General features: G+C 43.4%; 48 protein-coding genes and 1 riboswitch (1 of these 49 running past the window's edge). Of the genes, 27 read left to right on the top strand and 21 right to left on the bottom strand.

Features of this window, described 5'->3' with window-relative positions; all coding sequences use genetic code 11:
* Positions 1–609, top strand: the 3' portion of a protein-coding gene (locus tag C3B73_RS08270) for an agmatine deiminase family protein (protein WP_103665133.1). 384 nt of this gene lie to the left of the window's left edge; the window shows 609 of its 993 coding nt (coding positions 385–993); its start codon lies beyond the left edge, outside the window; its stop codon occupies positions 607–609.
* Positions 610–621: 12 nt separating this feature from the next.
* Here the strand turns inward: C3B73_RS08270 and C3B73_RS08265 are convergent, their stop codons facing one another.
* The 3 genes from C3B73_RS08265 to C3B73_RS08255 all read right to left on the bottom strand — a co-directional run bounded on the left by C3B73_RS08265 (position 622) and on the right by C3B73_RS08255 (position 3,510).
* The gene (locus C3B73_RS08265; RefSeq protein ID WP_103665132.1) at positions 622–1,908 is read right to left on the bottom strand and encodes a M28 family metallopeptidase; all 1,287 of its coding nucleotides are present in this window, start codon (positions 1,906–1,908) and stop codon (positions 622–624) included.
* Positions 1,909–2,023: 115 nt separating this feature from the next.
* On the bottom strand, positions 2,024–3,217 hold the full coding sequence (locus C3B73_RS08260; RefSeq protein ID WP_103665131.1) for a saccharopine dehydrogenase family protein: 1,194 nt from the start codon (positions 3,215–3,217) through the stop codon (positions 2,024–2,026).
* 83 nt (positions 3,218–3,300) lie between these two features.
* On the bottom strand, positions 3,301–3,510 hold the full coding sequence (locus C3B73_RS08255) for a cold-shock protein (protein WP_103665130.1): 210 nt from the start codon (positions 3,508–3,510) through the stop codon (positions 3,301–3,303).
* 323 nt (positions 3,511–3,833) lie between these two features.
* Here C3B73_RS08255 and C3B73_RS08250 point away from each other — a divergent pair, with 323 nt between their 5' ends.
* Positions 3,834–5,150: an aspartyl protease family protein gene (locus tag C3B73_RS08250; protein ID WP_103665129.1), complete on the top strand. Its 1,317-nt coding sequence runs from the start codon at positions 3,834–3,836 to the stop codon at positions 5,148–5,150.
* 105 nt (positions 5,151–5,255) lie between these two features.
* Positions 5,256–6,764 carry a S10 family peptidase gene (locus tag C3B73_RS08245; protein WP_103665128.1) on the top strand — a complete coding sequence of 503 codons (1,509 nt, stop codon included), beginning with the start codon at positions 5,256–5,258 and terminating at the stop codon, positions 6,762–6,764.
* 162 nt (positions 6,765–6,926) lie between these two features.
* On the opposite strand, the gene C3B73_RS08240 is transcribed toward C3B73_RS08245, so the two are convergent.
* From C3B73_RS08240 to C3B73_RS08220, 5 genes are all read right to left on the bottom strand, one after another.
* A complete protein-coding gene (locus C3B73_RS08240; RefSeq protein WP_103665127.1) occupies positions 6,927–7,136 on the bottom strand; it encodes a cold-shock protein in 210 nt (69 codons plus the stop codon).
* A gap of 287 nt (positions 7,137–7,423) precedes the next feature.
* A complete protein-coding gene (locus C3B73_RS08235; RefSeq protein ID WP_103665126.1) occupies positions 7,424–8,203 on the bottom strand; it encodes a S1/P1 nuclease in 780 nt (259 codons plus the stop codon).
* A gap of 60 nt (positions 8,204–8,263) precedes the next feature.
* The gene (locus tag C3B73_RS08230) at positions 8,264–8,758 is read right to left on the bottom strand and encodes a VOC family protein (RefSeq protein WP_103665125.1); all 495 of its coding nucleotides are present in this window, start codon (positions 8,756–8,758) and stop codon (positions 8,264–8,266) included.
* A gap of 59 nt (positions 8,759–8,817) precedes the next feature.
* Positions 8,818–9,507, bottom strand: a complete 690-nt coding sequence (locus C3B73_RS08225; RefSeq protein ID WP_103665124.1) for a 2'-5' RNA ligase family protein — start codon at positions 9,505–9,507, stop codon at positions 8,818–8,820.
* Complete coding sequence (locus C3B73_RS08220; protein WP_232803098.1) at positions 9,504–11,153, bottom strand: amidase; 1,650 nt, start codon at positions 11,151–11,153, stop codon at positions 9,504–9,506. The genes C3B73_RS08225 and C3B73_RS08220 overlap by 4 nt, the downstream gene beginning before the upstream one ends.
* Positions 11,154–11,332: 179 nt before the next feature.
* A riboswitch (cobalamin riboswitch) is annotated at positions 11,333–11,551 on the top strand.
* A 164-nt stretch (positions 11,552–11,715) separates the two neighbouring features.
* Between C3B73_RS08220 and C3B73_RS08215 the strand changes: the two genes are divergently transcribed.
* The 7 genes from C3B73_RS08215 to C3B73_RS08185 all read left to right on the top strand — a co-directional run bounded on the left by C3B73_RS08215 (position 11,716) and on the right by C3B73_RS08185 (position 25,885).
* The gene (locus C3B73_RS08215) at positions 11,716–13,560 is read left to right on the top strand and encodes a TonB-dependent receptor plug domain-containing protein (RefSeq protein ID WP_103665122.1); all 1,845 of its coding nucleotides are present in this window, start codon (positions 11,716–11,718) and stop codon (positions 13,558–13,560) included.
* 517 nt (positions 13,561–14,077) lie between these two features.
* A complete protein-coding gene (locus C3B73_RS08210) occupies positions 14,078–17,758 on the top strand; it encodes a vitamin B12-dependent ribonucleotide reductase (protein ID WP_103665121.1) in 3,681 nt (1,226 codons plus the stop codon).
* Positions 17,759–18,122: 364 nt separating this feature from the next.
* Positions 18,123–19,415: a ferredoxin reductase family protein gene (locus tag C3B73_RS08205; RefSeq protein ID WP_103665120.1), complete on the top strand. Its 1,293-nt coding sequence runs from the start codon at positions 18,123–18,125 to the stop codon at positions 19,413–19,415.
* Positions 19,416–19,974: 559 nt separating this feature from the next.
* Entirely contained in the window at positions 19,975–22,218 is a 2,244-nt protein-coding gene (locus C3B73_RS08200) for an Ig-like domain-containing protein (RefSeq protein WP_103665119.1), read from the top strand.
* A 312-nt stretch (positions 22,219–22,530) separates the two neighbouring features.
* A complete protein-coding gene (locus C3B73_RS08195) occupies positions 22,531–24,141 on the top strand; it encodes a calcineurin-like phosphoesterase C-terminal domain-containing protein (protein ID WP_103665118.1) in 1,611 nt (536 codons plus the stop codon).
* 87 nt (positions 24,142–24,228) lie between these two features.
* A complete protein-coding gene (locus C3B73_RS08190) occupies positions 24,229–24,846 on the top strand; it encodes an inorganic pyrophosphatase (protein WP_103665117.1) in 618 nt (205 codons plus the stop codon).
* Positions 24,847–24,877: 31 nt separating this feature from the next.
* Positions 24,878–25,885, top strand: a complete 1,008-nt coding sequence (locus tag C3B73_RS08185; RefSeq protein WP_103665116.1) for a cation diffusion facilitator family transporter — start codon at positions 24,878–24,880, stop codon at positions 25,883–25,885.
* 156 nt (positions 25,886–26,041) lie between these two features.
* On the opposite strand, the gene C3B73_RS08180 is transcribed toward C3B73_RS08185, so the two are convergent.
* A complete protein-coding gene (locus tag C3B73_RS08180) occupies positions 26,042–27,193 on the bottom strand; it encodes a ribonuclease D (protein WP_103665115.1) in 1,152 nt (383 codons plus the stop codon).
* Between the two features lie 53 nt (positions 27,194–27,246).
* Complete coding sequence (locus tag C3B73_RS08175) at positions 27,247–28,131, bottom strand: aldo/keto reductase (RefSeq protein WP_103665114.1); 885 nt, start codon at positions 28,129–28,131, stop codon at positions 27,247–27,249.
* A 123-nt stretch (positions 28,132–28,254) separates the two neighbouring features.
* Between C3B73_RS08175 and C3B73_RS08170 the strand changes: the two genes are divergently transcribed.
* Complete coding sequence (locus C3B73_RS08170) at positions 28,255–28,512, top strand: DUF4212 domain-containing protein (RefSeq protein WP_103665113.1); 258 nt, start codon at positions 28,255–28,257, stop codon at positions 28,510–28,512.
* Positions 28,513–28,514: 2 nt separating this feature from the next.
* On the top strand, positions 28,515–30,281 hold the full coding sequence (locus tag C3B73_RS08165; RefSeq protein ID WP_103665351.1) for a sodium:solute symporter family protein: 1,767 nt from the start codon (positions 28,515–28,517) through the stop codon (positions 30,279–30,281).
* 68 nt (positions 30,282–30,349) lie between these two features.
* Here C3B73_RS08165 and C3B73_RS08160 read toward each other — a convergent pair whose 3' ends face one another.
* From C3B73_RS08160 to C3B73_RS08145, 4 genes are read right to left on the bottom strand one after another with little or no spacing between them, the layout of a single operon-like run.
* The gene (locus C3B73_RS08160; protein WP_103665112.1) at positions 30,350–30,790 is read right to left on the bottom strand and encodes a cytochrome B; all 441 of its coding nucleotides are present in this window, start codon (positions 30,788–30,790) and stop codon (positions 30,350–30,352) included.
* Positions 30,791–30,834: 44 nt separating this feature from the next.
* Positions 30,835–31,194 carry a DUF1499 domain-containing protein gene (locus tag C3B73_RS08155; RefSeq protein ID WP_103665111.1) on the bottom strand — a complete coding sequence of 120 codons (360 nt, stop codon included), beginning with the start codon at positions 31,192–31,194 and terminating at the stop codon, positions 30,835–30,837.
* Between the two features lie 40 nt (positions 31,195–31,234).
* Positions 31,235–31,789 (bottom strand): LOG family protein, encoded by a 555-nt coding sequence (locus C3B73_RS08150; protein WP_103665110.1) that lies wholly within the window; start codon positions 31,787–31,789, stop codon positions 31,235–31,237.
* Positions 31,789–32,949, bottom strand: coding sequence for a cysteine desulfurase family protein (locus tag C3B73_RS08145; protein WP_103665109.1), 1,161 nt, complete (start codon positions 32,947–32,949; stop codon positions 31,789–31,791). Before C3B73_RS08145 ends, C3B73_RS08150 begins: the two co-directional genes overlap by 1 nt.
* A gap of 155 nt (positions 32,950–33,104) precedes the next feature.
* Between C3B73_RS08145 and C3B73_RS08140 the strand changes: the two genes are divergently transcribed.
* The 4 genes from C3B73_RS08140 to C3B73_RS08125 all read left to right on the top strand — a co-directional run bounded on the left by C3B73_RS08140 (position 33,105) and on the right by C3B73_RS08125 (position 37,904).
* Positions 33,105–34,298, top strand: coding sequence for a phosphoglycerate kinase (locus tag C3B73_RS08140; RefSeq protein WP_103665108.1), 1,194 nt, complete (start codon positions 33,105–33,107; stop codon positions 34,296–34,298).
* A gap of 123 nt (positions 34,299–34,421) precedes the next feature.
* Entirely contained in the window at positions 34,422–35,594 is a 1,173-nt protein-coding gene (locus C3B73_RS08135; RefSeq protein WP_157939449.1) for a PorV/PorQ family protein, read from the top strand.
* Positions 35,595–35,602: 8 nt separating this feature from the next.
* Entirely contained in the window at positions 35,603–36,691 is a 1,089-nt protein-coding gene (locus tag C3B73_RS08130) for an AI-2E family transporter (RefSeq protein ID WP_103665106.1), read from the top strand.
* 73 nt (positions 36,692–36,764) lie between these two features.
* Positions 36,765–37,904: a bifunctional chorismate mutase/prephenate dehydratase gene (locus C3B73_RS08125; RefSeq protein ID WP_103665105.1), complete on the top strand. Its 1,140-nt coding sequence runs from the start codon at positions 36,765–36,767 to the stop codon at positions 37,902–37,904.
* 15 nt (positions 37,905–37,919) lie between these two features.
* Here the strand turns inward: C3B73_RS08125 and C3B73_RS08120 are convergent, their stop codons facing one another.
* Both C3B73_RS08120 and C3B73_RS08115 read right to left on the bottom strand, forming a co-directional pair.
* Positions 37,920–39,533: a DUF1501 domain-containing protein gene (locus C3B73_RS08120; RefSeq protein WP_103665104.1), complete on the bottom strand. Its 1,614-nt coding sequence runs from the start codon at positions 39,531–39,533 to the stop codon at positions 37,920–37,922.
* Positions 39,534–39,544: 11 nt separating this feature from the next.
* Entirely contained in the window at positions 39,545–41,077 is a 1,533-nt protein-coding gene (locus tag C3B73_RS08115; protein ID WP_103665103.1) for a DUF1800 domain-containing protein, read from the bottom strand.
* A 356-nt stretch (positions 41,078–41,433) separates the two neighbouring features.
* Between C3B73_RS08115 and C3B73_RS08110 the strand changes: the two genes are divergently transcribed.
* Positions 41,434–41,796: a septal ring lytic transglycosylase RlpA family protein gene (locus C3B73_RS08110; protein WP_198597313.1), complete on the top strand. Its 363-nt coding sequence runs from the start codon at positions 41,434–41,436 to the stop codon at positions 41,794–41,796.
* 25 nt (positions 41,797–41,821) lie between these two features.
* Here C3B73_RS08110 and C3B73_RS08105 read toward each other — a convergent pair whose 3' ends face one another.
* The 3 genes from C3B73_RS08105 to xseA all read right to left on the bottom strand — a co-directional run bounded on the left by C3B73_RS08105 (position 41,822) and on the right by xseA (position 44,607).
* The gene (locus C3B73_RS08105; protein ID WP_103665101.1) at positions 41,822–42,439 is read right to left on the bottom strand and encodes a Spy/CpxP family protein refolding chaperone; all 618 of its coding nucleotides are present in this window, start codon (positions 42,437–42,439) and stop codon (positions 41,822–41,824) included.
* Between the two features lie 114 nt (positions 42,440–42,553).
* Positions 42,554–43,345, bottom strand: coding sequence for a YoaP domain-containing protein (locus tag C3B73_RS08100; RefSeq protein WP_103665100.1), 792 nt, complete (start codon positions 43,343–43,345; stop codon positions 42,554–42,556).
* 68 nt (positions 43,346–43,413) lie between these two features.
* Positions 43,414–44,607 carry an exodeoxyribonuclease VII large subunit gene (gene xseA / locus C3B73_RS08095; RefSeq protein WP_103665099.1) on the bottom strand — a complete coding sequence of 398 codons (1,194 nt, stop codon included), beginning with the start codon at positions 44,605–44,607 and terminating at the stop codon, positions 43,414–43,416.
* A 170-nt stretch (positions 44,608–44,777) separates the two neighbouring features.
* Between xseA and C3B73_RS08090 the strand changes: the two genes are divergently transcribed.
* The 10 genes from C3B73_RS08090 (at position 44,778) to C3B73_RS14010 (ending at position 53,962) form a co-directional block, all read left to right on the top strand.
* On the top strand, positions 44,778–45,230 hold the full coding sequence (locus C3B73_RS08090; protein ID WP_103665098.1) for a YiiD C-terminal domain-containing protein: 453 nt from the start codon (positions 44,778–44,780) through the stop codon (positions 45,228–45,230).
* 78 nt (positions 45,231–45,308) lie between these two features.
* Positions 45,309–46,589: a dihydroorotase gene (locus C3B73_RS08085; RefSeq protein WP_103665097.1), complete on the top strand. Its 1,281-nt coding sequence runs from the start codon at positions 45,309–45,311 to the stop codon at positions 46,587–46,589.
* Positions 46,576–47,262, top strand: a complete 687-nt coding sequence (gene tsaB, locus C3B73_RS08080; RefSeq protein ID WP_103665096.1) for a tRNA (adenosine(37)-N6)-threonylcarbamoyltransferase complex dimerization subunit type 1 TsaB — start codon at positions 46,576–46,578, stop codon at positions 47,260–47,262. Before C3B73_RS08085 ends, tsaB begins: the two co-directional genes overlap by 14 nt.
* A gap of 65 nt (positions 47,263–47,327) precedes the next feature.
* Entirely contained in the window at positions 47,328–48,173 is an 846-nt protein-coding gene (accD, locus tag C3B73_RS08075) for an acetyl-CoA carboxylase, carboxyltransferase subunit beta (RefSeq protein WP_103665095.1), read from the top strand.
* An 83-nt stretch (positions 48,174–48,256) separates the two neighbouring features.
* Positions 48,257–50,431 (top strand): S9 family peptidase, encoded by a 2,175-nt coding sequence (locus C3B73_RS08070; protein ID WP_103665094.1) that lies wholly within the window; start codon positions 48,257–48,259, stop codon positions 50,429–50,431.
* 45 nt (positions 50,432–50,476) lie between these two features.
* Positions 50,477–51,475 carry a GTPase ObgE gene (gene obgE / locus C3B73_RS08065; protein ID WP_103665093.1) on the top strand — a complete coding sequence of 333 codons (999 nt, stop codon included), beginning with the start codon at positions 50,477–50,479 and terminating at the stop codon, positions 51,473–51,475.
* Entirely contained in the window at positions 51,450–52,583 is a 1,134-nt protein-coding gene (gene dprA, locus C3B73_RS08060; RefSeq protein ID WP_103665092.1) for a DNA-processing protein DprA, read from the top strand. Before obgE ends, dprA begins: the two co-directional genes overlap by 26 nt.
* A gap of 161 nt (positions 52,584–52,744) precedes the next feature.
* A complete protein-coding gene (locus C3B73_RS14020) occupies positions 52,745–53,107 on the top strand; it encodes a GAF domain-containing protein (RefSeq protein WP_198597312.1) in 363 nt (120 codons plus the stop codon).
* 135 nt (positions 53,108–53,242) lie between these two features.
* Entirely contained in the window at positions 53,243–53,452 is a 210-nt protein-coding gene (locus tag C3B73_RS14015; RefSeq protein ID WP_198597311.1) for a histidine kinase dimerization/phospho-acceptor domain-containing protein, read from the top strand.
* Positions 53,453–53,659: 207 nt separating this feature from the next.
* On the top strand, positions 53,660–53,962 hold the full coding sequence (locus tag C3B73_RS14010) for a sensor histidine kinase (RefSeq protein WP_269801005.1): 303 nt from the start codon (positions 53,660–53,662) through the stop codon (positions 53,960–53,962).
* Positions 53,963–54,079: 117 nt separating this feature from the next.
* On the opposite strand, the gene C3B73_RS08050 is transcribed toward C3B73_RS14010, so the two are convergent.
* Together C3B73_RS08050 and C3B73_RS08045 are read right to left on the bottom strand one after the other, a co-directional pair.
* On the bottom strand, positions 54,080–55,225 hold the full coding sequence (locus C3B73_RS08050) for a baeRF7 domain-containing protein (RefSeq protein WP_103665091.1): 1,146 nt from the start codon (positions 55,223–55,225) through the stop codon (positions 54,080–54,082).
* 160 nt (positions 55,226–55,385) lie between these two features.
* The gene (locus C3B73_RS08045) at positions 55,386–57,122 is read right to left on the bottom strand and encodes a phospho-sugar mutase (RefSeq protein WP_103665090.1); all 1,737 of its coding nucleotides are present in this window, start codon (positions 57,120–57,122) and stop codon (positions 55,386–55,388) included.
* Positions 57,123–57,671: the final 549 nt, after the last annotated feature.

Genomic DNA, 57,671 nt, shown 5'->3' with positions numbered 1-57,671 from the left:
AAGCTGTTGAACATAAAGTGTGTTGAAATTGAACTGCTACTGAAAGGAATTTCAATTGAGGTGAATGGTGAGGGAGTGCTATTGACACCGGAGTCATTATTGATGCATAATAAGCTGCATTTGAACCTGACGAATGAGGAGATCGAACAAAAGCTCAAAAAGTATCTTGGAGCAGAGCGGATCCTATGGCTTAGATCAGGGTTATCTGATGATCAATCAAATGATCATGATCAGTATATGGTCAGGTGGCTGAATTCGAATACTGTTTTAGTTAACGTAACTGATGATCCTGAACATCCGTGTTATGGGTTGCTTCAGGAAAACCTTGAGAGACTCAGAAGTATTAAATCCGCCCCACTTAAGGTCGTGACCATCAGCTTACCAAAATCTGTGAGTGGGGAAGGCGGAACATATATTCATCCGGGTTATACCGGTTTCTATATAGCCAATGGAGCTGTTTTAGTGCCTCAGTTTAATGTAGAAAACGATTCAGAAGCTTTAAAACTATTCAAGGAATACTTTTCGGGCCGAACCATCATTCCGATCGACAGTAAGGCATTGGCTTATGAGCAGGGCAGTATACACGGTATTATAAATCCGTGGTACTGATGAGAAAGTTGTTTAATTGATCGACTCTGCCGGTAAACGGGTTGGGGTGACCTCACCGTTTGCAAGTAATTCAGAAACCCGGGCTATAGCACGAATAGTGTTGGTAGCATGCTCGATATTGATGGTTGAAAACTCATCTGATACCTGATGGTAATCCTGATCCACATCAATGGGTGTGGTACTAATGGTATGAGCCGGAACACCAAGGCGTGCCAGGGTGGCGTTGTCTGACCTGTAGAAAAGGTTTTGATTAGGGTACGGGTCGGCGTAAAAATCAAAATCCTCGGGGGCATTTTCATCGAAAATTTGGCCAAAGGATGTCAGGTCATATCCGGTGATCCACGCTGTATTTCCACCTTCAACAGCCGGTTTACCGATCATTTCAATATTGACCATTGCGGCGATCTTATCAGGATCGATCTGTTCTGAAAAATAACGGGATCCAAATCCACCGGTTTCTTCCGCAGTAAAGCCGACAAAATATAGGGTGCGTTCAGGTACAGGTCCTTTTGAAAAATAACGAGCCAGTTCTATGACGGCTGCAACTCCTGAGGCATTGTCGTTTGCACCATTTGCAACAGAGTCCTCCTCAACCGGGGTTACCACCCCTATATGATCATAATGTGCTGAGAATAACAGGATCTCATCTTCTTTTTGTCCCGGTATTTTTCCAACTACATTTGCAAGAGGTTGAGTTTCTATCTTATTAAAGATCTCAACATTTGCACTTCTCACACGGTCATTGGTCAACACAAAGAGATCATTTGGTTTATGATCAATATCTAAAGTCCGGTTTGCACGACTGTAATAGCCTCTGTAGCGGCTGAACCACTCGGAGTGAGCTTCAGAAACGGTAATGATCGAAGATTGGTCATCATTTCTGTAAGTGTTTAGTAACTTCCGAAAATCATCCGATTCGTTAATGGTTTCAACAGATACATCTGTGAGAGACCATCTTATCGAATCTGTGTTTGTAATACTGAAAAATTTGTAATCTTCTACCTGATCGCCATTGATTGAAATGGCAGACTCAGAAGGAATGATCGAATATAGAGTGAAGGTTTGTTTATAATCTTCGTCAAAAGGAGTTAAGCCGATCTTTGAGAATTCTTCGGCTATAAAATCGGCTGCCATGTCGATCTCCGGACTCATGGCATGGCGTCCTTGCATTTCATCTGAACTCAGAGTACTGATGATCCTTGATACATTCTGTTCAGTAATTTCCGGTTGATTATTACAAGAAGAAATAAATAAAACGAGTATTGCCAGTGCCAGAAGCAAAACTGATCTGATATTCATTGATCGAAGTCTATTTTTAGTGTTTTCGAAGCAATATTAAACATCCAAATGTAAATCATTTGAAAAAAGATGATACAATGGCGTAAAGCTCTGTAAAAATACCGTTTATTCGTATTTACTTGCCGATCGTGATATTTAAACCTCTGGATCTAAGACGATCAATAAAATCAGGTCCCAGGGCAGACACAGTTGTTAGAAATCCGTACTTATCGATATATGAAGATGTATTCTCAGCCAGTTGTAAAGCAGATTCACATAAAAAGAAAACCGTTGATTTATTCCCAGGATCACCGGGATAGGACATGGTTAGTTTTTTGACAGAACCATGTTCATCCTTTGCAAATGCTTTTAGTTTGAAGTACCCGTTTTCGATACTTTCCTCAGAGGGGCCTTCACCCGGTGCCGGCATGACTTTTTTTATCAGATTTCGAAACCAGCTGAATGGACCTAAGATCGTCAGAGCAGTTAAAAATAGGGTGAAAAACAGGAAAGGGAGCGGATTATACCATTGGGACAGGGCAGAATGTTCACTGTACCCAATGCTGTCAGCATATTTATTTTCCTTTTCTTTAAATAATGAAGCAGTTTTGTAAACCACTTTAGAATTGATCGCACCCATAATAAAAGGGACAGACCATTTTTGGATCATTTTATCATAACCAAAAAACTGAGCTTTGTTTGTTTTGTGAACTTTTTGATCAGCATCTTGAATCAAGAGACGGGGGTTACTCATCTTCTTGTACTCACCGGTTTCAAATTTATTGAGCATGGTGGCGATAGTTCCTCCATTAAATCCACCACTGATCTTGTAGTAAGAGATGACTGAAAGCCTGGATGGTTTGTCGTAGGCTTGGCTTAGTAAATAGGTGGTAATATCTGCGGGTACACTGTCAAATCCTGAGAAGGGGATCAAAATGGCCTGACTCTTCAATGCGGAAGATTCATACTTTTGGATCATTTCGGCGATAAAACCGACTTCACCGGTGATATCAAGGTAGTGAGTACCGGTTTCAGCACATTGCCGGATCAGCTCTTCTCCGTATAATGAAAACGGACCTGCCGTGGTCACAATGATGCGGGTTTTAGATACGACCTGTTTAACGTCATCCGGATTGGTCGTATCTATTTTGAGACACCGTGACCGTTCAATCCCTAGATCATCAGCTAACCGGTTGAGCTTATTGATATTCCTGGCAGCTATTCCCCACTTCAATGTTTTTGGGGAGTGGGTGTTAAAATATTTCGCAGCCCGGCGACCCGTAAATCCGGTGGCTCCAACTAAAATAATGTCAAAAGTTTCTGAGGACATGTGGTATTAATTTGAAATTCACAGGCATAAAAAAACCCCACACGTAATGTACATGCGGGGTTTGAATTTCTCTTAGGTGAGAATTAGCCAACGCGTGATACTTCAATCGCGCTTAGGCCTTTAGGTGTTTCTTCAACATCATATTCTACTTCTTCACCGTCTGCAAGCCCCTCTTCAAATCCAAGGTTTTGAATATTGTTGCGGTGAACAAAGATATCTTTTCCACCATTGTCAGGTTCGATGAATCCAAATCCTTTTTGTGCATCAAACCATTTAATTTTACCGTATTCCATAATTGTGTTGTGTTGTATTGAATGCATCTGAAGAATTATCATTTGATGGATAATCCGATTAAACAGATGCTTATTTATTGTTAGTTGTACAAACTATAGAGGGGAAACAAATACTAAACTAAATACTAATACTGATTCTTACCATACATTTGCATTGCCCTAATATCTTCTTTATTACAATTAATACCAAATGTGTAGGTATAAATTGTGACTTTTCACTATATAACGGTGATGTTTGAGCCTCCATAACTTTTTTTATGAATTAGCGAATAAGAATATTGGTTTTATTCACGAAACGGTGAACAGCTATTTAGCAGAAATCAATGAAAACCTTTCCCATACATATCGTCTCTACGGCATTGGCTTCTCTTATGTTTGCGTTGATCGTTTTTGGTTCATTACCGTTAAAGGCTCAATCAGGTTCAGAATCAGGTGAGGACAATAAACCGGCTTTTAGGTTAATGGGAGACCGGGGTGAGAGGCTTGTCTTTCCGTTTGAACTGATCAATAATCTGGTTGTTATTGAAGCCCGGATCAATGGATCAGAACCGATGAAATTCATTCTGGATTCAGGAGCCGGAAGAAACATCATCACCTCCTTGTATAACAGGGAGATCTATCTCAACAATACGGAAACCGTAATGCTGGCGGGTTTAGGTGAAGGCGAGAGGCTTGAGGCATTCAGATCGAGGGGGAATCAAATTCAGATAGAGCGTATCATCGGAGAGGATGTTGAGGTTTTGATCCTTAAAGAAGATGTATTCAAGCTGGCATCTTTTATGGGGACTGAAGTTCACGGAATTCTCGGGTTTGACCTATTCGATAGTTTTGCGGTTGAGATCGATTATCGGGCAAAGTTGGTAAAGATCTATGATCCCCTACGATCAAAAGAAAAATTTGAAGAATTACCCAAACACAGAAAGTGGTTTACCATTCCAATCATTGTTGAAAATGAAAAGCCGTACACCAACATACTTTTCAAGAATTCGGAAACCGATGAGTATTCCCCTTTAAAATTACTCCTCGATACCGGTGCCAGTAACTCCCTTTCTTTCTATGATCCCACCAGTGAGGAGATCGTACTTCCTGAAAATACCATCAACACCTTATTGGGAATAGGGCTAAGCGGAAATGTGAGCGGAGCATTAGGGCGTGTCAAAAAAGTGAAATTCGGTCCTTTCGAATTTGAAGAACCGGTTGTGGCATTTCCAGATAGCCTGTCAGTTAGGAGAGCATTTGGGTTTGATGACCGTAATGGAAGTGTTGGGGGAGACCTGTTGCGTCGTTTTAAAGTGATCTTTAATTACCATGACGGTCTTCTGTATCTTCGAAAGAATAAGAATTTCAACGAGGATTTTACGTACAATGTAAGTGGAATTGAGGTCTCAACTCCCTTCCCGGACCTTCCATATTACGAGATCTCATTTATCAGGAAAGATTCACCTGCTGAACGGGCAGGATTAGAGGAGGGAGATGTGATCCGTAAGATCAATGGCCGGAAAGCTGAAGAGCTTTCACTAAACGACCTTCTCAATATATTTCAGAATAAAGAAGGAAGTAGGGTTAGAATGGAAGTAGAAAGAGATACGATTGATGTTTCTCTTCGATTTGAATTAAAAGATGAGTTGCGCTTAAAGTGAGCTCACTTAAAGTGAATGTGCTACTTTTACTGAATTTGACTAACTATTGATTCTGTAAATTACTAAATACAGACACGGATCAATTTTAAATCAACATATACAATCATGAATAGAAAGTATTTACAGGCTGCAGTTACAGCGGTCTTGGTAACACTTTTTTCACTTACAGCAGCTTTTGCACAGCTTGAAGAAACCAATAAACGGACTCCAAAAATAAACTGGAGTAACACAACAGAACATGAAGTGCAGATTAAGGGACAAAAAGTTCCTTACACAACAACAGTGGGTAATTTACCAGTGTATAATGAAGAAGGAGTGATCACCGCTTCATTATTCTACACCTATTATCAGCGCACTGATGTGAGGGATAAAGCACGGAGGCCATTGGTGTTCTCTTTTAATGGAGGTCCCGGATCGGCTTCGGTTTGGATGCATATTGGGTACACAGGCCCCAAGAAACTCAAGATCGATGATGAAGGCTTTCCGATCCAACCTTATGGCGTTGATGATAACCCGCATTCGATCCTGGATGTGGCAGATATCGTTTTTGTGAATCCGGTAAATGTAGCTTTCTCGCGCATGGTCCATGAAGATGCCAAACGGGAAGACTTTTTTGGAGTCAATGCTGATGTGGAATATTTGGCACAATGGATCGATACCTTTGTATCGCGGGAAGATCGCTGGCCATCACCAAAATACCTGATCGGTGAGAGTTATGGAACTACCCGTGTGTCAGGCCTCGCCGACCGACTTCAATCCTCACACTGGATGTATCTGAATGGGGTGATCCTTGTGTCTCCAACAGGTCTCGGTGTAGAGCGCGGTGGCCCCGTGGGGGATGCTACTCCGTTACCATATTATGCAGCTACTGCCTGGTATCACGATGCTTTAACCCCTCAATTGCAAAACAAGGACCTGGATGATATCCTGCCTGAAGTAGAGGAATTCACCATCAATGAATATATACCGGCTCTGGCTAAAGGTGGCTTTATCAGTGATGCTGAAAAGAACCGGATCGCAGAGCGTGTTTCCTATTACTCGGGTATTTCAAAAGAGGCGGTGCTTGACTGGAACCTAAGGATCTCGACCTCATTTTTCTGGAAAGAATTGCTGAGAGATGAAGGGCTGACCGTGGGTCGTCTTGATTCACGATATCGCGGTATTGATCGCGAAAATGGTGGACAGCGCTACGACTTTGATCCGGCCCTTACGGCCTGGAACCACGCCTTTACTCCGGCAATCAATTATTATCTGAGAGATATGTTGGGATATGAAACAGACCTGCAGTACTGGACCTTTGGACCTGTTCATCCATGGAACCGAAGTGGTGACAATACCGGTGAGCAGCTGCGTTCAGCCATGGCTGAAAATCCCTATCTGCATGTTATGGTTCAATCCGGATATTATGATGGCGGAACTAATTATTTTGATGCTAAATACACCATGTGGAATATGGATCCGAGTGGTAAACTCCAGGATCGTCTGTCGTTCAAAGGATATCGATCAGGCCACATGATGTATTTGAGAAGTGAGGATCTGGCTACTTCTAACGAAGATATCCGAGAGTTTATTAAAAACTCCATTCCGGAAGAAGGTATGCCGGCTAAATACTAAGGTATGTCGATCACAATCTGTAAGGTCGCTCAGTAGAGTGGCCTTTTTTATATGGGCCAAACAATTTGAACCGAAAGGAAGCAAAAATCGCTATTAATGAACATAAAAAAAGCCCCGGACAACTTAATGACCGGGGCTTTTAAATTTCGTCGAATGGTTGAATTATTCGAGAATATAAACTTCTGTAGCACTTAAGCCTTTAGGAGTTTCTTCTACTGCAAATTCAACTTCTTCGCCATCATTGATACCTTCGTTAAAACCAAGGTTCTCAATGTTGTTTCGGTGTACAAAGATGTCTTTGTCACCATTGTCCGGCTTGATAAAACCAAAACCTTTTTGTGTATCAAACCATTTTACTTTACCGTATTCCATAATATATATGTAGTGTTGTTTCGCAGGCACAGTGTACTGAAAGCTCAATATGAGCAGACTTCATTTCTTAAAATCGGCTGCGAGAGAATTAAATGTTAGTTATACAAACCAGAGAAGGGAAATAATACTGTACTAAATGAATAAATACCGATGTTGCCTTTAATTAATTTGCACTCTTAAGGTCCCCTTTATTCTACCCAATACCAAATAATTAGTTAAACGTAATTAAGTGATGAAGTAAGCTTTGATTACTTTCAAAATCAGGTACACTTCATCACTCTTAAATGTTATCCATAGATCTCGTTTATGAGTCCGGCCATGCGGATACCTGCCTTTAGCAGCCTTAATTCCACGGTATTCCAGTTATTGTAGGCGTATTCATAGCTCAGCTCCTTGTTTTCAGGAATGTCATACACTTGTGGTAAGGTAGCCTGAGATTCATTCGCCCAGTCAAGTATGGAAGCACTTTGCCATTCACGGATCTGATCAGCTGTGGCATAATTGATGAATTCTGAGAGTTCAGTAAAGCTGAGTTGTTTGTCATCGATCATCTCGCTGTCCCATACACGATGCAGGTTTGAGTTATCCCAGAACCACTGAAGTCTTACATCGTTTCCACCACGATCCGTTCCGTTTCCAACATGAAGGGGTTGATGGATATCCCCAACCAGATGTACCAGAATTTTCAGGTTTTCAGCTTCCTGCTTGGGAGTCAAACTTCCTTCTTTAAGTTCAGTAACCACCTTTCTAAGGGCCCAAATGATGTCACCGTCTTCTTCTTTTTCAGCTGAATCATAGGTTTCGCCTTCCGGGATCGTGACGTAATGCCAGGTGGTCATGAAATCGTAGGAATCATCTGAACGGACCTCATCCATCCAGGTGCTGACCTTAGCGAGGCTCTCATTACCAAGTACCCGTTTAACTTCCTTGGCTGCCTGTGGCGTTAAATATTGTTCAGCAATATCGCCGGTGGTACGATGACCGATCTGTCCCCAGCGCAGAGCTTCTTCTGCAGAATTTGAAAATCCAAAAATAAAAATGATCAGGAAGGTGAAAAGTTTAAGCATGACAATATCTGTTGTGTGTTTTTCTGAAAGATAACAGGCTTCGTATTATCAATCAGTAAATTATTTATTTAATTCATTTAAGAGATCATCAACATCAAGCGGACGGGTGTACATATCAATGTTGCCTTCCGGGGTTTCAGGCCATTCGTCTCTGGGACGATCCCGGTACAACTCAACCCCGTTTTGATCCGGGTCATCCAGGTAGATAGCTTCAGAAACACCATGATCGGAAGCTCCTGATATTGGATAATTATGATCAATGAGCCGTTGTAAGATGGCAGCAAGATCCTTTCGGGTCGGATAAAGTATTGCCGTGTGGAAAAGCCCGGCACTGCGTTTTGGGGCCGGAGGGGCATCTTTGCTTTGCCAGGTATTCAGCCCAATGTGATGATGATAGCCACCCGCAGAAATAAATGCAGCCTGATCGCCGTAGGTAGTGATCAGCTGAAAGCCAAGTAATCCGCAATAGAACTCCAGCGATCTTTCCAGATCAGAAACTTTCAGGTGAATGTGGCCGATCTGTGTTTTAGATGGGATTTTATAGGGATCTGACATTTGGGTAATTATTGGTACGTGTTAGATTTCTTAGAATTATAAGCAGGAATATAAGTGAGTCAAAATCTGAAAGTTTCTATCGTTCTTCTGGTATCTGCTCTTTGATACCAATCATTGGTTACCAAATGACATTCCTGGGTCGTGTCACTTCCGAAAGGCATATGTTTGATCGAATTGAGTTGCTCTACAAATTTTGTTAGTTGATCAACCGGCTTACTGAATCTCATAGCCGTCATATGGGCTGTTTGTATTGTGTAACGTTTATCAATGGTTTGGAATAGATCAGAGCCTTTGAATGCCTTTCTGATTTTATTTCTAAGCGTATTCAATGAATCTTCCTCCGGATATCCACAAACCATAATGGCTTCAGTTGAAGCAGTAATTCCTTTGAATTCTATTTGAAATGGATCGGTGTTCTCAAGAATGGGTTTTAGTATGGAAACGTATTCATCCATCCTGATTTGTTCCGGATCAAAGCCGGACTGGCAGGAGACGATGGTAAGAAGCGTTAAATGAAGATCTGAAACAGGATAGTAATATTGATCAGGGGTTTTTATGCGTATTTGTTGAAAAACCTGATTAACAGCTTTGCGGATTTCAAGTGAAGGACGAACGATCAAAGTCAATCCATAGCGATCGTCTTCTGGCTCATCGATCCTGTAATCAGGTTTAATGCCACCGGATTCAATTTTATTGATCGAATCAACCCATGATCTATTGTAATGTTCTTTAAGGTCAAATTGGGTCATTCCTGAAACAGGGGAGGGTGTTTTTTATGATGATCCGTGGCTTCCTGCCAGGTTTTAGCTACGCTAAGCAGAGTAGCCTCATCAAACAGGTCTCCCACAAAAGTAATGCTTGTTGGGGAGCCGCTTTCGGTAAAACCGTTAGGTGCAACCACACTCGGATGGCCGGTCAGGTTGGTGATCAGTAAATTGCCACCGCCAAATGCAGGAGAAATGTAAACATCTACTTCTCGCATCACCGAATCCATTTTCTGGATCAGTTCGTAGCGGGCACGATTGGCATTAATATATTCGGTCGCCGGAATGAAATGAGCCGCCCTGAAAGTGTTTGGCCAGGCGTTAGGCGATTGCCACTGCATCATGTCGTCCTGATCGGTCAGGGTAAGCTGATCGAAAGCTGCTGCGCCTTCTGCAGTCAGGATCAGGCGAAGGGGACCGACCTCATAATCCGGAAGTTCAATGGGGATCAGTTCAACCCCCAGGTCTTTCATAGTTTCAAGAACCAGGCTGTCCCTGCCTTTGTTCCAGTAATCCTGTTCAAAAGCAGACTTTAAATACCCGATCCGAAGCTTGGTAATATCAGTTGTAGCATCAAAATTGAATGGCAGATCAACAATGGTTTGATCCTTACCGTCAGGGCCGTAGATGGCGTTGAAAACCAAGGCAGCATCTTCAACACTGCGGGTTATGGGACCGATCTTATCCATGCTCCAGCTCAAGGCCATGGCTCCGGTTCGGCTCACCCGACCATAAGTGGGGCGAAGTCCGGTAGTTCCGTTTCTGGTTGAAGGGGATACGATGGAGCCTAGCGTTTCTGTTCCAATAGCGAAAGGGAATAATCCTGCTGCAGTGCCGGCTGCTGATCCGGCTGAAGAACCACTGGATCCCTGCTCCAAATTCCAGGGATTATTGGTACGCCCACCAAACCAAATATCACCGTATGCGAGAGCCCCGAGTGTGGTTTTTGCGATCAGTACGGCTCCGGCCTGATCCAGTTTCTGTATCACGGTTGCCGTTTCGTTGATCTGCTGATCCTTATAGGGAGCGGCTCCCCAGGTAGTTTTGTAACCTTCCACAGCCAATAGGTCTTTGGCCCCGTAAGGTATGCCATGCAAAGGTCCCCGGTAAATACCTTGCTCCAGTTCCACATCCATTTGCTGAGCTTGTTCAAGAGCCCGTTCGCGCGTAACCGTAATGATCGCTTCGAGTTTTTCATCATGCGTTTCAATACGCTCAAGAAAGAAGTTTGTCAGTTCAACGGAGGTGATCTTTCGGTCTTTGATGAGGGATGCCAGTTGTTCAATCGTATAAAAAGCAAGGTCGCTGCGGTCATCAGGAAGTTCGACCTCTTGCTCCAGATCCCATTTCTGAGCCCTTTGTTGAAAATCAAAGCGTTTGCCGACCGGGATCGGATTGAAATTCAAGGCAGGAGGGACACTGTTATTTAATTTCATATCCCGAATAGACTGAAGGTCATCCCGGGTATCAGCGAGGGCATCGATCATGGTATCGCGTTCGGCATCTGTGAACTCCAATCCAATAACAGACGCAGCGTTCTTGATCATCTCTGAAGTAATGGGTGCGCTTTTATCTTGTATAAAAGTGAAGGCAAACAGGAAGCCGATCAAAATGCCTCCTGTGAATAGCATGATTTTATTGAATTTTTTCATGATGGAGAGATGATATGTAATGAAAAGGGGGTCACTGATTTCTACAGATAGGATTATTGGCAGAATAGTGCAGTAAGTCAATGGATTTTATGTAATTCTTTGTTGTGTATTAAAGTAAACGAATTTAGGATTTGAATTTTTTAGAGGGTTGCTTACTTTAGTGCCAACTTAATGATCGGTCTCAGATCTGCTCTGAGTTAAAAGGGAATCTCGTGAAAAACGAGAGCTGTTCCCGCAACTGTAATCCGAGTTTGATGATCAAGGATCATCAGATCACCTGCAGCCTCACCTTTGCCACTGTCTTTGACACAACCTGTCGGGACGGGAAGGCGCTGCCAACGGAAAGCCAGGAGACCTGCCGTCGTTAAATCATAGCACTTCTTTCGGGTAAAAAGACGTGCCGTATTCAGTTTTATGTTTTATATATCTCAACAAAATAGGATCGTAGTATCCGGCTGTTAATGCCCGGAAGAACTGCGACCATTTGAGATCTGAAACTATTTACCCGCCAAACCCTAATTAAAACTAACATTTCATATCCATGAAGTATCTATTTACTACTGTATTATTACTATTGGCGGTATCACAAACCATGAACGCACAAGTTGCTGACACGCTCGACCTCGGTGAAGTGGTGATCACTGCCTCCAAAACGCAAACCTCAGAAAGAGAAACCACCAAGCCGGTAACGACCATCACCCAGGCAGAGATCCGGAAAGCTCCCGGTCTTTCAGTCTCGGAATTGTTGAACAGACAAACCGGTATTATGATAAATGGTGCGGGATCAAGTCCGGGAAAGGATAAATCTGTCTATTTGCGGGGAGCTGCGACCCAGTACACACTGATCCTCATCGATGGTTTTCCGGTTACAGACCCATCGAGTGAGGGAGGTGCTTTTGACCTCAGGTTGTTGTCGCTTGAAAACGTGGAACGCATTGAGATCGTAAAGGGAAGTATGAGTACCCTGTACGGATCTGATGCCATAGCCGGAGTGATCAACGTCATCACCAAAAAACCGGAAGATGGTCTGCTGAATGCCAATGCAAAAATGGCGATCGGCTCCTATCAAACCAATGAACTCTCGCTGGGAGTCAATGGCTCGGGTAAAGTGGCATCCTATAACATCAATTTCTCCCGTTCTTTTACAAAGGGGATATCTGAAGCAGAAGGAGAGGATTTTCTGAAAGACGGTTACGAACGATATGTCGGTTCAGCAGAGCTTAACATAGACCTGACCGAAGGCTTAACCCTAACGCCATTCCTGAATTATTCGAATTATACGGGAGATTACGACGCAGGAGCCTTTGCTGATGCAGAGAATACGTACGAAGCCGATCTGGTGAACACAGGAATGCGGTTCAGGTATCAAACAGATCAATTTGAGTTAAAGGGAGCCGGTGCACTCACGGATACTGAACGCAAATTTACGGACGATTTTGGTGTATTTAACCCCAAAGCCACTCTTTGGAATAATGACGTGTATGGGGTGTATTCGTTCAGTGATCAAGTGAGGTTTCTTGCCGGATTTAACTATCAAGACCTGTCTTTTGAACTGGATGGAATTGATGAAGGAAGTTCCATCATCAGTCCCTATGCCACCCTGTATCTTGGAACCGGATCTGGTTTGAATACTGAACTGGGATTAAGGCTGAACAAGCATTCCGAATATGGATCGAACTGGAGCTTTAATCTGTCTCCGGTTTATAACCTGACGGAAGAATTCAAAGTATTGACTTCCCTCAGCTCAGGTTTTAAGGCTCCTACTTTGAATGAACTATTCGGCCCATTTGGTTCAAATCCCGACCTTGAGCCACAAACCAGCCTGACCCTTGATGCCGGCCTTGAATACAGGTCTTCCACCAGTGGATTAAGTGCCGGCGTTAATTATTTTATCCGATCGGTGGAGCAGCTCATTTCTTACGATAGTTCAGTTGGGTATGTCAATGTAAATGAGCAAAATGATTCCGGGTTGGAGATCACGGGGTCCTACACCTGGCCGGATACGAGGGTCAATCTGTACTACAATTACCTGGATGGAGCGATCACACAGGAAGGGGAAGAATTTGATAATCTGATCCGTCGTCCTGATCACAGTTTTGGCTGGGCCATCCAGCAAAACATCGGAGCAGATCTCATGGTGGACCTGAATGGAAAATTTGTTGGAGAAAGGGAAGATCTTTACTTCAACATGTCAACCTTTCAGAATGAAACTGTAGAGCTCGAAAGTTATGTGATGTTGAATATTTCCATGAATTATGAGTTACCGGAATTCAATACAAGTGTATTCGCTTCCCTAAACAATTTATTGGATGCCTCATATCAGGAAGTTTATGGGTTCAATACACCCGGGGTTAACTTCAAGGCAGGTATCAGGCTTGATATATAATGGGTAGGTGTTGAGTTTTATGAATCTTAAATAGAGTATAATTTGACAAATATATATCAACAAAAGTTTAGTTATAAATGATAGAATTATTACCAATAATGGTAATAAAAATATTTATATATATAGTTCGTTCGGTTGATTGGTATTTTAGTCATGTGGATAACTTTTCACTTCAAACTTAGCTAATTAACCCGTAAAAAAGCCTTTTTATTTATTTAAAGAGGCTTTTTTGTTGTGTGAACGCTGCCTGATATCGTTTGTATTAATTTAATTTATAATAAAATATATATTAAAAAATATTATGAGGCGGCTTTTTGGAGCTTAGTTTTTTACAATGTGGATAAGTTGCCGAATTTGTGGAAAAGTAATCGTTTTTTTTCTTGCTGTGTGTTGGTCTCGCGTCTATATTATTCCGTACTTCTTTAGGAGATAAGAATCGGGAAGCACTACAGAATTGTCTCTCATCTACTAAGGTATAAATGATATAATTGTAACATATAAGTAACGAAGTACGCCAATGAAATTTACTCGCTTCTACACGCAGTCCGAATGGAAAAGCCCATTTGATGGAATTGAATTTGCAACCAGAACCTCTGAGATCAAAAACCCTGACGGATCACAGGTATTCCACATGGAGAATGTGGTGGTACCTAAGAGCTGGAGTCAGGTTGCCACTGATGTGATCGCACAAAAGTATTTCCGTAAGGCCGGAGTACCTGCGAAACTGAAAAAGATCAAAGAGAAGGGAGTTCCAAAGTGGCTTCAAAGATCAGAAGCTGATGAGAAAGCATTAAAGGAGCTGCCGGAAGAAGAGCGTTACTCACACGAAATTGACAGTAAGCAAGTCTTTCACCGATTGGCGGGTTGTTGGACTTACTGGGGTTGGAAGCACGACTATTTTGACAGCGAGGAAGATGCAAAGGTATTCTATGATGAGCTGGCTTACATGCTGGCTAATCAAATGGCCGCACCAAATAGTCCGCAGTGGTTCAATACCGGATTGCACTGGGCATATGGTATCAATGGACCGGCGCAGGGGCATTATTATGTAGATGGCAAAACCGGCGAGTTGAAAAAATCTGAGGATGCCTACAGCCATCCACAGCCACATGCCTGCTTTATTCAGAGTATCGATGACGACCTGGTGAACGAAGGCGGGATCATGGATCTTTGGGTGAGAGAAGCCCGTTTATTTAAGTACGGATCCGGAACCGGAAGTAACTTTTCCAAGATCCGTGGTGCCAATGAGCCATTGAGTGGCGGTGGCCGCAGTTCAGGACTGATGAGTTTCCTTAAGATCGGTGACCGTGCTGCGGGAGCCATTAAATCAGGCGGTACTACCCGACGTGCAGCTAAAATGGTGACACTGGATCTGGATCACCCGGATATTGAAGAGTATATCAACTGGAAGGTCCGTGAAGAGCAAAAAGTGGCAGCTCTTGTTGCAGGTTCAAAATCGGTTCAAAAACACCTCAAGAATATTATCAAACTTTGCCACACACCGGTAGAGATCGAAGGACGCACCTTCAATGGTGCAATGAGCCGAGATCCGCTTAAGAACAAAGCGCTGGCTGATGAGATCCGCAAAGCCAAAAGAAATCAGGTGCCCCTGAATTATATTGAGCGAGTTATTCAGCTTGCCGGTCAGGGATTCACCGATCTGGAATTTGATACTTACGACACAGACTGGAACTCTGAAGCTTACGCTACTGTAAGTGGACAGAACTCCAACAATTCGGTTCGTGTGCCAAACTCATTCATGAAAGCCGTGAAAGAAGACGGTGACTGGCATCTGTACGGCCGCGTTGAAAAGAAAAGAGCCGCCAGGGAAGGACGTGAACCTGAGCCAATGAAAACCCTGAAAGCCCGTGAGCTTTGGGATGATATTGCTTATGCTGCCTGGTCGTGTGCCGATCCCGGAACTCAGTACCATGATACCATCAACGAATGGCACACCTGCCCGGAAGATGGCCCGATAAATGCAAGTAACCCTTGCTCAGAGTACATGTTCCTGGATAACACTGCCTGTAACCTGGCTTCCCTGAACCTGATGAAATATTTCAAAGGCGATGGCGAGTACAGAGAATTTGATATGGAATCCCTGGAATACGCTTCACGTATGTGGACCGTGGTTCTGGAGATCGCCGTACTGATGGCACAGTTCCCATCCAAAGAGATTGCTGAATTGTCATATAAGTTCCGAACTCTGGGACTTGGTTATGCCAACATCGGTGCCGCACTGATGGTACAAGGTTTACCTTATGACAGTGAGGAAGGTGCTGCTGTAGCCGGTGCGGTTACAGCCACCATGCACATGACCTCTTACGCAACTTCAGCTGAACTGGCTAAAGAATTAGGTCCATTTGAAGGATACGAACGCAACAAAGAGCATATGCTCAAAGTGATACGTAATCACTGCAGAGCCGCTTACAATGTGGATCCTGAGGAGTATGAAGGATTGACTGTGAAGCCAATGGGTATCGATGCTTCCATCTGCCCGGATTATCTCGTCAAAGCTGCCAAAAAAGCCTCTGACAAAGCCCTGAAGCTCGGTGAAAAGCACGGATACCGTAATGCACAGGTGACCGTACTGGCACCGACCGGTACCATCGGTTTGGTCATGGATTGCGACACAACCGGTATCGAACCCGACTTTGCTCTTGTGAAATTCAAGAAACTTGCCGGTGGCGGTTACTTCAAGATTATCAATCAGGCGGTACCAAAAGCCCTCAAGAATCTCGGATATTCACCAAAAGAATCTCAGGAGATCATTGATTATGCCAAAGGAGCAGGCACTCTGGAAGGATGTCCACATGTGAATCCTGAGACCTTAATGGAAAAAGGCTTTACCAAAGATAAGATCGAAGCCATCAATGAAGCGCTGCCCGGAAGTTTTGACATCAAGTTTGCCTTCAATCAGTGGACACTGGGTGAGGATTTCTGCAAGGAAGTGCTTGAGATCCCTGAAGAGCAGCTGAATGATATGAACTTTGACATGCTTCGATTCCTTGGTTTCAGCCGAGAGCAGATCGAGGAAGCGAACAACTACGTTTGCGGAACGATGACGGTTGAAGGAGCACCGCATCTGAAAGAAGAAGATTATCCGGTATTTGATTGTGCCAACCGTTGCGGTAAGATCGGAACCCGATTTATTTCGGCCAAAGGTCACATCCGTATGATGGCGGCTGCACAACCGTTCCTGTCTGGAGCTATTTCCAAGACCATCAACCTTCCAAATGAAGCCTCTATCGAGGATATGAAGGATGCGTACATGGATTCATGGGAAATGATGCTGAAAGCGAATGCTCTGTATCGTGACGGTTCCAAATTAAGTCAGCCTCTGAACTCCATGGCCGACGTGCTGGAGGAGATCGATGAAGAGGAAGAAACGGAAGCCGTAGATGCTGCAACCACCATGGCACAGGATAAAGTGCTTGAAGTGGCCGAGCGCATCATCCACAAGTATGTGGCTCGCCGACAGAGACTACCGTTCCGTCGCGAAGGATATACGCAAAAAGTTAAGATCGGCGGACAAAGTGTTTACCTGAGAACCGGTGAGTATGAAAATGGTCAGCTTGGTGAGATCTTCATTGACATGCATCGCGAAGGTGCTGCATTCAGAAGTTTGCTGAACTGTTTCGCCATCTCTATTTCGCTGGGACTTCAGCATGGTGTACCGCTTGAAGAATTCGTGGATGCTTTTGTATTCACCAAGTTCGAGCCAAGTGGTATGGTGAACGGTAACCCACACGTGAAGATGAGTACCTCGGTCATCGATTACATCTTCCGTGAGCTGGCGGTAACGTATCTGGGTCGTGAGGACCTGGCTCACGTGCCGGCTGATCAGATCGAGACGCGTAACCTGCGCCCAACAGCTGATGCCAACCCGGATGTGGACAGTGCTGAATTCGAGCGTACTTCCGGAACAACGTCATCAGCTGATGCCGTGGCAAAAGCCCCGGAAACTGAGCCTGAAGCCGAACCGGTTCCTGAAAAGGTAAGCGTTGACAGCAGTCAGACAGCCATTGAAGGACAACAAAAAGCGGTTCAGTCAGACAGCTACGAAAGTGACTATGACAAAGCAAAACAGATGGGCTATACCGGCGAAGCCTGCCCCGAATGCGGTAGTATGACCATGGTAAGGAACGGGACGTGCATGAAGTGCATCACCTGTGGATCTACCACCGGTTGTAGTTAATCGTGATTGGTTGATTCGTTAATGGAGCGAGCAGTTTCCATTAACGAATAACCATTGCTCCAATAAAGAACTTTACATGGAGAACAGGATAACCCTGATCGGTGAGTAACCGGTCGGGGTTTTTTGTTGGTGGAAAGAAATTGGTATTACTTAATTAGGTAGTCCAATTAGAATACCTTACACAGTAAGGTTTGTGGAAAACTTCATCAAAAATTCATAGCAACAGTCATATTTGTAATGTATAGTCGGAATGTTATTCCCGGGTCATTAAAATCGAGAATTACAGTTCAATATTTGGTAAGTAGCCGATCACAGATCCGGATTGTTAACTGACTAAAGGTCTTAATCCAAGGGTTCTGAAACGATGATCAATAAGAAAAATATTGGGTCTCGGGTATTTTGGGGCATCTCACTGTTGGTCCTCCTTTTGTGGCTTACAGCGTATCCTGAGACGACCGTTAAACACAGTGCCAAAGGCTTTTTTATCTATTCAAGTCAAATAACGGGACTTCTTGGTTTTTCTCTTTTCGCGATCACATTTATTCTGGCTGCAAGGATCAAATGGCTGGAGCAGTACTTTGGGGGACTGGATAAGATGTACCATACCCATCATCAGATGGCAAAAGTGGCATTCTTTTTACTACTACTTCATCCGATACTGCTTGCAGGGAGGTGGATCCCTCAGGATATCTCAAAAGCACTATGGTACTTCTTTCCGGTGCACCGGCGCATAGCCATCGATCTTGGCAGCTGGGCATTGTGGGGACTGATCATTCTCATGCTGGTGACACTGGCCATTAAACTCCCGTACGATAAATGGAAATTATCACACAAATTTATGGGAGTGGTGTTCATTATTGGAGCCCTACATGTATTTACCCTTGAAGAGCTTGTATTTGCCAGTCCGGCCCTGTTTATATATCTGCTTTTGTTATCTATAGCGGCCATATCAGCATGGATCTATAAATCCTTTCTCCTTGAATATTTCATAGAGAAACATAGGTTTCAGGTGGCTAATATTGACAGATTGAGTGAAGAGGTCATGGAAATCACCCTGAAGTCAGATAAGGCTGTAAAATTTGTACCCGGCCAATTTTACTTTTTCACCTTTGTAGCACCCGATATAACCCGTGAGTCTCATCCTTACACGGTTTGCAGTGCTCAGGATCAAAATCGAATTAAGATCATGGTAAAAACTCTTGGGGACTACACCCGAGATCTGTACCAAAAGTTAGACACAGGGACCACGGCCCTGCTTGAGGGGCCGTATGGGCAGTTTGATTTCACGCATGAGATAACTAATCAGGTATGGATAGCGGGTGGTGTGGGTATTGCTCCATTTTTAAGCTGGGTCAGGAATCTCAGAGATCAGTCCTCGGAGGTGAATGTAGATCTGTATTACTGCGTCGATACTGAGAAAGAGGCTGTTCATTTGGATGAGCTCAAAGTGTTCGAAGAACGGTCGACGAAATTTAAGGTGCATCTGATCTGTGCAGACAGGGAAGGTTTTCTGAGCGCCTGTGAGATCCCGGAGCTGGCGGAAAAAGCTGTTTTTATTTGTGGACCAAAAGCAATGAGGGAAAAGCTATTAAGAGAGTGTAAGACAAAGAACATACCTAAAGATAAGATCCACTTTGAGGACTTTGATTTTGTTTAGGGACTAATATCTCAATTGTGTTCAAATGGGGAATGAGTCATCTCAAAGGATCTAACCATTTACAGGAAACAAGATAGTTATGCACTCGGACCGGGAGGTCCGGGCAGGCATTCCCAACCGGATGGTTGGGAACGAGTATGGACGAGAACGAACAGGATGAGACATCCTGAGGGTAAGTGCCTTAGTAAAAGTATGTTGGAAAATGGATCTTATTCATCATTTCGTGCTTTTCAATTCGTCTGTAAGAGCTTGGACTTAGAAGTCAGATATTATGTAAATTACTGCGCTCTAGTAGTTTATTAAATATTACATAACAAAAATTCTCTTCTTAGTATATAAAATAATTAATCTTAATAGGGAAATAGCATTAATAAATATTTAGTTATTATTTAATAAGTTAAAAAAATAATTTAATGTAACCTGTAATTTGATTTATAGTAATTGAAAATTATATTCATCCGGTTTAATCGTGTATAAATAAAAAAATACGCGTCTTTAATGCCGTTTATTAATTGCAGTATAATTTATTGCGTTTCATTTTCAATTAATATGAATAAGGATGGAAAATAGATATTTACATACTTCATTTGGGGTGCTGTTGCTGATCACATTAAGTGTAGGAATATATGGTTGTAAGAAAGGGGGAGGATTAACAAATTCGGATGATACCGAAGATCCAACACCTCCACCGCCAGCTCAGGTTTCCAGTAGTTTTAATAGTGATAATACATTTTTTTCTCCGGGAGAAATTCAACTTATTACAGTGGAAAATGCTTCGTTAAATGAAGATGAATACAGTGCTGAATTATCAGATGGAACACCGGTTTCTCTGTATTTAAATACGGAAGACTCAGAGAGTAAAACACTTGTTTTTGTCGTACCGGAAGTAAGCACCGGTGAACATGATTTGATCTTTGAATTAGAAGAGCAAGAACAAGTACTTTCGTTTGAGATACAAGAGTATGAGATAATAGAGAACCCAGTTTCCTATTCTAATAATTATTTATCATCAGTAAGTAACGATTTGCAGTTGTTAATTGATCAAACAGATGATGCGCAATTTAAAGAGCGCCTAACTAATGCGAAGGATTCTTTAGAGGTAACTATATCAGAGCTAAGTAATTACTCAGAAGAAGAGATTCAGTTGTTTGCCAGAATAATTAGTACGTATTTGATATCTGATACAAATAACTCTTCTCAAGGCAAAATCAATGTATTACAGTCAGATATCGAAGATTGTAGGGTTGCATTACGAGAAGTTGTTCTCGATGCTGGCTTGGTAACCGGGTCTCTGTATTTGATTTCAATATCGGGGACAGTAGCATCAACTGGTTGGGGATTATTAGTTGGAGGTGCAACAGCTATCGTTGGAACAGCCTCCTTATATGGTTCTCTAAAGATGTTAAAGACTGACTTATCAGTCTTTTGGCAATCATGTGTTACAGATCCTATAAATGCAGCAGAATCTTGGTTAATGGGTGAAGATCAATTCAAATTCCAGAGTAGCAAATCGAGTATCAACGAATTTTATCACAGAAAAGAAAAAAACTTATATATCAATACGAAATATGTTGTTCCAAATGAATTGCAAGCAGCATTAGATGAATTGAAAGGCTTGATGGATTATGCTGTCGATTTAATTCCGCAAGACTGGATTGATATTATTTATCATGAATATGAGGTTGAAGAGAAAAATGATCCAAGTTTGTTTACCATTAAAAATATTTCCACTTCTGATATCGAAGGAACCATTACAAGTGTAGATTCACTTGCTACCCTAACTTTTTCTTTCTTAGAAGAAGATCCGAATGAAACTCTAGAGTTTACGTTTAGTTTAGAATCAAGTGACGGAATTATTGTGAATCAGGAAGCAACGCTTTTCCCTCCGTTACCCTTAGTCTATGATAGTCAAGTGTCGGTAGAGATCGATTCATCAGTCACTGACACATTGTTATCAGAGTATGCTCAATTTTTTGTGTTAAAAAGTTACCCACAACAGGGCACGGTTACTTTTTTGGATGACTCACTTGGTGTGTTTAAGTATACTCCAAATAACACAGCGACAGGCGAGCAAGATTCTTTTTCATTTGTTGCAACTAACTCCATGGGTGAATCAGGTGAGGCAACCGTTACGGTTAATCTGATAAATCCGTTACCATTAGCCTATGATAGTGAAGTTTCTGTTAAGATTGATTCCTTAGTTACAGATACTTTGCAATCTGAATATGCTCAAGGTTTTGTAATAAATAGTCAACCTGTACATGGATCAGTAATGTTAGTAGATCCATCATTGGGAGTTTTTGAGTATTCACCAAATAATACTGTGACTGGAGGAATAGATCAGTTCACATTTATGGCAACAAACTCAATGGGTGAATCAGAGGTGGCAACCGTTACGATTAACCTGATAAATCCTTTTGCAGGTACCTGGGAAATAGATACGTTTGAAAATGGAACTCCAATTGGTCAGTATGTGATTTTTTATGACCAAGCATGTGGAATACCTGCAGGTGAGTGGACCATAAATTGGGAGACCCTGGATATTGGTGAAACGTCCTGGAGTTTTAGTGGCACCTACACTGAAATTTTGTACAACATTTCTATAGATACAGAGAGCTGCACTGTTATAGGTGATGAACCAAATACCAGTAAAGATACCTCGTATGGTGACAGTGGTACTTATACCCGTAATGGTGATGAAATAACTACAACAATCAATGGTGAAACAGAGACAGGAAGTATCATCTTTATTAATGAGAATAAAATTAAGTTAGGTGATCTAACGTACGTAAGGTCGCAGTAGAGCACTCGGACCGGGAGGTCCGGGCGGGCGTTCCCAACCGGGTGGTTGGAAACGAGTATAGACGAGAACGAACAGGAAAAATGAGTCATCCTGATCCGCCGGTTGGCGGAGAAGGATCTTAGCTATTAAGGGCAATTTGTCGGCAATCAATTCAATTGCCGGATTCTACCTCAGCTTACAACGACAGAGGATTAAACCCCGGTACTATACCCGGGGTTTTCTATTTCATAACAATACATTAATCCACTCAGCAAGATTTTTCCGCTTCAATTAATTAAGTTTTCGATCAATCCGGAATCAATCTTTGAGACAATGACCTTTCGAACTTTTGTACTCCTCCTGTGCGTTGGCTTTTTAACTTTTTCGCAGACCGCATATGCTCAGCTTACGGCAAGCGGTGTGGTTTTTGAGGACAAAAATCGCAATGGATCATTAGATCAGGGTGAAAGAACCCTTAATAATATTGGGGTTTCCAATGGGGAAGAGGTTGTGCTGACCAATAAAGATGGGCGGTATTCACTCACCATTGACGAGAATGATGCCACGGTATTCGTGATCAAACCGGCAGGGTATGAATTTCCGTTGAACCGATTGAATCAGCCTCAGTTCTACTACATTCATAAACCAAATGGTTCCCCGGATCTTGAATTCAAAGGAGTTGAACCGACGGGACCATTACCTGCAAGCCTGAACTTTCCGTTACATAAAAGTGAGTTTGGCGATGACTTTAAAGTACTTTTATTTGGGGACCCACAGCCCTATAACCGGCAGGAAGTGGATTTCTTTGACCGCGATATCGTCAATGAACTGGAAGGAGCTGAAGGCTATGAATTCGGCATCACGCTGGGGGACATCGTCGGGGACGACCTCGATCTTTTTGAACCCTATAATGAATCAATTACCCGGATCGAAATCCCATGGTTCAATGTGTACGGAAATCATGATATGAATTTTGATGTAGATGCGGATTCATTGGCAGATGAAACCTTTGAGGCGACCTTTGGTCCGGCTACCTACTCGTTTGATCACGGTAATGCTCACTTTATCATCCTGGATGATGTGGTTTATCCCAGAACCGATAACCGTTCGGGCTATATTGGTGGGCTTACTTCCAAACAACTCAGGTTCATCGAAAATGACCTGCAGCATGTCCCAAAGGATAAACTGATCGTGATCGCTTTTCACATTCCGATATTCACCCCAAATACAGCGGATCAAACCTTCCGTATCGAGGACCGGAGCCGTCTGTTTGAGTTGTTGAAAGATTATCCGAATACCCTGTCGCTATCGGCTCATACCCACCTGCAGCGCTTTCATTTCTTTGATGTTGATGAAAGGTGGCAGAGACTGCATCCACACATGCACTATAATGTAGGCACTACCGGGGGAGATTGGTGGTCGGGAGAGTTCGATGAGCGGGGCATTCCGGAAACCCTGATGAGAGATGGTACTCCAAACGGATATGCGATCCTGAATATCAGCGGCAATGACTTCACCATTGATTATAAGGTGGCTAATGCGGATGAAGATGACCGAATGAGTTTATGGGGACCAAAAGTCGTTCCCCAAAACCGATGGCACGGAGCCCAGTTGTACGTCAACTTTTATCTTGGGAATGAATACACAAAGGTTGAATACAAATTACAGGGCAGTGATGCCGAATGGAGAACCATGAATCGTGTTGCTGAACAGGATCCGTTTGTGGCGAACCTGCGACAAAAATGGGATACGATGGATGCCATGCCTGAGCAGGGTCGAAGACCTTCCAATCCTGTAGAGTCAGATCACCTATGGAAGATGAATGTGCCCAATAACGTTTCAATTGGTAGGCACACCATCAAGATTCGTGTCACGGATATGTTTGGAAGAGTATTTGAAGATCAGTTTTCCTACGATGTGGTTGAACCGACTTACGCCAGGTAATAAAGTTCAGAAACTGCTTTAAGCGAAAGCAATTCTCCGTCATTACTTTTACATTGATGCTTCAAACCTGAATAAGATCAGAACATTATGGCAAATTTTCCCAATCCTTTCTTTAGATGGAGACCTCACCCGTGGCATGGACTGGAAGTCGGCTCAAACCCACCTGAAACAGTGAATGCTTTTATAGAGCTCACTCCATTCGATACCATCAAATATGAGGTGGATAAGAAGACCGGATACATGCGGGTTGATCGTCCTCAGCGGAGTTCGTCCCTGCCACCATCACTGTATGGTTTTATCCCCAGAACCTATTGTGGGGATGAGGTTGGGAAACTGTCCAAACAAGAAGTAAAAGGAGATGGTGATCCCCTGGATATCTGTGTATTAAGCGAGCGTCCCATTGACCGGAATGAGGTGATCCTGAGTGCCCGGGTGATCGGCGGATTGCATATGGTGGATCATGATGAGGCGGATGATAAGATCATTTCGGTACTCGATAATGACATTTACTACAAAGGGGTGGAGGATGTGAATGATCTGCCTCCGGTATTGATAGAGCGACTTCGTCATTATTTTGGGACGTATAAACTAATTCCAGGAAAGGAAACCAGTGATGTCTATGTAGAGGGGATCTTTGATGCAAAGCATGCCTATAAAGTCATAGAAGCCTCGATGCGTGATTACGAAACCATGTTTGGGGAATAAAAAAGAGCCGGTATAGAAAGGAACTGATCACTTGGATTCAACCTCAGTTAGCAAAGGAAGAGAAAACATCCGGGTACAAAAATTCATTGTACTGGTGGCTGTGGTGTTGTTCGTCCTCAAAATGGCCGCCTGGTATTTTACCGGTTCCGTTGCGGTACTGACGGATGGGCTTGAAAGTATCGTCAATGTGATAAGTGGGTTTATTGGGTTGTATAGCCTCACGCTTTCAGCTAAGCCTAAAGATTCCAATCACCCATATGGTCATGGCAAAGTTGAGTTCATTTCAGCCGGCATAGAAGGCGCATTGATCACGGTGGCGGGATTGTTGATCATCATGGAAGCCATCAAAAGCTTCATCGATCCTGAGCCGCTGCGTAGCCTGGATCTGGGTATCATACTGGTAGCTATTTCAGCAGCTGTAAACTATGCCTTTGGCTATTGGGCATTAGAGACCGGCAAACGGAATGATTCGCTGGCCCTGCAGGCAAGTGGAAAGCATTTGCAAACGGATACCTACACCACCATCGGTATTATTGCCGGGCTGATCTTTATTCGTTTTACAGGCATCGGATGGCTCGATGGCGTGGTAGCCATCATTTTTGCATTGCTGATCATCAGGATGGGAGTGAGGATCCTCAGGCAGGCGGTGGCCGGTATCATGGATGAATCTGATGAAGATCTGCTGGAGGAAATGATCGAGTATCTGCAGGAGCACCGGGATCCTAAATGGATCGACCTTCACAATCTCCGAATCATCAAGTATGGGCGTATTCTGCATGTGGATTGCCATCTTACACTACCATGGTATCTCACTGTCAAAGAAGCCCATGCTGAGCTGGATAAGATCGAGGAGTTGATCACTCAAAAATTTGGGAATCGTATCGAGATATTTATTCACACAGACTACTGCATGGAATTTTCATGCCGGCTGTGTCAGGTTGAGAATTGTGAGGTAAGGCAGCATGAGTTTGAAGAAGCCATTACCTGGACGGTTGAGAATGTGGCATCAGACGGAAAGCACCATTTGCCAAAAGAATAGGTGAAAAAAGCATTTATCGGTAAATACTAAAATTTGGGGGTAGTAATAGTTTAAACTATAGGATTCCCGTTTTCACGGGAATGACCAAAGCCATCTTTCGTTCAGCTTACAGGGGTATTTGTTTGTTAAAACTGGTTTGATCAGAATTGTGATTGGTCAGATAAATTCACTGAGGTCTAACTGTAGCTCATTCGAGTATTTTCGCAGTAAGTGGATCTTATAGTCGGGCATCAGCTCTGTTTCACCTGCTACGATCTCTTTGGCCAATCGGTTAGGAAGGATGAACGATTTTGCATGTGGTCCGAAGTCTTCTGCGATCTTGTTTTGTATAGGTTTGATGAGTCGGTCTTTCAGGTCGTTGATCCGGCTTTGCTCCCTGCGCATGGCAAGGTAATCTTCCTTACTCATGTTATATGAGGCTTTCTTCGTTTTAGATAGGTTCCTATCATTTGCTTCACGGGTAGCCTGTTTTATGGCCTGCAGTAGATTCTCTTTGAAAGTTGTGTTTTTGATCCTTCCGAATATGCCTTTGGTATGTTCCCAATTCTTAGCCTTGTCAGGGTGTTTAGCCAGATCCTGAATGAGCTTTTTACCGGCAAGGTGATAGACCGGTTTGTTGTAAGATCTGGCAACCTCATCAAAAAATTCCATGAGTTTGCAGTAGAGGTGCCACTCATATACGCTCAGGTCGTTTTTATCCTTGTCTTTGATCAGGTTATTGTGATCCTCATCACTGTAATCCAGGTGATTGAAGATCCTGTTTTCCTGATGGATCCATTCCAGAATGCCCTGTTCTTCCGCAATATGGTTCAGTTCTCTTTTGAACTCAAGGAGATATAATACATCATCTGCGGCATAATGAAGCTGATCGTCTGTTAACGGCCGGCGGAACCAGTTACTTTGCTGAGAACTGCTGTTGACTTCGATATCGAGTACCTGTTTGATAAGTTTGGTCAGGGAAGCCGGTTGAAAATTCAGCAGACTGGTTACTGCGTCAAGATCATACAGGTTTTTTGGGAAACAGCCCATGGAGTGAAAGAGACGGAGATCTTCTCCAAATGCGAAGACCACCTTTTGAATGTCAGGATCCTCTATAACCGGGAAAATATTCTGAATATCAATATCACCGCTCAATGGGTCTATGACATAGCACTCATTGCCATCATACACCTGCATCAAACACATATTGAACCCGTAGCGGTATCGGTTACGGTCAAACTCCAGGTCGATGGCAAACTCATCAGTCTTGCTGATCTCGTTTACCACATCCTGTAAGGCACTGTTATCTGCGATGTATTGAATGTTCATGTATAGGATCTGATTTTTAGCTAAAGATATCAGAATTCAGCAAAACCTGTAGTTTATCTGTGTTTTTCGTATAAGTTGGGCTTCAGGATATTTGAGAGTTGGTTTAGATCAGTTTCAGCCGAATCAAGTCGGCTATCCAGGATCTCTTCAAGTTGTGCTTCCGTTCTAATTCCCAAAACAGCGGAGGCTACAGCCGGATGCTGAAGTACATAATCTATGGATGCTTTGATAGGTGAATCGGTTTGCTTCAAAACTTTTCTCATCTTTTCAACCTGTTCAGCGGTATAACCCAGATAATCCTCACCGGGCTTGTCGATCAGCATGCCCTTAGCAAGGGTTCCACGCGTGATCACACTGATATCATGGTCAGCCAGCAGATCCAGAACTTCCTCCTCAGGCCGTCTATCGAGTAAGCTGTACTGCATCATCACCACATCCATATTGGATCGTTTTATCCATTCCCGGATGGTATTGGGACGGATCGAGGAGATCCCATAAGCTCTTATCTTACCTTGTTTCTTTAGAGACTCGAAAGCCTCAATGGCTTCATCAATGGGATCGTCAATGGTTCCTCCATGTAGCATATACAGATCAATATGATCGGTCTGTAACCGTCGCAGGCTTTCATTTACACCGTTCAGGATATGTTCTTTAGAGGGATTCCAGTCCCAACCTGAGCCATCTTCCCGCCATTCATTCCCAACTTTTGTTGAGATAAAAACCTCATCGCGGAAGGGTGCCAAAGCGGTGCCCACCATTTCCTCGTTCATTCCCTGATCGTAAAGGTCTGCCGTATCGAAGAAATTGATACCACCATCAAAAGCTTTGCGGAGCAGGTTATTTACATACTGCTGACCCTTTTGCAGCTCGAGCGACATACACCCGAATGAGATCTCGCTGACTTCAATATTCGAGGTGCCTAATGTGTTTTGCTTCATAGTACTTATCTGTTTGTATTCAGTAATATAAACATATGATTTTCAGAAAGATTCCTGATTTGATTCATTGCTCCAAATGATGCATACTTATCCGAAATAAAAACCTATGGAGGTCACAAACGAATGTCAGAAAGGGATTTAAAAGGTTATTGGAAGAAGAATCTAAAGTATCTGGGCATCCTTCTCAGCATTTGGTTCATCGTATCGTATGGGTTCGGGATCCTGCTTGCTCCCGCCCTGAATGAGATACAGGTTGGAGGATTTAAACTGGGATTCTGGTTTGCTCAACAGGGATCCATTTATACCTTTGTGGTGCTCATTTTTGTGTATGTGTATCTGATGAACAAGCTGGATCAGCAGTTTAACGTGCGGGAGGATTGATCATGGATGTGCAACTATGGACCTATATTTTAGTCGGACTGACCTTCGCCATTTATATTGGAGTTGCGATCTGGGCTAAGGCGGCATCCACCAGCGATTTTTATATTGCAGGGGCTCATGTAAGTCCACTTACAAACGGTATGGCCACAGCTGCCGACTGGATGTCTGCGGCATCCTTTTTATCCATGGCCGGACTGATATCATTCATGGGCTATGACGGGGCCGTGTACCTGATGGGATGGACCGGAGGTTACGTTTTACTGGCGCTACTGTTGGCGCCGTACCTAAGGAAGTTTGGTAAGTTTACCATCCCTGATTTTATAGGAGATCGTTACTACTCCAATTTCGCCAGAACCATTGCAGTTATCTGTGCAGTCATTGTTTCATTTACGTATGTAGCCGGGCAGATGAGGGGAGTGGGATTGGTGTTCTCCAAATTTTTGGAAGTGAATATCGATATCGGTGTTTTGATCGGGATGGGTATTGTTTTTTTCTACGCCGTTCTTGGCGGAATGAAAGGCATCACCTACACGCAGGTTGCTCAATATTGTGTGCTTATATTCGCCTTCATGGTGCCGGCCTTTTTTATCTCATTTCAGCTGACCGGTAACCCTATACCTCAGCTTGGATTCGGTTCAACCCTTGCCGACGGAAGCGGACAATTCCTCCTTGAAAAACTGGATGAGCTGCATACCGAACTTGGATTTGCAGCCTACACAAGCGGCACCAAAAGTATGCAGGATGTATTCTTTATCACAGCGGCCCTGATGATCGGAACGGCAGGTCTTCCACATGTTATTGTAAGATTTTTCACGGTACCTAAAGTTCGGGATGCCAGGATATCCGTTGGTTATGCCCTTATCTTTATCGCCATTCTATACACTACGGCTCCGGCCATAGCGGCATTTGCCAAGTATAACCTGATGGAGACCGTGAATGAAGAAGCCTATACCGAAATGCCGGAATGGTTTGGTACCTGGGAAGAAACGGCGTTATTGACCTGGGTCGATAAAGATGAGAATGGGATCATTACCTACGCTCCCGGGGCAGCCATTGAGGGATTACCGGAGATCCAGAGAAATGAGGCGGGGGAGATCATTCGGGGAAACCATGGTGAGGTGAAGGTCAATAACTCTGTAACTTCCGGCCCCAACGAACTTTATGTGGATCGCGACATCATGGTATTAGCCAATCCTGAGATCGCCAATTTACCGGCATGGGTGGCGGGGTTGGTAGCCGCCGGTGGACTTGCTGCAGCTTTATCAACGGCGGCCGGACTTTTACTGGTTATATCCACAGCCGTATCTCACGATCTCATTAAAAAACAGATCAAAACGGATATTTCGGATAAGAGTGAATTGATGTGGGCCAGGATTTCTGCAGCAGGTGCTGTGTTGGTTGCCGGATATTTTGGTATCAATCCCCCGGGTTTTGTTGCTGAGGTGGTGGCCATTGCCTTTGGGCTCGCAGCTGCATCTTTTTTCCCTGCTATCATTCTGGGGATCTTTTACAAGAAGATGAACCTGCAGGGAGCCATAGCCGGCATGATCGCCGGATTATTGTTTACCCTCGCTTATGTGGTTTTCTTCAAGATTGCTTTTCCTGAATACAACACCCCGGAATATTGGTGGTTTGGAATTTCACCGGAGGGAATCGGAACGCTTGGAATGTTGCTTAACCTGACGGTTTCATTTGCTGTGGGAATGATCTTTCCGGAACCGCCTGAGGAAGTGCAGAATATGGTGGAGGAGATCAGATACCCCCAGTAATTAGTAAAAAAAAGCTCCTGCTGTGTTGGCAGGAGCTTATCCTTAATATCGCAGATCAAACATTCGAATTAGAACCAGCCGGCACCCAATCCACGGAATGGCCATGGGATGGATGCGATCATGATCAGTAAACCAATGCCGTATGTGATAGCCACTCGTTTGTGTTTGGCAAGCGAGGCCTCCATTCGTTTAGCAGAGCTGAATCCAAAGGTGATCAGTGCTATAGCCACGATCATCATCGTGATATGTTCAACGGTGTAGAACCGAAGTACGGAACTCTCCATGACGCCCGATTCAAACGATACTTTAGGACTCATGAAATAAAGCCCTAAGCCAATAAGTAATTGAATATGCGTAAAAATCAGGGCTAATAATGCTGAGAGTCGGTCTGACTTTTGGTATTCTTTTTGACCTGTCCACCCTGAAATTGCTTTGATGATCGCCCAAACGATCAGTACCAGTAAGATCCATCTTAGTCCTGAGTGAGCGTGTAATAAGCCGTTGTACATATGCTGTATATTGAGTTAAAATTTTAAATGAATATAGGGAAGTATTACTTCTTAATCTTATCGTTCAGTTTGCGGAAGATCTTTTTGACTCTGCGTTTATTCACTCCCAGATCATACTCTCCAAGCCGACTTGCACTGCGTATGTAAACCACGGTTTTCCCTTCTTTTTCATCGAGGATCACGTTTACATCATCCTTAAAGCCAAACACCGGAATTCGATAAACGGCATGTAATTCAATGCGCCTGGGGTCCTTCACCTCGAATTCAAAGGCATCGTCTTCAAAGATCTGTGAGAGGTGTTCAAAAATCATTTCCACACCGGCCTCAAAAGTGATTTCTGTTCGAATACAATTCGGTGAATCCGGGCACTGTGGAAGCGGATTATGATTGATGTTTCCGGCCATATTCAATCAGCTTTGGGGTGATCTGTTTTTGGCTAAAAAATCAATTCAGTTCAAAAAATCGTTCCATCTGTTTCATGAATGATCCTACATCTTCGCATACTGTGAAGAGAGATAGACTTTCTTTATGAATAAAATCATGACTGACCGCTTTCTTTGTGAATTGAAGCAGACCGTCAAAGTATCCGTCTGTGTTAATGATGAAAATTGGTTTGTTGTGGATACCAAGCTGACGCCAGGTCAGGATCTCAAAAAATTCATCCAGGGTTCCGAATCCACCGGGAAGTACGAGGAATGCATCTGACAGGGATTCCATCAATGCTTTTCGGGTATGCATGTCCTGTGTTTCATGAAGGTCGGTCAGGCCTTTATGGGCTACTTCTCTTTCTTTCAGTTGGGTTGGTATCACTCCGATCACATCACCGCCTTCGGTCAGGGCTGCGTTGGCTACTTCACCCATAATACCTACTCGTCCACCGCCATAAACAATACCCCAATCCCGCCGGGCGATCTCACGACCGGCTTCCATGGCAACCTCAGGAAACTTTGGGTAGTTACCTTTTCGGGAGCCACAATAAATACAGATATGTTTTTTCATCAGGCTATGGTGAACATTCGATCAAGAACAGCATCAAGCTTATCCACCAAATAGGTGATGTCTTCTTCAGTATTTTGTTTACCAAGGCTGACCCTGATGCTGGAATTTGCCAGATTTGGCTCCATTCCGATTCCCGCAAGCACGTGAGAAGGTTCAACCGCTCCGGATGTACAGGCAGAACCGTTTGAGACGCAAATACCTTCAATATCAAGGTTCAGCAACAACATCTCACCGTCAATATGTTTGTTGTCAGCATCACTGAAGGAGAGATTTAGGATATGTGGTACGCCGTTGTCCTGAGGTCCGTTTACGGTAACCTTAACGGACAATTTCTCCCTGAGTTGTTCCAGCAGCAGAGATCTGAGTTTTGTAAAACGAGCGGTATGATTGTCCATTTCTTCGATAGCCAGTTCAAGAGCTTTGGTAAAACCAACAATGCCCGGCACATTCAGGGTACCACCCCGTCGTCTTCTTTCCTGTGAACCGCCGATCATCCATGGCACCCAGCGGGCCCCGTTTTTGACATACATGATACCGGTACCTTTGGGGCCGTAAATCTTATGTGCACTGCCACTGAGGAAATCGATTCCCAGCTCCCTTACATCCACGGGAAGTTTACCCAGACTCTGCACGGTATCGGAGTGAAAGGGTACATCAAATTCACGGCAAACCTCAGCAATTTCTGAAAGTGGGTTGATGGTGCCTATCTCATTATTAACGTGCATCAGGCTTACCAAAGCGGTGTTTTCGTTGATGGCCTCACGAACGGCATCGGCGGTTATCTTACCCGTTGCATCAGGCTTGGCAAACACCGGTTTGATCCCCCGCATCTTTTCCATTTCCACCGTGTGAAGCACTGCATGGTGTTCGATCTCTGAAGTAATCACTTCTTTTTTATTTCCTGAAACAGCTAATGCGCCTTTGATCACAGCATTATCGCTTTCCGTTCCGCCACTGGTAAATACGATCTCCGAAGGTTCCGCACCGATCAGGGATGCTACCTTTTCACGGGCATCTTCAATCACTACTTTGGTCTTTTGTCCCAGGTGATGGGCTGAGTTTGGATTCCCATAGTTTTCTTTCAGATAGGGCATCATGGCCTCTAAAACCCGCTCATCTAATGGGGTGGTAGCCGCGTGATCGAAGTAAACCGTTTTCATTTATTCAGATGATTTCAGATTAAAATTCAGTGCGCTAAAAATATTCAAATTGACGGTGAAAAACAGGGAGTAATCAAGGTTCATGAAAACTTCATTTCATGATGAGAACTTGGTACCTTAAGACGCAAAGTTAACTTTAAATGACCAAACAACTCATGGCTAAACTCACTCTCAACGACGTCGAAGTAAAAGGTAAAAAAGTGCTGATGCGCGTGGATTTCAACGTGCCGATCGAAAATGGAAAGATCACCGATGATAACCGTATTGTTCAGGCTTTGCCATCCATTAAACATGTGATCGAAAACGGAGGGCTGTTGATATTGACAAGCCATTTAGGCCGACCTGCCGGTGAATTCGATCCTGAATTTTCACTCAAGCCTGCGGCAGACCATCTTGCAACACTCATCGACGCAGATGTGCATTTTGCTGAAGATTGTATTGGTGAACAAGCTGATTCTGTGATCAGTAAGGCTGATTTCGGAGACGTAGTGGTTCTTGAAAATGTTCGGTTCCACCCGGAAGAGAAAAAGAATGATGAGGATTTCAGTAAAAAACTGGCAGCACATGGAGATCTGTTTGTGAATGATGCATTTGGGAGTTCTCACAGAGCCCATGCTTCAGTTGCCGGGGTGACGCGATATTTACAACCTGCGGTATCCGGTTATCTTCTGGAAAAAGAGATCAAGTATCTGGAAGAAAGTATCAATGATCCGGAACGGCCTTTTGTAGCGATCCTGGGTGGGGCCAAGGTATCAGACAAGATCGGAGTGATCGAAAACCTGCTCTCCAAAGTGGATACGATCATTGTGGGAGGGGGGATGACCTACACCTTTTACAAAGCCAAAGGCTGGCCAATTGGAAATTCATTAGTGGAAGAAGACAAAGTAGAACTGGCTAAAGAATTACTGGAAAAAGCAGAAAAAGCCGGAGTTAAATTTATGCTGCCTATGGACTCTGTGGTAGCTAAAGAATTTAAAAACGATGCCGAACATAAGGTAGTGGATGAGGATGGTATTGAAGATGGCTGGATGGCCCTCGATATTGGTCCCCAGTCTGCTTTAGCCTTTGGTAATGTGATCAAAGGAGCTAAAACTGTAGTTTGGAACGGTCCAATGGGTGTTTTTGAGTTGGAGAACTTTGCTGATGGCACCTTTGCCGTGGCAGAAGCTCTTGCTGATGCAACCAAATTTGGTGCCACTACCATTATTGGAGGGGGTGACTCAGCTGCTGCGATCAAAGCCGCCGGATTAATGGATAAGGTATCTCATGTTTCAACCGGGGGAGGGGCGAGCCTTGAATATCTTGAAGGTAAGGAACTACCCGGTGTAGCTTCGTTGACGGATAAATGATCTATTTTTTCAACACTGAATTAATTAGCGATAAGGCCAGGCATAATGTCTGGCCTTTTTAGTTCTTGATTACTAAAGTTCTAATCAGTAATGTGAAATCATTAAAAGAATTAGCATCATTTTATGAGAGTTCTATCACTAATTTTGATGATATTTTTAATTCCTGATCTAGCTTTGTCGCAGTACAGGATCACTTCAGTACCTGTATTAATTGAGCCATTGGATACAAGGTATTATTCTACTGGGAATGCAATGGTCTCTTTTATAAATAGTGGTGGCGGAAATTACATTAATCCTGCAACCTTAGATCACAATGGAATACCTACAATTAAATACTTTTTAGATACCTTTGGTACCAACCAAGATGTAATTGAGATCAGACTTCAGAATTTTTATACAGGTGCTTCATTTGGAAACTTTGATATATCTTTAAGCTATTTAGATTTGAGAAGTTCATTCAGTGAGGAAGCCATTGTCTTATCAGAGCCTTATAAAGATAATGTAATAAAAATCACTGGAGCTTATATATTCAAAAATGGGTTAAGAGCCGGTTTTGGTGTAAACTATTTAAAGAGTGACATCGGTAATGAACAGGTTTATGTGGATAGAGAGTACAACCCGGCTAAATCAGTATTTTTTGATTTAGGTATACAATATCATAAAACCTATCCTTATAGGGATGAAACTTGGCTTTTAACTCCTTCATACGGTTTGTCCTTGACCAATTTTGGCAAAGCCGTTTCTTATTATGATGGAATTTCAGACCCACTACCTACAAAATTAAGAATGGGGACCGGAATGTCTGTGAAGTATGGACAAGAGAGTTTTGGGTTGAGGCCTTTGGAAATGAATGGATCGTTAGCTGTTTCAAAATTTATGGTAAGAAATGAAATGGAAATGATTGAAACTAATGGAAGAACAGATTCAGTATATGTGGCGATGAATCCCTTTAAAGCTTTAATAAGATCATGGGGCAATTATAAATGGAATGATGGGCTTGAGGAGCAAACAGCAACAATTGTAGATCAGCTTATATTTCATACCGGTTTTGAAGTTATTTTTTATGAAACCTTATCTATTCGTGTGGGCTATCAAAAAGCATCAGAAGTTAACATGCCGTATACTTTTCAGGCAGGAGGTTTTGGAATTAACTTAGGTTATTTATCCTTTGATTATTCAGAATACTTTTATCCAGATGGAAGGGGGAATGATAGGGGAAGTACCTGGAATTTAACTGTAAGAATTCCATTGAATGATAAAAAGCCTCGTTCGATATTGAATCATATTCTTAATTAATTTTTTACATGAATCAATATCCACTTTTATTGAGAAGCACCATTCGGCTGGCATTTGCATTCCTGCTTATTGCTGCCTTGATCCTGACGCGTCAGCTTTTGGTTCCGTTGTTTCTAAGTGTGATGCTGGCCTATTTACTTTATCCCTATGCGGAATGGCTCGAAAGTAAAAACATCCCCAGAATTGCTACGAACCTGATCGTGATCCTTGGATTTGGGATCTTTCTTGGAATCATAGGAAGTGCGGTTGGGGTACTGGCTTCAAATTTTACAGGGGATTTTTCGCAAATTCGAATTCAGTTCGAAAACAACCTTCAGAATATTCTGGGCTCCATTACCGGTTATACAGGGATATCCGAAGAAAGTATCAACTCTCTGGTACGGGATATAGGAGAAACGGGGCAATACCTTTCTGAATTCTTTACTACCACCACCAATACTCTTTTGACGCTGGGTTTGTTGCCGGTTTATACCTTTCTACTGCTATTTTACAGAGATAAATTCAGAGAATTTGTATCCATGTTCATACACGAGGAACATGAGGAAGTCCTCGAGAATATCATTGTTCAAGCCTCGGAAGTAGTTCCAAAATACCTCAAGGGCCTACTCATCGTGTGCTTTTTATTGATGGGACTGAATTCTCTCGGTTTCTATCTGATCGGACTTGAGTATGCGCTGCTTTTTGGGATCATTGCGGCACTGTTTAACCTGATCCCTTATCTCGGGACTATTTTAGGCTATGGGATCGTGCTTTTGTTCACTCTTGGAACACAGTCCCCATCACTGGCCGTGGCGGTGATCATACAGTTTGCGATCGTTCAGTTCCTGGAAAACAACATCCTCACACCGAATATCACAGGATCTTATGTGGAGATAAACCCATTGGTCATCATCTTTTCCCTGATCGCAGCCGGAATGATATGGGGACTCCCCGGCATGTTGATCATTATTCCTTATCTCGGATTATTCAAGATCGTTTGCGAGAATGTAGAAAGTTTAAAACCGATCGGCTTTCTACTGGGAACCAAAGGCACTGAGAGGCACTCCATTACGATCAAATCGCTTCAGAAACGATTTGGCTGGGTAAAGGGGGAATAGGATTGATTTCAAGTTGCACCTTCCCAATCGATTATTACATTGCAAGACCTTCTCACTCAAATCAAGATTTGGTATGTCGGAAAACATAGATACTATTCGTAAAAAACTGGATGATATAGATCGAACCATTTTGAAAGCTTTGGCCGAGCGGCAAGGACTGGTTAAAGAAGTATCAGATCTCAAACTTAAAAATGAGCAGGGTATACGTGATCTGGAAAGGGAAGAACAGTTATTGAACCGGATAAGGGATATTGCTCATGAGGTAGGATTGGACCGTTATTTTGCCGAGCATTTATTCAGGGAGATCATCACCAACTCGGTGCGTTTCCAAACACATTCCCTGGTCGATCATCAGAATGCAAAAACAGGTGCGGATACGATCAGGGTTTCGTATCAGGGGACGGATGGTGCTTACAGCCATCTTGCAGCAACACGGCATTTCAGTGAAAGATATGCTCAGGTAGATGCTATCGGCTATGATACCTTTCAGCAAGCTGCACAAGCCCTTATGGATAAAAAAGTAGACTATGCGATCTTACCTATCGAAAACACGACAGCCGGTTCCATAAATGATACTTATGATATTGTTGGCAATGAAAAGATCCATATTGTGGGTGAAGAAATTCTGAAAGTGGTTCATTGCCTGATGTCGGTTGAGCCGGTGGAGCTTTCCAAGATCAGGCGTATCCTGTCACATCCACAGGCTTTAGCACAGTGTACCACGTTTTTGTCTGGCCTTCCCCGGTGCAAGGTGGAATCCTATCTAGATACAGCCATGTCAGCCAAAAAAATTCTGGAAGACGGTGATATAACTCAGGCAGCCATTGCCGGAGCCCATGCGGCTGATCTTTACGGTTTGCATGTATTGGAAAGTGATATTGCTAATCAGAGTGATAATTTCACCCGTTTTGTTGTAGCAGCCAGGCAACCGGTGAAAGTTGATAAGCAAATTCCCGCAAAAACATCATTGATGATGGTCACTTCCAATGAGGAAGGTTCATTGATCGAATGCCTGAATGTATTGCATAAACATAAGATCAATATGGCAAAGCTGGAATCGCGCCCAAGAATGAATGAACCTTTCAGGTACACATTCTATCTGGATATTCATGGAAATATTGAGGATCGGGAAGTTACTACCGGGCTTGATGAGCTGAGTAATAAAGCTGAAGAACTGAAGATATTAGGATGTTACCCAAAACAGCAGAATTGATGAGTTAAAAAAAACTTACTTGATCAATGTCATGGTCTTTGACTCCGAAAATTGTCCGGCATCCAGTTTATATAAATACACACCACTAGCAAGTCTGCTTGCATCAAATCTGACTCTGTGACTTCCCGCACTCAGTTCCGAATTCAATAAGACATTGATGCGTCTTCCCTGAATATCGAATACCTCAAGTTTAACCCGGGTACTTGCAGGTAGCGAAAATGAAATGGTCGTGGTTGGGTTAAACGGGTTTGGATAATTTTGCTCCAGTTTAAATGTGCCCGGTATGGAAGGGTCGGTACCATTTGAAGTCGGGATCTCACTTCCAAGAAAGCCAATTTTTTGGTATTCACGCCCAATGACTTCAGCCGTTTCCTGTTCTGAAAGCCCAAACCAGTCTGTGAGAATAGTGGTATAGACAGAACGGAAATCATATTCATATACAAGATTGCCATTTTCGTCGAGGTTGTCACGGTCAAGTTTTGGATCATTTCCAAAAAACCCGGGTGTAATTCCATCTCCAAAAAGCATGATGGGTGCTGCCGTACCGTGGTCGGTTCCCTGTCCGTTTTGTTCCACCCTTCGTCCAAATTCTGAAAAGGTCATGGTCAAAACTTCACTGGTATTGCCACCGGCTTTCAGGTCGTCATAAAAACTGCGAATGCCGTTACTCAGAAGTTGTAACAGGTTCTGGTGACTTGAGGGTTGGTCGGTATGAGTGTCAAAACCATCCAGAGAAACCATATAGATCTTACTTCCCAATCCACCTTTGATAAGTCGTGCTACGACCTGCAGGCTCATAGAAATATTTCGGGATTCATAATCAACCTGATTGGAACTTTTATCATAGGCTTCTTTTATGGATTCTGCATACTGAAATGAGTTATTGATCTGTTCACGAACAAAGCGCATTTCGTTGCCAAAGGCTGTGTCAGGGAGGTTTGAGGTAGAATAGACCTGCCCCTGTTGTGTGATACGATCCAATGCACCCACACTTGAAAAGGTTATTGCCGTGTTGTTGTCAGGTCCTTTGAAAAGTAAAGAAGAGGATCCTCCAATGTTCACAGCCAGAGGGACATTACTTTGATTCATAAGTTCCTGCTCGATGTAGTCACCATCAAGATACCTTCCCAGCCAGCCGGATGGTTTGATGTTGTCGGAATCACTTGAGGTAAGCCAAACGTCGGATGAGGTAAAGTGGGAAAGAATAGGATCAGGATATCCAACATTTTGTATGATCCCCATGCTGCCATCATCCCAAATTGAACGCAGTGGTTCAAGAGCAGGATGCATGCCCATAGTATCACTCAGTCCTATCACATCATTCTTTCGGATGGCGATACTGGGTCGGGCATTGTAATAGTGGTCGTTTTCGTAGGGAATAAACGTGTTAAGTCCATCATTACCGCCATTGAGTTGAATCAAAACCAGAATTTTGTCGGTTTCGAGTTGTGCCAGTTTTCGGAATAGGGAAGAACTTTGCAATGCGTGAACAGGGGTACTGCTGAGCATCAGGGCACTGCCGGTTGCAAATAACCCTAAGCGCGAGAGGAAATCCCTTCGGCTGCACAGATCATGGTGATGGTCGTGATGAATTCCGTCTTTGAGTGAAGTGCCTTTTATGCGATCCATAATCTATTAGATTAAAAGAGGTTGTATTCAGGTAGCTTGCGCAAATACTTGATGAAATTTCGAATATTGCCGTCTGCGTTACTTCTGTCAATTGACCACAAATACTCGGGGTCACCATCAAGCAAAAGCGTCTTATGGTCAGCAGTTTCGTCTTCGGGTAATTGAACAGGGATGAAATACTCTGCCAGGTGCCGGGCTAATAATGCAGGATCATTGACGTCTTCGCCGGCTACCTTTTTGGCCAGATCAATCACATCTACTTCATAACTGCCTGAAACATGAGTGAATGTTCGTTCTGATATACTCCACCTTTCTGTGATCGTTGTGTTACTTAGCCATAGCCTGTAACCCGGCCAACCGGCAACATTAGGCACGTCAAACGGATCCTGTTCAAGATCAAGTAACCACATTCGTTGGTTGTCTTTTAGCGAATCATCAGGTTCCACCCCCGTTTCAACATAAAGGGTGTTCAGGAATTCGAGCGGACTCTTGATCTTGCATCCAATAAACTCGGGATCGAAGAAATGCTCACTTTTTAGCAGCGTGGTAATCACCGGAAGGATCTCAAAGTTTGAGTTTATGAAAATAGTTGCAAGTTCATCGACTATCGATTCGTTGACTCCTTCATAAACAAAATATCGATAGATCTTTTTGCAGATATGATAGGCGATCTCCTCGGTTCGTTCCTCAAAGATCAGGTCTATCGCTTGCTCGTAATTAAAATTACCGGTGCGACCAAGTATCGTCTTATCTTCATCATAAAACCGGTCCTGAGAGTAAACGACTTCAAATTCCGGCCTTAATCTGACACTGTAACCGGAAAAGGCTTTGGCCAGATTTGTAATATCTGCTTGTGAATAGTTCAGGTCACCATTCTTATTCTTAATGCCCATGGTAAATAACTCAAGAAATTCCCGGGCGTAGTTTTCCTGAGGTTTGTCGTTATAACGCGAATTATGTTGCCCATCCAGATAGATCAACATGGCATGATCGATACCGATAGCTTTACAGAACTCTTTGAAATTTCCGAATGTGTGGGTACGGATGACATTCATATATCGGTACCAAAGCGGAGCAAAAATGTCGTTGTTGGAGCCAACCACAAAATGGTTTCGCCAAAAGAAAGCCAGGCGTTCCCTGAGAGGCACTTTGCGCATTTCATCCGTCCATGAGATCTTGAATTCCGCTGATCGGGCATTATTAGCCTGGGAATATGAGCCGTCAAATGGATAAGGAGGAGTTTCGTCGATCCAGGAAGGAGCCGGTGGCAATGGAGGATTTATAGATTCCTGAATGATAAGATCTACAGCCTGTGAGGGTGTAAGCTGTAACATCTCGTCAACGCGATCGATATGTGCCCCGTAGCCGGTTCTTCGCAGCAGGTGGGTGGCACGTTGCCTGTTCCAGGGCATAGCCGTTCCGGGTTGATAGGGCGAAAGTGTCGTGTTCTGCCCTTTTGCACTGATGCTATCCAAATAAGCCTGAAAGTGAAGGTGCTCCTCTCTTTCGATGGTAAGTTTATCTTCAGCGATATGTTCAACCATATGTTTGAGTCTGAGATTGACCGTATATAAAATTCTTTGCTATCTCATATTTTAGATAGCCATAATACACCTGAGGAGGCAGGGCACAGGTGTTTCACTATAAATATTTTCCAACCGATAACAGCTTAAAGATCAGTTGTACCCATTTTGTTCCTGTAATGCACCCATAATTTCATTACACCCATAAATACTTCAATTTTAAACTAAAATACAATAGGGTCGCTATTCAGGAACATTTGACATCTGTGTCAATAGAAGTGAGTGTATTAAAACAATTGAAATGAATGATCCTGAATTACAAATCCATCGGCCTGTTCCTGCTTTTTTGCCTCCTTTTTGTACCCCTATCATGTGATATGTTGAACGGGGATGATGAATTGCAAGGCTGTCTCATTCAAACGGGAATCGCCAGCTGGTACGGTGAGGATTATCATGGCTCACAAACAGCCAGTGGAGAGATCTATGATATGGAGTCGTTAACGGCGGCTCACAAGAGGCTTCCGTTCAATACAGTGGTAGGGGTGAAAAACCTGGATAACGGTGAAAATGTGATCGTACGGATCAATAATCGGGGGCCATTTGTTGAGGGCCGTGTGATCGACCTGTCTCGCAAAGCAGCCAGGGGGATCGGTATTCTAACTACCGGTTTGGCAGATGTAGAGCTTTATCTGATAGAAGCTGGTGATGCGGAACTTCCTGAAGATCTGAGCTGCCGTTAATATCAGCTGTCTTGCTTTTCAGGGATCAGGATTCGCATCCGTTGTGTTTTTTCCACATCCCAGGGTCGTGGCCTGTGGGAATGTTTTCACATGGATCGTTGGGGGTATAGCCACGTAATTCATTATAATGCTGCACCTGCTCATAGGTCAAAATTGAGACCATTTGCAGGTGGGTTTTCAGGTGCGTGTACCGTAATTCAGCATAGGTCTCAGCACTTTTATCAATGAGATCTTTTAATGAATCATCGGTTACGTTTTTGTCTTTAAATGCGTTATCGATCTTTGTTTCCAATGCTATGATCTTTTCCCCAAGTGGAATAGCTGTTTGCTGCATATCATCAAATAATTTCTGAATGATATTTAGTTGATCCTCGGTTAGCTCAAATTCACCTGCTTCGTAGGCATCAAGAACATGCCGTGGACCGGGGTAACCATTAAGTTCTGCCGGTTTGGCCATTCCGTTAAAAGGGGTGCCTGCACCGGCCTTAAGTCCCTGAATATCCTCAGGCGTCAGTGATTTTATGGGCTGTTCCTGTTGACCTGAATATTGTGAATGCACAGAACTTTCATGGTTGTGCTGTGCCTGAACCCCAAAGCTGATCAAAAGTATGATCGCTAATGCTGAAGTAAGTGATCTGATCATGATAATCTAAGAATCTGATTAATTTTCTACGAACGGTTCAAAGATATAGAAAAGTCACCTGATCCTAACAATGAATTGAGTAAAAGTCTTGTAATAACTTCGGAATACAGATCTCTAACCGGCGATCAAATATTTCAATTCGGGATACATTTCATTTAGATCCAGCGAACCAATGAGATTTTCAATACCCTGCTTATTCAGCAGTTTGTGAGTGAGAAAATGACCATCCATGAATACGCCAAAGGTACCATATGGAGAACCTGATTCTCTGGCTTCCTCAGGGGTATGAACTTTATGAAGGATAACATCAAAGCCCATGTCTTCAAATATGATCTTCATTTCGTGAATGTAGTAATTCACAAAGGCACTTTGGTCAGCATAACTGATCGTAATGCCATGAGGATTCAATGGATTGGTTTTTTCAGCTATGGGCAGGGTAAAGGATGGCACCGGAACTTCCAGCCTGAATTTTTTAACCAGCATGGTAAAGCCGGGTATATGGGCGTGCTCCAGGTATCCCCTTTGCAGATAAAAGTCTCTGTCACGGTCAAAATCCTGATTTTCCAGTACTATGACCATACCGTTGCTCTTACTGTTGTTGGTTTCGGCCTTTTGCAGCAGTTCAGATCTCAGCCACTGTTCAGGATCCTCTTCTTCCACAACCACATGATTAATGAATGTGAATCCCGGCGCATAAATGGGTTTCCAGGCTTGTTCAGCCGGTACATATTCAATAAAGGCTTCCTTTGCTGTGTCGATCTTAATGATGACCATCCCTTCCTCGAACCGATCCATAAGCCAGTCTCGGTTGTAGGTGAATAATTCAGGGCTGTTCGGATTTTTAAGATCTACGCAGGGCAGGGTACCCTGACCAATAGTGTTGGCATTCAGTTTGATGAGTGTCATGGGGCCTCCGGAGTTTTTCGGATGCTACCCAAAGTTTTTAAAGAACGTGTGAATTAAATAAGGATGTTTCAGATCTTTTTTGAACCGTCAGACCACTGTAATTCAAAGGATCCATCCTCAGAAAAGGCATCGGACCTTCGAATCCATTTTTCATTTTGCCAAACCCGAACAAATCCCTTTTCAAGGGGTTCATTAGGGTTCTGTTTATCCAATGCATGGGTCAGGTCAGTGAGCATTTGTCTTTGGGTTCTAAGCCGGATGTCGGTTTTGTGAGCAAGGTTCTCCCGTAAACTCTGAATGGTGACTCTTGCTGATTCCATTTTTTGTTTTACAACCTGCAGCGCATGGGACCTGGCCAGATTTGAAACCCGATCTTTGTACAACTGAATGGCACCAACGGTGTGCATTTCAAGCTTTTTGGCTTTGTCTTCCACCAAGAAACGGATCTCGTTGATATCCGGTACCGCAAGCACAGCAGCTTGAGTTGGGGTGGCGGCCCGGGCATCCGCTACAAAATCAGATATGGAAAAATCGACTTCGTGTCCCACAGCACTGATTACCGGAACCTCACTTTTAAAAACGGCTCTGGCTACCGCCTCTTCATTAAAAGGCCAAAGGTCTTCGAGAGAACCACCACCACGCCCAATGATCATCACATCCACATTTTTGGTAGATGAAAAATATTCGATTCCTTTGACGATCTCAGGCGCGGCATTCACACCCTGTACAGAGGCGTGGTATAACTTGACGTTAGCCAAAGGCCATCGGTTTTCCAGGGTGGACCGGATATCCTGAAAAGCAGCCCCGGTGGCAGAAGTAACCACTCCGATTGTTTGGGGAAATTTAGGCAGGCTTTTTTTGTGATGATCCTCAAATAATCCTTCTGCCTTGAGTTTAGCTTTCAGCTTTTCAAAAGCCTGCTGCAATTTACCGATACCCGCTTGCTGTACTAAACTAACGATCATCTGATATCTGCCATGTGGGGCATATACCTGAATATCACCGCCTACCACAATTTGCTGCCCATCGGTCAGGTTCAGGTCAAGTCGCTGAGCAGTGCTTCTCCAAATCACGCAAGGCAGGGAGGCGTTGGAATCCTTGAGGGTAAAATAATAATGTCCGTTTCGGCTTTGACTCACATTACTGGTTTCCCCTTCCACAAGAATATCAATGAAGTTCTGTTCCAGTACATTTTTGATCTTATCGGTAAGCTGAGATACGCTGGGAATATCGAACAAAAACGGGATCTGATTATCGGACATACGGTGTGTTTCGTTTCAAAATTACGTCTTAAGGTAAGAAGGATAGAATTGCTTCGCATGAGGAAAGAAGTAATGCGCTTCAAAATCAAAATGGTCGATCTGAAAACATTGGGTCTCTCGATATGCAGATCTTATATTATTAGCCTGAAACTGAACCGGCCAAAACTGCTATGACCAAAACACAGATCGAGCAATATCTCTATAAGCACATCCCCATCACAAAGGCACTGGGAGTTAAAGCACTATCCTTTTCAAAAGATGAAATCAGGTTACAGGCTCCATTGTTCAATAATATCAATCACCGTTCGACGGCATTTGGTGGAAGCATCAGTAGTTTGCTGATCACCACCGGATGGTCTTATCTAAGGTTGTTATTCGATGATCAGGACCCGGTTCCTGCCATAGTGATCGGAAGAAGTTCGACGAATTACCTGAAACCGATAAATCAGGATTTTGTAGCCGAGTTACAGATCCCGGATGAGGAGAAGCTGTCAAAATTTATGGAAATGTATGAACGGTTTGGTAAGTCACGAATTACACTTAAAGCTTTTATAAAAAACGGGGAACAGGTTCAGGCTGCATTTGAAGGAGATTTTGTTGTGATGAAGCATCGGAGACAATAAAAGCGGGTCTGTATTTTGTGCATTGACCTCTAAAGGCGGTATATTTGCAGGCAAAATAAAAAGCCAAAATCATATACTATGCTCCTCAAAAACCTGAAACCCGTAAGCAGTTCACACAATGGTAAAGAAACCATCGATATCCGCCTTGATGGGGATGTGATCAAAGAGATCGGGAGTGGTTTAAATGCCACAAAAAACGAAGAAACTCATGATTTTGGAGGGGCATACGTTTCCCCGGGTTGGATGGATATGCATGTTCATTTACGTGATCCGGGTTTTGAACATAAGGAAACCATAAAAACAGGTTGTGATGCCGCTGCTTTTGGTGGATTTACAGCCGTAGCCTGCATGCCCAATACCAAACCGGCCACACATACCCGGGATGTAGTGGAATATATCATCAAAAAGGCCCAGAAGCTGCCGGTAGATGTTCACCCGATCGCTTGTGTAACTAAAGACCGTGCCGGTAAATCCATCGCTGAAATGGCGGACATGAAAGAGGGTGGTGCCGTGGCATTCAGTGATGACGGTGATCCGGTGTATGATTCTCAGGTGATGCGCGTGGCCCTGGAGTATTCTTCTATGCTGGGAATGCCCATCATCAACCACGAAGAAGACCTGGCACTGTCGCGACCCGGGCACATGAACGAAGGCAAGGTGGCAACCCGCCTCGGTTTGGATGGAACACCGGGAATTGCGGAGGAAGTGATGATCGCCAGGGATATCATGCTGGCAGAATATACCGGGGGGCATATTCATGTGGCTCACATCAGTACCAAGAATGCGGTGGATCTGGTTCGTCAGGCCAAGAAAAAAGGGATCAATGTAACGACAGAAGTTTGTGCCCATCACTTTGATCTGACGGATGAAGAGATCGAAAGAACGAATTTCAATACAAATTTCAAGATGCACCCGCCGCTTAGAACACAGGAAGATGTGGATGCCATGGTAGAGGGATTGATTGACGGCACCATTGATGCCATTTGCACCGATCATGCTCCGCATGCCATAGAAGAAAAAGAAGTAGAGTTCATCTATGCACCAAACGGCATCATCGGACTCGAAACAGCGTGGTCCATTTCAAACGAGAGACTGTTTCAAACCAAAAAGCTGGATCTTCAGCAACTGGTTGAAAAGCTATGCACCAAACCTCGGGAAATACTCAATCTTGAGGTTCCGGAGATCAAAGAAGGAGTGAAAGCCAACCTGACCTTCTTCAATATGGATGAGGAATGGACCTTCACTCCTAAGAATGTGCGATCTAAATCGAAGAATTCGCCCTATCTGAATCAAAAAATGAAAGGCCGTGCGGTTGGAATCTTCAACAAAGGTCAACTGGTACTGAATGAGCTTCGATAAATTACTTGCCATAGAGACAGCTACTCAGGTTTGTTCTGTTTGTTATCAGGATGAACGTGGGGAGGTCTTTGAGAAACGGACTGAAAGAAAAGGGTCTCATTCTGAGTTACTTTTTATTTTCATAAGGGAATTAATGGAAGAGAATGGATTCAGGATAAGTGATCTGAATGCTGTGCTTGTGAGTACAGGTCCCGGTTCATACACCGGGTTAAGGATCGCAGCAAGTTCCGTAAAGGGTTTACTGTTTGGTTTCGATATTCCCGTTTATGCGGGTAATACCCTGGCCGGTTTTGCGCAGATGTCCGGGATGGGGAAGGTCCATTCCGTAATTAATGCCAGAAGAAAGCATCTCTACCATCAGCTGTTTGATAAGAACAGTGAAGTAAAAGCCGTTTCAGAAGCCCGGATCCTTGAGCTGGATCAGATCGAAAACATGCTTAATGAGGGGGATTCGATCATTGGAACCGGAATGGACCGACTTGATGAGGAAAGAGTCGAGCAGTTAAAAGTACTTGAGGCTACTTCAATTTCTGCAAAAGGATTGATCGATCTGTTCAAAAGCGGATCAAAAGAAGAATTCTTCAGTAAAACAACGCCTGAAGAACTCGAATCAAATTATCTGTCGAGCAGTCAGGTCAACAATACAAATGTAAGCAAGGCGAATTCTAACTAAATCAGATTCAGAATTAAGCGTTAGAATCTTTATTTTTATCCCTTCAGAATCATAAAAAACTACATATGTCCTGGTTTAAAAGAAAAGACGAAAATATTCAAACCAACACACGCAAGGAAATGCCGGAAGGTGTGTGGATCAAAGTACCCACAACGGGAGAAACGATCCATAAGCGTGAACTGGAAGATAACCTATGGGTTGATCCGTTAAGTGGCTATCATTTCAGAATTGGAAGTGAAAAATATTTTGACATCATATTTGATAATGGAAAATTCAAGGAACTGGGGCAGGAAATTCAGCCAACCGATCCGCTGAATTTCGAAGACCGAAAGAAATACAAAGACCGTCTTAAAGAATATCAGGATAAGACCGGGCTTTCTGATGCTGCCAGAGTGGGCGTCGGTAAAATGAATAAGCTGGATCTTGTAGTAGCCTGTATGGATTTCTCATTCATTGGAGGAAGTATGGGTTCTGTGGTAGGTGAAAGACTTGGAATTGCTATTGACCATGCCCGCGAAAATAAGATCCCGCTGATCATCATTTCCCAGACCGGTGGAGCGCGCATGATGGAAAGTGTATTGAGCCTCATGCAAATGGCCAAGACCTCGGCCAAACTGGCTCAACTTGAAGAAGAAAATGTGCCTTACATTTCATACATGACAGACCCGACAACCGGTGGGGTAACTGCCAGTTATGCCATGCTCGGTGATTTCAATATCGCTGAACCTGGTGCGCTGATCGGTTTTGCAGGACCGCGTGTGATCCGCCAAACCATTGGGCGTGATCTGCCGGAAGGATTTCAAACAGCGGAATATCTGCTTGAACACGGTTTCCTGGATTTCATCGTGCCACGAACCAAGATGAAAGCGAAGCTGACGAAATTGCTCAAGATCGTTCTGCATAAGCATTAAAGCTAAATCTCTTACAGTAAGTAACTCACAGAAAAGAATGCTATCGGCGTTCTTTTCTTGTTTTAACCCAATTTGAAAAACACATGAAAAAATTAAGTCTATCCTTTTTCATCGTACTAATGTTGATGGTTTCTGCTGTGGCGCAGAATACCAAACCCATTGAGTTTGAGCATTTGTTTGACGGTACATTTTCTCCACAAACCGTACAAAATGTTCGCTGGATGAATGACGGTCAGTTCTATTCAGCAACCAGTAATAACCGGGTGATCAAATATGACATCATTGATGGAACCGAAACGGTTTTGTTTGATGGGAGTGAGTACAGTCTCAGTAATGGAGAATCTCCCTTTCCTGTACAGGGATATCAGTTTTCGGCCGATGAGTCAAAGTTATTGCTAAAAACAGAAGTTGAGCAGATCTGGAGAAGAAGTACCCGTGAAAATTATTATGTGTACGATATTGAAACCGGTACACTGACCAAGCTGACCGCCTCGAATGAAAAACAGCAATATGCTGAACTGTCTCCACAAGGTGATAAAGCTGCGTTCGTGAGAAATAACAACCTGTTCTGGGTGGATCTTAATACCGGTGAGGAGGTTCAGATCACAAATGATGGAGAGTTCAATAAGATCATCAATGGTGCAGCCGATTGGGTGTATGAAGAGGAATTTGGGTTTGCTAAAGCCTGGTTTTGGTCGCCGGATGGTGATCGGATCGCCTTTTATCGGTTCAATGAAGAGCGCGTCAAAGTATTCTTTATGACCGATTGGGGAAGCCTCTATCCGGATCAGGTTCGGTTCAAGTATCCAAAAGCTGGAGAGCAAAACTCATTAGTCACTATACATGTGTACGACCTGAACAATGGTGAAACCAAAACAATGGATATTGGCGAGGAAACGGATCAATATATCCCAAGGATCAACTGGACGCGTGATAATGATCTTTTGGCGATACGTAGAATGAACCGGCTTCAGAATAAACAGGATCTGCTCTTCGCTAATGTTGAAACCGGAGAAACCGATCTGATACTTACGGAAGAAAGTGATACCTGGCTGGATGTACACGATGACTTGTATTTCCTCGAAAACGGAGTTCAATTTATTACCACAAGCGATCGTGATGGATATAACCATATTTACCTGTATGGTATGGATGGTGAGCTTGTTCGGCAGGTGACGTCAGGCGAATGGGATGTAACAAATTTTGTAGGTCACGACGACAGGAATTACCGTTTGTATTACGTCAGTGCGGAGAGTTCACCCCTGGAAAGAAACTTATACAGTGTCCGGGTAGATGGCCGGCGAAAAAGTATGCTAACCAATGGTGAGGGATGGCATAACATCAATATGAGCCGGGATTTTAAGTACTTCATTGATACCTATTCTGATCACAACAAACCTCCGAGAATTTCACTTCACAGGCAGGATGGCCGGGAGATCCGTTTACTTGAATCAAATGATACGCTGGCAAACCGATTGAACGAATACAGCTATCTTGAAAAAGAGTTTATAACCGTTGAAGTCAATGGAACGACCCTGAACGCCTACATGATCAAACCGGTAAACTTTGATTCAACTCAAAGCTACCCGGTGTTGATGTACGTATATGGCGGTCCGGGAAGTCAAACTGTAACGAAGTCGTTTGAAAGCGGAATACGCCCGATGTGGCATCAGTATCTGGCGAATCAGGGATACATTGTGGTATCTGTAGATAACAGAGGAACCGGAGCAAGAGGGCGTGATTTCAAAAAGCAGACCTACAAAATACTGGGACAGTATGAAACAGAAGATCAAATAGCAGTTGCTAACTATCTGTCTGACCTGCCTTATGTGGATGAGAACCGGATCGGGATCTGGGGATGGAGTTATGGTGGATACATGTCATCTCTTTCACTGGCCGAGGGATCTGATGTTTTTACAACGGCTATTGCCGTGGCTCCCGTAACGGATTGGAGATTCTATGATACCATTTACACTGAGCGGTTTATGCAAACACCTCAGATGAATCCTGAGGGCTATAATAACGGTTCACCCCTTGAAAAAGCCGGCCAGATCGAAGGAAATTATTTGTTGATTCATGGTACCGGGGATGATAATGTGCATTTTCAGAACACCGTTGAGATGATCGATGCGATGGTTGAGGAAGATGTGGATTTTGAAACCATGATCTATCCCAACAGAAATCATGGTATTTACGGTGGCAACACAAGCCGACACCTGTATCGATTGATGAGTGATTTCATTCTTGAACATCTTTGATAGACCGAAATAAATTTAATTTAACACCAAACTTGGAATACAAGCATGCGCTTTGCTGATTACGCCAAAATTTATGTAACCGCCGGAAGAGGGGGAGATGGATCCCTGCACTTTCGAAGAGAAAAGTATGTCCCAAAAGGAGGTCCTGATGGAGGTGATGGCGGAAAAGGAGGAGATGTTGTGCTTGTTGGTAACGAACAGCTCAATACCATTCTTGATCTTCGCTACCGAAAATACATCAAAGCGGCAGCCGGAGATAATGGGGCTAAACAACGAAGTACCGGTGCCGACGGCAAGGATGAGATCCTGGAGGTGCCGCTGGGAACAGTCGCCTTTGATGCAGAAACCAAAGAGCGACTTGGAGAGATCACGGAACACGAACAAAAGCTGGTGATCGCCAAAGGCGGAAAGGGTGGGCTGGGGAACTGGCACTTTAAAAGTTCAACCAATCAAACGCCACAGTATGCACAGGAAGGAAAACCCGGTGAGGAACGGGTAGTGGAACTGGAATTGAAGCTGATCGCTGATGTAGGGCTGGTTGGTTTCCCGAATGCCGGAAAGAGTACCTTGTTGTCGGCATTGTCGCATGCCAAGCCAAAAATTGCCGATTATCCATTTACTACGCTTGAGCCCAATCTCGGGGTGGTCAAGTTTTCAGATTACCGCAGTTTTGTAATGGCTGATATCCCCGGCATCATAGAAGAAGCCCATGAAGGGAAGGGGCTTGGGATTCAGTTTCTGAGACATATTGAGCGAAATAATGTACTATTGTTCATGGTAAGCGCTATCTCTGATATTGAGTACGAGTACAAAGCCTTGCTGAATGAACTGAGATCATACCGAAAAGACCTTCTTGACAAACCCCGTGTTCTGGCCATCACAAAAATGGACCTTAAGGAAGGCTACGAGTTAGATCAGGAACTTCACTTTGATGACGAAATTCCCGTTATTCCTATTTCTTCGGCAACCGGCCACGGTGTCGATGAGCTTAGAGAGAAACTTTGGGAATTGATTCAAGATGTTAAAAAACAAGAAGAAACTTAGGGTACTATTAGCATTAAGCATTATACCGGGCTTTGGTTGCCGGCGCGTTTATAACCTTATCAGATATACCAAAGATCCGGAAAAGATCTTTCACCTTGGCAAGCGAGAGCTGCGGTCAGTAGAGGGGATTGGTGAGGCCTCAGCCTTATCCGTACTTGCGTTTGATGAGTGGGATAAGGTTGACCATATTCTGGAGCAAACAGAGAAGAATGGTTCAAAGATCATTACACTGGCTGATCCTGAATATCCTGACCTTTTGAAGCAGATCTACGATCCTCCCGTTCTTTTCTGGATCAAGGGAAATGCAGAAGCTTTGAAACAACCGGGGGTAGCCATAGTCGGGACCCGGAATACGTCACCATATGGCCGCAAAATGGCCAGGAAATTTACCGAGGATCTGGCTGATCAAAAATTATGCATATTCAGTGGCTTAGCTCATGGAATTGATTCCATTGCGCACCAAACAGCACTAGATAACAATACCCAAACAGTAGCTGTACTTGGTTCAGGGATCGATAATTTGTACCCACGCGAAAATGCCGGGCTGGCTAATGATATTGTGAGATCAGGTGGGGCAGTGATCACAGAATATCCGCTTGGTACGAATCCTGATGCCGGAAATTTCCCGGTTCGAAACCGGATCGTCAGTGGCATGAGTTTGGGGGTTTTAGTGATTGAATCAGGGATAAAGGGTGGCAGCATGATCACGGCAGATCTGGCTCTTGATCAAAACAGGGAAGTATTCGCATTGCCTCATCCCGTTGTGAGTCCTTCAGGTACCGGATGTAACTATTTGATCAAAAGAGGGGCAGCTAAACTTGTACAAACGGTGGATGATATTCTTGAAGAATTGCCTGTAAATGCGAATTCTGAAAGTAGCAGTGATGGCTCAAAGGTGCAGGAACAGAATAAAAAGGATTGGAGAAAGGAAGACCTTGATGAGAACTCCATCAAGATATGCGAGTTACTTCAACAAAAACCCTATCAGGTTGATGACCTGAGTGATAAAGTAGGCATGGATACAAGCCAGCTTTTGGTAGCCTTGCTTCAGCTCGAGATGGAAGGGTTGGTTTCACAAAAAGCAGGAAAGATCTTCGAGTTGAAATAATGTGTACGCTCAATCCCTTTAAGTTTATACAGATTTAATTTTCTGGCTAGAGATAAATGCTTGTTAATGTGCAGTTGTTTATTGTTTTGGGGAGTGGAATCATTTATTAAGGAATCTTAATATTTGAGTCATATTTATAACATTCATCTGAAAGGCGCATTATGGAAACCAATGTACCAGGCCCGATTCCTGATAGGGAATATGACAGGATCATGGAGCTATCGGAGCTTGATCTTGATTACTCCAATCTGAATTCACAGTTCAAAGACCTGACCAAGCTGGCTGCCAAAGTAGCCGGAACCGATATTTCTCTTATAAATCTGATCGACACTTTTACTCAGTGGTCGATAGCTCATTATGGCTTACCGGTCGAGCAGTTACCCAGGGAAAACTCGGTGTGTCAATACACGATCATGGATGACAAACCCCTGGAGATCAAGGACCTGAGTTCTGACGATCGCTTTAAAACCTTTGACTATGTTACACAGGACCCAAACCTTAGGTACTATTATGGAGTCCCGTAAACGACAGAGAATGGAAATAATATCGGGGCACTTTGTGTACTTGATGATGATCATAAACAACTCTCACCTGAAAAGATCGAGATGCTGTAGATCATAGCTGATGAGATCGTAGACAGGCTGGCAGCATTCAAGATATTGAATGATCTGAAAGATGAGCTGGAAGAATCCAGAAAGTCACAGCGAAAATTAAGTCATGATATAAGAGGTCCCCTGGGTGGAATCATAGGAGTTGCAGATCTGATCAAAGAACAGGGACAGGAAAACAAAATTGATGATATTCTTGAACTCATCAATTTGATCAAGCAGGGCGGACAATCGTTACTTGAACTAGCCGATGATGTATAGACCAGTAATTCGGATGGAGAAACGCGTCCTCCTAAATCTTCGGAATTCAATTTACTTACCCTCAAGGAAAAGCTTGAGAAATTGTACGCTCCTCAGGCTATAGCTAAAAATATTTCGTTCACGGTGGTCAATGAATCTGAGAACTCTGATATCCCTTTTCCAAAGAATAAGATCCTTCAAATACTCGGAAATGTAATCTAAAATGCCATTAAATTCACTCCCGATGGAGGAATGGTCAAGGTTCAGCAAAAGCTGAAAATTGATGAGGAGTCGGAAAATGCCAGGCTATTGTTTCTGGTTGAGGATACCGGAATGGGAATCAGTGAAGATAAGATTCAGGATATACTCAAAGGTGAAGCAAGCAGTACATCCGGTACAAAGGGAGAATCCGGCTATGGTTTTGGTTTACCGTTGGTAAAACATCTTATCTATAAGCTGAATGGCACCCTGGATATCAGCTCTGAAGTAGGGAAGGGAACCTTGTTTAAGATCGGCTTACCGTTCAAATAAGTATATAAGAGTAGATTAGGAAAAAAATACCGGTTCCGTTAGGCAGAAAGATGGTCAAATACAATCTTTTGATCGTTTATTCTGTCTTGGTTTCCACGGAACCGGTTTCTTATTTGTTTAGGTTTTGTACCTGTAAATGGCTGCAAGGCCTGAATTTTCTGGGACCTGCTCCTGCGACAGGCCATAAAGCGTACTGCCATTTCGGATAGCAGAAATGGCTGCAAAATTGATCAGGTCAATAGTTTTGCCATTCATCTTATCAGAGATCTCCACCTGATTTTTATCCGGATCAAAAATACCATACTGATGATAACCCATCGGCACAAAAAGGGTATCCACTTTACCAAAATAAGCACTCTTGATCACATCACTGATGTCAGTTGAGATCAGTTCACTGCCTTTCAGGTTATTAAAGCGTTCAATATCACTGTCTATTTCTTCACGGAAATAAGCTTCAACAATACTCCATGATTCATCTTCTAACTCTTTAACGCTTTTATTGTCGCAATTACCGGCAATGTAGTTATCGAGTACATTGAAGTACTTGTTAGCTTTTTTATAGAAAGAGACCATTTTCTCAGGTCCGGCAAGCACTAAAGGACCATTAACTTTCTTAAGATACTTGGTGACCTTGTTTTCAATGTGTTTCAGGAACAATTCCAGTTCCTTGTTGTTTTCGTCAGCTTCACCGCCTTGTCCATGGAAAACAGCTCCGCCGCCTCGGGCTCCGGAGTGGTGTTGCATAGATCGTTCATGTACATGGTATTTCAGATGATCTTCCATACTTGTGGGAACACTTTCAAAAGCGATCTGAGTGGTCTCATCCGGTTCCACCCTGAACATCTTGGTCTCATTCTGGCTGAGAAGAAGTACGTGATAAGAACTGTGATGGTTCTGAAGTTCAAGCAGTGGGGTGATCAGAAAGTTTTCAGAGATGTAGTAATTTTCTTTGGGAGACACAGGGATTTTAAAGAAATCGAAATAATTTTCGTTGGCATATATCGCTAACCCCTTGTCCTGATGCAGCCAGAACTGATTTTCTTCGGTCTTATCAACAACCGGTTTAAACAGTTCATCAACCCTATTTTCTTTCCAGCCTAAGTCGATCAGATCCGTTTTGGCTTTTTGTATCAAATTCTTAAGCCGTATGGAATCCTGTTTTGCTTCTTCCCCTGTTTTATGGGTTGGCAGAAAGATGGTGACATTCAACTCCTGGGTTTGACCAAGCAGTTTCTCAATGGTTTCTCTTCTTACTACACTCATTTATAACTCCTCTTTTAATTTAGATGTAGTTGTATATCTATTTATCACAACACATTCTGGGACTTAGTGTTCCCGAAAAATGTGGAGTTTACTACATGCAATTAATGAGGTTTGGCAATTAAAGTAAAGTGGTTTTAATGCCCGGATGGTATTTTTAGTATCAGGAACTTAGAGCCTCGATCATGACATCAATTTTCTTATCCAACGTGGCCACAGCAGGTCCGTAGTCATCGGCACTCATCAGGTTTACATTGACGCTGCAGTAGAATTTGATCTTCGGTTCAGTGCCTGATGGGCGAACCGATACCATGCTTCCATCCTCTGTGATAAACTGCAGTACATTGGAGGCGGGCAGGTCAATGTCGGTTACTTCTCCGGTAGCCATATTCTTCTCTTTAGAGCTTTGATAATCCTTGATGGTTACAACCTTGGAACCGGCCAGTTTTTTAGGGGGATTGGAGCGGAAGTTCATCATCATTTTCTTGATCTCTTCTGCTCCTGATTTTCCTTTCTTGTAAACTGATTTAAGGTCTTCCCGGAAAAGTCCGTATTCGACATACATATCAAGCAGGGCTTCGTACAAACTGCTCCCCTGATCTTTGTAGTAGGCGGCCATCTCTGCGATCATGGCACAGGATATCACGGCATCTTTATCTCTGACATGTTCCCCGATCAGGTATCCATAACTTTCCTCACCGCCGGCAATGAACTGTTTTTTACCTTCCAGTTTGGTCATCAGCTCACCTATGTACTTGAATCCGGTAAGGGTGTTAAAGCACTCAACCCCTTTATCTTTCGCAATGCGATCAATGATATAGGAAGTCACAACCGTTTTGACGATATACTCATTTCCGGTGATCTTTCCTGCCTTTTCCCAGGCTTCCAGCATATAATGGATCAGCAGGGAGCCGGTTTGATTACCATTCAGCAGAACCAGTTCTCCCTCCGTATTCCTAACAGCTATGCCAACACGGTCGGCATCAGGATCGGTAGCCATCACCAGGTCAGCACCGGTTCCCCGGGCTTTATCAAGGGCCATATCCAGGGCTTCTTTTTCTTCAGGATTCGGATATACCACCGTTGGGAAATTTCCGTCGGCTGTCATCTGTTCATCTACAAGGATGACATTCTCGAACCCAAAACGCTTCAAGGCGTCAGGTACAAGTTTTCGGGAGGTGCCGTGAATTGGGGAAAATACGATTTTCATATCCTTTTGACGGCTGATGGCATCTTTTGAAACGGACAATTTTTCAAGTTCCTCGAGGTAACGTTCATCGATCTCTGCTCCGATCATTTCTATCAGATCTTTGTTACGCTCAAACTTGACCTCATCTACCGAATTGATGTTTTGAACTTCATCCATCACCATTTTGTCATAGGGAGCGACCAACTGTCCGCCGTCGGCTCCATATGCCTTATACCCATTATATTCCTTAGGATTGTGAGAAGCCGTCAGCATAACACCGCTATGGCATTTCAGTTCTCTGATAGCAAAGGATAATTCCGGGGTAGGGCGCAGGGCATCGAAAAAGTAAACCTTGATACCGTTAGCTGAAAATACATCAGCCACAACATTTGCCAGTTCTGTTGAATGGTTTCGGCAATCGTGAGCGATCACCACTTTGATGTCCTCTCCGGTATATTGTTTTTTCAGGAAATTGGAGAGGCCCTGAGTGGCCATGCCAAAGGTATATTTATTTACGCGGTTTGAACCGACACCCATAATGCCACGAAGTCCGCCGGTACCAAACTCAAGATCTTTATAGAACGCATCGGTCAGTTCATCAAAATTCTTTGTATCTAAAAGTCTTTGGATCTCATTCTTAGTGTCCTCATCATAACTACCTGATAGCCATTGGTCGATCTTATTTTGTACAGCCGAATCTAATGCGTCCATCTTCTGAATATATCTGTGTTTTTGGATTCTTTATTTAAGGGAGTGAATATAAATAATTAAAGCAGGGGTTTCATTAAAACATTATTTATTCGATAAGGTTAGACATAATTGAGGCCTCGTTTCCGCTCCGACGCTGAGCGTCCGGAGCGAGGGTGAGTTACAGGACATAGGATATTGAAATACCAAATTGGCAAAGTCGACTGGTCCCACACGCTCTGCGTTGGAACCAAAACGGTACTTATTTTGTAAGACGGCCTCAACTGGGACCCATCCTTGTTCCTTCCCTCCGTGACGCTAACGCTCCGCAAGGAAGGAGACGCACTGGTGAAATTGGATGTTGCTTTTACCACCGAGTCCAAAAGGAGAATCGTTTTGGTTGAATTGTATTATCTGCTAAAATCCTCACCAAAGCGTCCCCTTTCCCTTGGTGCATACTGGTTGATAAAGCATGGCTATACGGAAAGATCTAATGACTACATCCAATACAAAAAATCGTAAAAGAGTGCGTTAGGGAAAGGGCCAGGGTTAGGGTCCGGTTGGATGGGGCAA

Origin of the sequence: Gracilimonas amylolytica (genome assembly GCF_002911695.1) — a bacterium.
Taxonomy (GTDB): domain Bacteria; phylum Bacteroidota; class Rhodothermia; order Balneolales; family Balneolaceae; genus Gracilimonas; species Gracilimonas amylolytica.
This window is presented reverse-complemented; position numbering and strand designations above follow the sequence as displayed.

Bases quoted from the DNA above. Each gene is read 5' to 3' on its own strand.
- C3B73_RS08120 (WP_103665104.1), bottom strand. From the start codon at position 39,533: ATGGATCGCATAAAAGGCACTTCACTCAAAGACGGAATTCATCACGAC.
- C3B73_RS08100 (WP_103665100.1), bottom strand. From the start codon at position 43,345: ATGACACTCATCAAACTGAATGCCAACACTATTGGTCAGGGTACCCTG.
- C3B73_RS08090 (WP_103665098.1), top strand. From the start codon at position 44,778: ATGACCAAAACACAGATCGAGCAATATCTCTATAAGCACATCCCCATC.
- C3B73_RS08245 (WP_103665128.1), top strand. From the start codon at position 5,256: ATGAATAGAAAGTATTTACAGGCTGCAGTTACAGCGGTCTTGGTAACA.
- xseA (WP_103665099.1), bottom strand. From the start codon at position 44,607: ATGTCCGATAATCAGATCCCGTTTTTGTTCGATATTCCCAGCGTATCT.
- C3B73_RS08105 (WP_103665101.1), bottom strand. From the start codon at position 42,439: ATGATCAGATCACTTACTTCAGCATTAGCGATCATACTTTTGATCAGC.
- C3B73_RS08135 (WP_157939449.1), top strand. From the start codon at position 34,422: ATGAGAGTTCTATCACTAATTTTGATGATATTTTTAATTCCTGATCTA.
- C3B73_RS08180 (WP_103665115.1), bottom strand. From the start codon at position 27,193: ATGAACATTCAATACATCGCAGATAACAGTGCCTTACAGGATGTGGTA.
- C3B73_RS08195 (WP_103665118.1), top strand. From the start codon at position 22,531: ATGACCTTTCGAACTTTTGTACTCCTCCTGTGCGTTGGCTTTTTAACT.
- C3B73_RS08050 (WP_103665091.1), bottom strand. From the start codon at position 55,225: ATGAGTGTAGTAAGAAGAGAAACCATTGAGAAACTGCTTGGTCAAACC.
- C3B73_RS08230 (WP_103665125.1), bottom strand. From the start codon at position 8,758: ATGTCAGATCCCTATAAAATCCCATCTAAAACACAGATCGGCCACATT.
- C3B73_RS08235 (WP_103665126.1), bottom strand. From the start codon at position 8,203: ATGCTTAAACTTTTCACCTTCCTGATCATTTTTATTTTTGGATTTTCA.
- C3B73_RS08200 (WP_103665119.1), top strand. From the start codon at position 19,975: ATGGAAAATAGATATTTACATACTTCATTTGGGGTGCTGTTGCTGATC.
- C3B73_RS08070 (WP_103665094.1), top strand. From the start codon at position 48,257: ATGAAAAAATTAAGTCTATCCTTTTTCATCGTACTAATGTTGATGGTT.
- C3B73_RS08155 (WP_103665111.1), bottom strand. From the start codon at position 31,194: ATGGCCGGAAACATCAATCATAATCCGCTTCCACAGTGCCCGGATTCA.
- C3B73_RS14020 (WP_198597312.1), top strand. From the start codon at position 52,745: ATGGAAACCAATGTACCAGGCCCGATTCCTGATAGGGAATATGACAGG.
- C3B73_RS08265 (WP_103665132.1), bottom strand. From the start codon at position 1,908: ATGAATATCAGATCAGTTTTGCTTCTGGCACTGGCAATACTCGTTTTA.
- C3B73_RS08085 (WP_103665097.1), top strand. From the start codon at position 45,309: ATGCTCCTCAAAAACCTGAAACCCGTAAGCAGTTCACACAATGGTAAA.
- dprA (WP_103665092.1), top strand. From the start codon at position 51,450: ATGTTAAAAAACAAGAAGAAACTTAGGGTACTATTAGCATTAAGCATT.
- C3B73_RS08215 (WP_103665122.1), top strand. From the start codon at position 11,716: ATGAAGTATCTATTTACTACTGTATTATTACTATTGGCGGTATCACAA.
- C3B73_RS08210 (WP_103665121.1), top strand. From the start codon at position 14,078: ATGAAATTTACTCGCTTCTACACGCAGTCCGAATGGAAAAGCCCATTT.
- C3B73_RS08240 (WP_103665127.1), bottom strand. From the start codon at position 7,136: ATGGAATACGGTAAAGTAAAATGGTTTGATACACAAAAAGGTTTTGGT.
- C3B73_RS08190 (WP_103665117.1), top strand. From the start codon at position 24,229: ATGGCAAATTTTCCCAATCCTTTCTTTAGATGGAGACCTCACCCGTGG.
- C3B73_RS08225 (WP_103665124.1), bottom strand. From the start codon at position 9,507: ATGACCCAATTTGACCTTAAAGAACATTACAATAGATCATGGGTTGAT.
- C3B73_RS08170 (WP_103665113.1), top strand. From the start codon at position 28,255: ATGTCAGAAAGGGATTTAAAAGGTTATTGGAAGAAGAATCTAAAGTAT.
- obgE (WP_103665093.1), top strand. From the start codon at position 50,477: ATGCGCTTTGCTGATTACGCCAAAATTTATGTAACCGCCGGAAGAGGG.
- tsaB (WP_103665096.1), top strand. From the start codon at position 46,576: ATGAGCTTCGATAAATTACTTGCCATAGAGACAGCTACTCAGGTTTGT.
- C3B73_RS08110 (WP_198597313.1), top strand. From the start codon at position 41,434: ATGTTGAACGGGGATGATGAATTGCAAGGCTGTCTCATTCAAACGGGA.
- C3B73_RS08205 (WP_103665120.1), top strand. From the start codon at position 18,123: ATGATCAATAAGAAAAATATTGGGTCTCGGGTATTTTGGGGCATCTCA.
- C3B73_RS08045 (WP_103665090.1), bottom strand. From the start codon at position 57,122: ATGGACGCATTAGATTCGGCTGTACAAAATAAGATCGACCAATGGCTA.
- C3B73_RS08255 (WP_103665130.1), bottom strand. From the start codon at position 3,510: ATGGAATACGGTAAAATTAAATGGTTTGATGCACAAAAAGGATTTGGA.
- C3B73_RS08175 (WP_103665114.1), bottom strand. From the start codon at position 28,131: ATGAAGCAAAACACATTAGGCACCTCGAATATTGAAGTCAGCGAGATC.
- C3B73_RS08125 (WP_103665105.1), top strand. From the start codon at position 36,765: ATGTCGGAAAACATAGATACTATTCGTAAAAAACTGGATGATATAGAT.
- C3B73_RS08260 (WP_103665131.1), bottom strand. From the start codon at position 3,217: ATGTCCTCAGAAACTTTTGACATTATTTTAGTTGGAGCCACCGGATTT.
- accD (WP_103665095.1), top strand. From the start codon at position 47,328: ATGTCCTGGTTTAAAAGAAAAGACGAAAATATTCAAACCAACACACGC.
- C3B73_RS08130 (WP_103665106.1), top strand. From the start codon at position 35,603: ATGAATCAATATCCACTTTTATTGAGAAGCACCATTCGGCTGGCATTT.
- C3B73_RS08140 (WP_103665108.1), top strand. From the start codon at position 33,105: ATGGCTAAACTCACTCTCAACGACGTCGAAGTAAAAGGTAAAAAAGTG.
- C3B73_RS08115 (WP_103665103.1), bottom strand. From the start codon at position 41,077: ATGGTTGAACATATCGCTGAAGATAAACTTACCATCGAAAGAGAGGAG.
- C3B73_RS08250 (WP_103665129.1), top strand. From the start codon at position 3,834: ATGAAAACCTTTCCCATACATATCGTCTCTACGGCATTGGCTTCTCTT.
- C3B73_RS08150 (WP_103665110.1), bottom strand. From the start codon at position 31,789: ATGAAAAAACATATCTGTATTTATTGTGGCTCCCGAAAAGGTAACTAC.
- C3B73_RS08160 (WP_103665112.1), bottom strand. From the start codon at position 30,790: ATGTACAACGGCTTATTACACGCTCACTCAGGACTAAGATGGATCTTA.
- C3B73_RS08165 (WP_103665351.1), top strand. From the start codon at position 28,515: ATGGATGTGCAACTATGGACCTATATTTTAGTCGGACTGACCTTCGCC.
- C3B73_RS08145 (WP_103665109.1), bottom strand. From the start codon at position 32,949: ATGAAAACGGTTTACTTCGATCACGCGGCTACCACCCCATTAGATGAG.
- C3B73_RS08220 (WP_232803098.1), bottom strand. From the start codon at position 11,153: ATGCTATTCACAGGAGGCATTTTGATCGGCTTCCTGTTTGCCTTCACT.